Genomic DNA, 56116 nt, shown 5'->3' on the forward strand with positions numbered 1-56116 from the left:
CTGTGATGTTGTATGTTCGGTTCCCGCTATCGCTTCGAAATGTGGAAGATTTGCTGCACGAACGCGGAGTTGTTGTGAGCCATGAAGCCGTTCGATACTGGTGGCATCGGTTCGGCCCGATGTTCGCATCCGAAATAAGAAAGCGACGCATCACGGGCATGAAGTCTAGGCTCAGGACTCATAACCAGAAAATTACGGTTGCGGCGAGAGCGATGGCCGAAAGGAACACCTTGGGGCATCTGTCATAGCGGGTTGCCACGCGCCTCCAATCTTTCAAGCGGCCAAACATGATCTCGATACGATTGCGGCGTTTGTATCGGCTTTTGTCATATTTGACGGCCTTGCCGCGTGACTTTCGTCCGGGGATGCAAGGCGTTATTCCCATATCTACAAGGGCTTCACGGAACCAATCCGCATCATAGCCACGATCCCCAAGCAGCCAGTCGGCTGCTGGCAGGCTACTGACAAGAGCTCTCGCCCCAGTGTAGTCGCTTACTTGACCGGCGGTCATGAAGAACCGAATGGGCCGCCCAACCGTGTCAGCCACTGCATGCAACTTTGTGTTCATGCCGCCTTTGGTACGCCCGATCAGGCGTCCGCGCCCCCCTTTTTGACCGACAAGCTGGAAGCTGTCCGGTGGGCCTTGAGGTAAGTCGCATCGATTGAAATCGTTTTATGGTCAGGGGCTTCAGCGGCAAGGCCCTCCATAATTCGGGCAAACACACCCATATCGCTCCACCGCTTCCAACGATTACAAAGCGTCTTAGGTGAACCATACTCCTTTGGTGCGTCGAACCAACGTAAGCCGTTGCGATTAATAAAGATAATACCACTCAATACCCGCCTATCATCGACGCGTGGCACACCGTGGCTCTTCGGAAAACAGGGCCGAAGCCGTGCCATTTGATCTTCGTTCAGCCAGTAAAGATTGCTCATATAACCCCCGCAGTTTGAGAGCTTGAATCACGCCGAACCGACAACCTCAATCAGATTAATAGGTCCTGAGCCTAGCAGCTCACGGAACATCGCATCCGATTTATGCGTTTTCGGCTAATTTCTGCCGCACAGATAGGGCCAAACCTATTCAACCAGAATCGAACGTACACCATCACTGCTAAACCATTGATCGCTGGGTTGGCTTTGAAGCAGCGAAAAAGTGATCGTTTTTGTCATTAAGCGAAACTACGAAACAGCCCTGCCTGTCTCAAGGCAATTTCCCCTGGCACCACCCGTTCAAATGTTCAGGGCTTGCGGGTCGAATGGCACAAGAAACTCCTGATTTTTTGTACTTCGGACCAAGAGTTGTTTTCCCAGAGTCTCAACTGCAATCACCTTGGCTCCACTACGCCAACGAAGCGCCCCGATTACATGTGTAACCTCAACTTGGCGATCGGGGTTTAGATGAATGTCGCCGTGATTGTTCGTGAAACTGTTTTCGACATTTCCCAAGATGGGCGAAGCGGCCCCCTCCTCCACCCCAAGGCAGGCGAAGTGGCGGCTCGACCAAGGAGCATAATATCGACCACCGTTCGAATGCCACAACATCGTCATCGGCAAAGCCTGAGCCGATTTGAGCGACAGGAACATGTCGCCCTCCACGGGGCGAGTTACCGCGGTCCACTCCAATTTCTCTTCAGGCGAATTCAATCCAACAACAAAGTCTTCACTCTGCGGAGACCAAGGGTAGTTTGACAGATTCACTTCGCCGTCTTTCCCGGGAAAAGACGCCAACGTTTGGCTTTCAGCCGGATATCTAAGCGCTGAATAGCCTAATGCCGGATCAACTTCCTGTTCAAACCTAGGCGTTCTCCAACACTGCTTTCGGGAAGTTTGAATGACCCCGCCATTGGGCAAGGATACGTTTGCGTGATTTGGAACTGGCACCACGCCGTCTCCACCAATGAAAGTGTGACGCTGGTAGACGAACGGACGCTCACGATGCAGTGTAATCTCTTTTTGCAGCCTAGCTCCATAGACCGTTCTGTCGAGCTAAGCACGCAAATAACTGTCGCTCTTTTCTTCCAGTCTCCAACGTGAGTTTGCTGGCCACCCATGCAGCCGCGATGCCCCTCAGTTGACCCGAATGGGGCGCAGAAGAAATCACCGCCGAGTTTTCCCAAATGAGGTGCTATACCTTCGGGCATGATTTCGTCTGTTCCGACCGACGGTGCGCGATGCAGTGGCGAAATCTCAACACCTCCATCGTTTACAGTAAAGCTTTCGATCAACCCAAGCTGCAATTCGAATGAAAGGCTTGGGTAGCCTGATCTGACTGGTCCGATGTGATTGTTGTGCATGACTGGCCTCTTACGATCTGCATGTTTTTGTCGAAAAGCCCTTTGCAGCATCTTCTGATGATGCGCGCTGCATAATTGCTGCAATGGATAGGGCCGGTCATGCACTAACAATCAACTTGGACCACACAAGTGGGGCTGATCATGACGTTCAAGGCTACTGCATGTGTTCGTCGTATTCTTGCGAAAAAGCTGCTTGCGCGAACCGCCCGGTCCTTTTGTCGTGACGCGGGAAATCGCGAAAAAGCTCTCATTTTGTTTGGCGTATTCTCTGGCTACAAGTAATCGAAACGGCTCCCAACTTTTTCCGGAAGCCGTGCTTTTAAAAATGAGGGTATTTGGAATATCAGGCGTGCCCACCACCGATCAAGCCAATACCCGAAGTCAGACCGAACCAAGCTTTGACCCGCAAGCCGACGGCCTTGATGATACCCATGGCCTGGATCCCGTGAGCAACAATTGTGCCTTCCATGTCACCTTCAAAATTGGTGGTGTAGGATTGGACGATGCAACCACTGCCTGGTACCAAAAGATCACGGTGCTCTGGGTGTACTAGGTCAAGATGAACAACGATCTGACCCCGTTTTGCCTTTTCACTCGGCTCGATCAGGCGACCGCTGGGCGCAAGCTGACCGGAAGAAATCGACTCTTGAATGCGTACGATCCTTGCGGGAAGAACGGTATTGCGCATCGAGATGTTGAAGTTGCTTTCGCATGCCACTTCTGCCGCCATTCCCTCGTACAATTCCGTGCGTGAAACCTGCGAGAACCCGGCAACGATACGTCCACGTTCAACATCTTTCCTGTCTGGCACGATGAGCATTGCGGGGCTCATTGCGGCTTGTGCGGCGCGTGACCCGACGTTGAGAGTGACCTGTTCAACCACTCCGTCAACGGAGCTGAGCGTCAGAGTTTTGGACAACTCCACTTGTGCTTGTTCCAGCGAAGCTCGTGCTGATGCAAGCTGTGCGGGCAAAACGGCTGTTGCCTGGACTTGCGCCACACCCAGTTGTGTTTCTGCGGCTTCAACTTCTGCTTCTCGGGTATCCAGGGTCGCCTGAGCACGTTCCAGTTGGCTCACTTGGAACGCCGCAGAGTTTTTGGCTTGCAGGGAGCGATGATCCATCAGGCTGAGCTCAGCTTGCTCTCTTGCTGTTATGGCTGCATCCAGAATAGCCTCGGCGGTTTCGACTTGCAGTTCAGCGGCCAGTTTTGCGCTTTCAATCTCTTCGACTTTTCTCATTGCGAATTTGACAGCGGCTTGTTCGGACGAATTCTCAACTGCAAAAAGCGGATCGCCCGGTTCTACGCGATCACCACCCTTCACATAGATATCTGTCACTGTTCCGCCGTTCTCGGCGACGACTGGAACGGTTCTGAAGGGCACAAGGCCAGTGTAGGACTTGGGGTAGTAGTAAAATACAGCAAAGAACACGATCAGGGCCAGGACGAACCACATGAATAGCGCCCGGTGAACGTTGTAGAGGGTGACTGGAATCCCGCGCCATTTTAGGTAGATCACCCGCAGGACAAACGGAAAAGAAGTGACGAGCAATTCGATCATTATACCAACTCCTCTTTCGAAGGCCGCCACCACAACATGAAGTCGCGGGCGATTGCAGTCAGGATCAACGCGCCTGGCAGCAGAATGCTGAAGTGGCTGAGCGCGGGCATCAATTCGTATGCCAAGGCTATGGTAAGCATCACCGGAATGGTTGTGCGCAGCGGAGTGCCGATTGATTTGCGCTCCGTATAGCGTTCAAAGCGCGCATAGAGGTGTACGACCAGTAGGATCGCAAGGAAGAGGACAATCAGGCCGACCCAAGCATAGGTGTCAGTTTGATTGGGCGCGACCCACCATCTGGGATCGCCGCCAGCGGCGAGGGCGGGAGTTGAGATGATGCCAAGTACAGGCGCCATCAGGAACGCGGGTGGTTTCATGTTTCAGGTCCTTGATTTACGTAGTCACGCGGTGCGTGAAGATTTTCGGTGTCTTGAGAACGTCAGTTCTCGGTTGGTTGTTGTGATGGTTCTGAGGGTTGTTCCGGCTGCGCGTAGGGGGGATCCCAGCGACGCCCGCTCGGTGTTTTCTCGCCAAGCGACGAAGCGTGCAGGCCGTAAATGTTGCCTCCGGACAATTCCTGTCTGGCAGAGTCGTTGATTGCCTTAAAAACGCGGTAGTACCTTGCGAAGTAGATCATTGCCTTGTCCTTTCTGATGATTGGGACCTAACCGTCATCGCCCCCGCGATCCTTAGGGTTCTGGACATTTGTTGTTGGTTTTTGGACAATTGCGGGAATTACAGGGCCGTTTGTGCCCGTCAGGGGAGGAAGCGAAAGTGCCACGGATCAGTGCATACAGACTGCAAAGTGTCGGGTTGCGTTATTCGCAAGAGCCCGGTGCGTGCATTCCGTTTCCTGAAATTCTGGAAATGGCAGGGGCACCTTCGGATATCGGCAACAGCCCAGACGCCACTGTCGAACTGCTTCATGAAGCGGGTGCCGTTGAAACTGTGTGTCGTGTTTTAGAAGACAAGACCTTTGCCGCGCGGGTGGGGCTTTCGGCGCAAGGTCCCGGAACGCTTTTGGCTTACATTGTGCGGGCAGCAGAAACGGTCGAAGACGCGCTGGCATTGACACAGCGCTTTTATGCAATGCAAGACCCTGACCTGCATCTGGATGTTGTAGGGGCGCCTGATGAACCCAAGATCACGCTGGAAAGTAGCGTGATCCCGGCGCATCAATATCCTCGCCATCGCGAGATGCTGGTTTTCGGTCTCTATAAGCGCGTTCAACAGATTACCTCGGGCGGATTTGCCCCGATCTCAATCGAGTTGGAAACGGACGACGGCGAGCATTGTAAGCTGCTAGCCGAGTTGGCCGGGTGCGCCGTAGAAGGGTTCAAGTCCGGATACGCGTTGGCTCTGCCCCCAAACGGTATGAGTTTTCGGATCCCGACAGCGGACCCTACTTTGTTGGGGCATTTGCGCCGGCATGGGGAAGAGCAGCTAAAGGCTCAACCTGACGCGGTCCGAAGTCTGTCTGATCGCATTGTAGAGATGCTCGGGGAACGTCTTCCCGGTCCAATACCAAACGGCGATCAAATAGCCGGAGAGCTTGGATTGACGCGACGCACAATGACCCGGCACCTTTCAGCCGAAGGAACAAGCTTTAAAGCACTTTTAGAGGGGGTGTTGTGCGACCTGTCCAAACGGATGCTTCGCAGTGGGGAGGGTGTTGCCCGCGTTGCCTTCATGCTTGGATTTGCGGATCAGGCGGCCTTTTCAGTGGCGTTCAAGCGATGGACAGGTGAAACGCCAGCCAGGTTTCGTAAAGCTGGCCGCTAAGTCTCCTGACCTCTGCAGCGCGCAGGGCCGTAAGATGTCCAAGATCCACAAAACCTTGTCCTGTCCCCAAAAGAAAGCAGCCCATGGGGTCACCTAGTTTAATGGCACACAGCAGCCGCGGTGGTTGCTGACCCAGAACAAGGATGAACCTATGAAAACCTCGAAGAAACTCTTTATCGCCCCGATCTCCGGCGCACTTCTGATCACCATGGCAGCCACAGCTCATGCTGATTATGTCACCGATAAAGCCATCAAAGGCGCAGTTGTCGGCGCAACTGTCGCGGGCATTGCCGGCGAAAGCATCGTAGGCGGCGCGGCCGCCGGCGCTGCGGTTGGTGCCGTTGGTGGTGCGATCCAGAAGGACAATTTCGAAGACGCGCAGGACGATGCACAAGAACGCCGCGACGACTTCAAAGATGACCATAAGGACTGGAACGAGGACTGAAACGCCATACCAAACGCAACGAAAAAAGGAGGAAACACAGCCGAACAAAGCTGACCGGTCAGCATAAGGTCCACCGACCCTGCGCTGTTAGCATCCAGACGCAACGTGACTGACCACCCCGAACAGAACTCGCACAGTTTCTGATAGGTTGCCACCCGGCTCACAAACGAGCCGGGTGGCAACTTTGTTTGGGGCGCTTGAACACCAGCCGTTCCCCGACTTCGCGTTTCAAATTCCGCTTCCTTTCTTGCCATTTTCGATCTGGGTTTTGTCCAAAATCCAAAAACAACCGTCCAGAACCCAAACGAACTGAAACGCCCTCCGCCCCAAATCCTGCACATCTGAATAACATCGACGAGCTGGCAACCGAGGCGACCCAGGTGACTGCCGCTCTTTGCAATCCGACGCCAAAGGAAACGGCAATGAACCTACTAGCAAACTTTGACGCAGAGACCCTGGCACGCATCCAGTTTGCCTTTACTGTGTCGTTCCACATCATCTTCCCGGCCTTTTCCATCGGCCTGGCAAGCTTCCTGGCCGTCCTCAATGGCCTTTGGCTTTGGCGCAAGGACAAGGCTTACCTCAATCTCTTCAACTACTGGAAAAAGATATTCGCTGTCGGCTTCGCGATGGGTGTCGTGTCCGGCATTGTGATGTCTTACCAATTTGGCACGAATTGGAGCACATTCTCGGATACCGCCGGGCCTGTGATCGGGCCCTTGATGGCATACGAGGTGATGACGGCCTTCTTCCTTGAGGCAGGCTTCCTAGGCATCATGCTTTTCGGTCGCGAACGCGTGGGTCCCGGCTTGCACATGATGGCCACGGCGATGGTTGCCCTTGGCACGCTGATATCGGCCACGTGGATTCTTTCGGTCAATTCCTGGATGCAGACCCCAGCCGGATTTGACGTCAACGAGCTGGGGCAATTCATCCCAGTGGATTGGTGGTCGATCGTCTTTAACCCGTCTTTCCCCTACCGCCTGACACACATGGTGCTGGCGGCATATCTCACCACTGCCTTTGTGGTGGCGGGGGTTGCGGCTTGGCACCTGCTACGCCGCAATCGAACGGCCGAGGTCACCCGCATGTTCTCGATGGCAATGTGGATGGCTGTTTTGGTTACTCCTCTGCAGATCGTCGCGGGCGACCTTCATGGTTTGAACACGCTGGAGCATCAACCGCAGAAAGTGATGGCGATGGAAGGTCACTTTGACAGCCACCCCGAAGGTGCACCGCTAATCCTGTTCGGCATTCCAAACGAAGATGAAAAGCGCGTGGACTACGCCATCGAAATTCCGAAGTTATCGTCGCTGATCCTGAAACATGATCTGAACGCGCCGCTTGACGGGCTGGACACCATTCCCGACGACGAAGAACCCCCGGTCGCGATCGTTTTCTATAGCTTCCGCATCATGCTTGCCATCGGCTTTGCCATGCTGGGCGTCGGGTTGTGGTCGCTTGTTCAGCGGGTTCGGGGCCGCCTCAAGGAAGATCGCTGGTTGCACCGCGCATCCGTCCTGTTGGCGCCCAGCGGATTTGTGGCGGTACTGGCCGGTTGGATCACCACCGAAGTGGGGCGCCAACCTTACACGGTGTACGGGCTGATGCGGACATCGGACTCCCTTTCCCAAGTGGATGCGCCTGCAGTTGCGGCGTCTCTGATTGCCTTCATCGTCGTGTATTTCGCGGTGTTCGGAGCAGGCACATTCTACATGCTGCGTCTAATGGGAAAACCGCCTGTCGAAGACTTCCAGAAAACTCAAAAACCCATTGAAATCTTTACCTTGGCGGAGGCAGCGTGATGCTTGAACTCTCGACAATCTGGGCAGGCATCATTGCCTTTGCCGTTCTGACCTATGTGATCCTGGACGGTTTCGATCTTGGAATTGGGATCCTCTTTCCATTCGCAAAAACCGAAAAGGACCGTGATGTCATGATGAACTCGGTCACACCAGTTTGGGATGGAAACGAGACGTGGCTGGTCATGGGCGGCGGAGGTTTGTTTGCTGTTTTCCCGTTGGCCTATTCTGTAGTGATGCCCGCGCTTTATGTGCCTGTCATCATCATGCTTCTTGCGCTTGTTTTTCGTGGCGTTGCCTTCGAATACCGATGGCGAACGGTACGCGGGCGCTGGCTTTGGGATGTTGCATTTCACGGTGGTTCAACCGTGGCCGCATTGTGCCAGGGTATCGCGCTTGGCGCGCTGGTTCAGGGCATCCCGGTCGAAGGTCGGCTTTATGCAGGTGGATGGTGGGATTGGCTGACGCCGTTCTCTGTCCTGACAGGTGTGGCCCTTGTGATTGGGTATGCCTTGCTGGGCGCGACGTGGCTCAACATGAAAACCACTGGAAAGATTCAGCGTCAGATGCGCTCCTATGTCCGTCCGTTGATGCTTATGACACTCGGGCTGATCGGTCTCGTCAGTCTTTTAACCCCATTCCAAGACCCGATCTATATGGTCAGATGGTTTTCGGGGCCCGGCGTCGTTTTCACTGTGCTTGTGCCGGCTCTTGTAACTGCCATTGCATGGAAGCTCGATCGTGGCATAACGGAACAGCGCGACAATCAGCCCTTTGTCTGCGCCATTGCCCTGTTCGTCGTGTGCTTCATTGGTATCGGGATCAGCTTCTATCCCTATATGCTGCCTCCAAGCCTCACGATTGCTGAAGCCGCCGCGCCAGACAGCAGTTTGGCTTTCGCTCTGGTCGGAGCAGTCATTCTGCTGCCGGTGATCCTGGCTTACACCGCCTACACCTACTGGGTTTTCCGCGGGAAGATCGATCCAGAGGAGAACTACCATTGAAAACGCTAAAACAAGTTTTCTGGTTCGGCGCGATCTGGTTCGGCAGTGTTTTGTGCCTGGCCACTGTCGCGTACGTGATCAGGTTGTTCATCACCTGAAGCCACGCCTAGGGTCAAGTTTTCATCTTTTCTGAACGCAACCCTACCCTGCAGTCCAGTTTAGGCTCGGTGCTGGCGATCAGCGAAATATCGGGAATGACAGCCCTCCGGACAATGCCGCCGTAAGTTGCGAACTAAGTTCGTTGCTCTGGCGGTTCGCGACTGGATTGCAGCTGTCGGAGCCAAAACGGCATACATCGAACCAGGCTCGCCTTGGGAGAACGGATTTTGTGAAAGCTTCAACGGTCGCATGAGGGACGAGCTGTTGAACGGGGAAATCTTCTACTCGCTCAGAGAAGCGCAGATCATCATCGAAGAATGGAGGAAGCACTACAACACCAAACGACCACACAGTGCACTGGGCTATCGCCCTCCGGCACCAGAAACCATCATCCCGATGGAACACAGGCCGATCATGCACTAACAATCACGTTGGACCCGTCAGATAGGGCTGCTCACCCAAGCAGCCAGTCGGCTGCTGGCAGGCTACTGACAAGAGCTCTCGCCCCAGTGTAGTCGCTTACTTGACCGGCGGTCATGAAGAACCGAATGGGCCGCCCAACCGTGTCAGCCACTGCATGCAACTTTGTGTTCATGCCGCCTTTGGTACGCCCGATCAGGCGTCCGCGCCCCCCTTTTTGACCGACAAGCTGGAAGCTGTCCGGTGGGCCTTGAGGCAAGTCGCATCGATTGAAATCGTTTTATGGTCAGGGGCTTCAGCGGCAAGGCCCTCCATAATTCGGGCAAACACACCCATGTCAGCCATGAAACTGTCCGATATTGGTGGAACAGGTTTGGTCCAATGTTCGCTGCTGAGATACGGCGGAAGCGTGTTCAGCAGCTGCGCGCATTCTCCAAATGGAAGTGGCACGTGGATGAGGTGTTCGTGAAGGTGAATGGCAAGCGGCATTATCTTTGGCGGGCTGTGGATCACGAAGGCGAGGTGCTGGAAGCGGACGTCACAAAACGCCGAAACAAAGCCGCAGCACTGAAATTCCTCAAGAAATTGATGAAGCGCCACGGTTGCGCCGAAGCGATCGTGACAGATCGTTTCGCTTCCTACAAGGCTGCGCTCAGAGATTTGGGTGCACTGGAAAAACAACAAACGGGCAGGTGGCTCAACAACCGCGTTAAGAATGCGCACCTGCCGTTCCGACGAAGAGAACGCGCAATGCAGCGTTTCAGGCGCATGCGAAGTTTACAGAAATTCGCATCCGTCCATTCCTCCGTCTACAACCACTTCAACCAGGAAAGATCGCTAGCCAGTCGAGACGCCTTCAAGCTGACGCGCACCGCTGCTCTTGCCGAGTGGCCCGAACTTGTCGTGGCATAAATGGCAGCTATACTGGCCTAGCTGAGGCTGGTTCGAATTTGTCTGAAAGTACCACTGAGATTATTTCGAATATGTCCTACTGCGACCACATTCCAAGTTGTCCTACGTTAAGAGTTCCGCTGTCTTTCACCTCAGCATAAACGCCCATATCCATGTGGCCCAAGTGTTTTCGAATAAGGAACGGGATTCTCATGTCTCGTTCGGCTGTTTCTGGGTTAACTTCAGTGGCGGCGCATCTTTTTGTTCGCGAGATAATTTTTAGTTTCACGTCGCCAAACACCAAGGTAAAGCCGACAGAGTCCAATTCGGAAAACGGTGGTAGCCCCTCCAATTCAATATTCGCGCGAAACCTTGCCGGGTGTAATTCCACGTTTAGCTGCCTACTAAGCGCGTCGACAGAGGCCAGGTTGAGAACAGAAATAGCGTTCATCATTTTTGGCGACACGACCGAAACGTCCGTAAATCGATGTGGGTAAGAAGAGACAAACACTGGCGGCTCGGGGTCCCTTAGACCGAGTGTGTTGTAGAGGAAAGTCGCCGCGTCCCTTTGCCCCTTTGGCTCACGCATTTCGAAGTGGTGAGTTTTCACTCCTACTTTAATTTCCAGCAGCTGATTTTGAGCGTCGAATTTAGTTTGGAGACCGGCCAGACCTGCTTCATTCAAAAGCACAACAAAGCGGTCTTTTTCCAGCGGTTTCGGATTAAGGGTGTCGAAACCGGAGTTGTAGCGAGCGAAGCCAAAAAGTCGGTCACCAGGAATGCCTTCTCCCGCCAGCAGGTTAACGGTGCTTAGTGGTTCCGGACTCAAACCTTTGATAGGGTAGCGGTTCATCCGCACAATGGTGAGTTCGTTCATTCGTGGGATCCTGATTTGTCGAGATATTCCGGCGGTGGGGCTAGCAAGGGCTCTTCAAACTATCCCAATTTAACTCCTTGGTTGAACGTCTAGAATATGGTTTCGGCACTATCTTTGGTGGGTTCGGGTTGGCAATCTAAAGCCTTCGGCGTCGTGATTTAAAGCATAGACGCGTTCAATTTCGAATTCCTTCTCCCTTTTCGCATAATGATTCTGAGGGGGCGGGGCGGTGAAATATGTAATAAAAGCAAATTACTATTGATCATTGTCAAGGTAGATTTAACGACTCTGAGGTACGAACCTCAAAAATTTCTGGACTTGAGGTGCGTACCTCAAATAGCCTTGGAGGTATGCCGCGATTCGCACATCCTCGATTGACGGCGAAAAAAGGGAGGAATGGATGACTTACACAAAACTGGCTTCGGTCAGCGCAATAGTCCTTGCCGCTACTACTCTTTCTACCAAGGCAAATGCTGAAGATCTGACACTATGTTGGGCGGCATGGGACCCGGCCAACGCGCTTGTCGAACTATCAAAGGAATTCGAAGCAGAATCCGGCCACACAATGAATTTCGAATTTGTTCCTTGGCCAAATTTTGCGGACAGGATGCTGAACGAACTGAACTCCGGCGGTAAGCTCTGCGACCTGCTGATTGGTGACAGCCAATGGATCGGCGGTGGCGCTGAGAATGGCCACTATGTCCAGCTGAACGACTTCTTCGATGCTGAAAGCATCAGCATGGACGATTTTGCACCTGCAACAGTTTACGCCTATTCGACCTGGCCCAAGGGTACACCAAATTACTACGCGCTGCCCGCGATGGGCGATGCGAATGGTTGGTTCTACCGCAAGGATTGGTTCGAAAACCCTGAAATCCAAGCCGCGTACAAAGAAGCGACTGGTCAGGACCTGCGCGAGCCTCAGTCTCAGAAAGAGTTGTTGCAGATCGCGCAGTTCTTCCAAGGTCGTGAAATCGACGGCAAGACTGTGTATGGGGCTGCAATCTTTACCGAGCGCGGCTCAGAAGGGATCACCATGGGTGTCACCGGGGCCCTGTATCCGTGGGGTTTCAAATACGAAAACACTCCTGGATCATATGATATGGAAGGCGCCGTAAACTCACCGGAAGCGGTTGAGGCTCTGGAATTCTACAAAGAGTTCTACAAAACGGCGACGCCTCCGGGATACACGAACTCTTACATGGGTGAGAGCTTGGATGCATTTAAATCCGGTCAGGTCGCCATGGCTATGAACTGGTTCGCGTTCTTCCCGGGTCTCTATGCCGATCCCAATACCGGTGGTGACAAGATCGATTTCTTCGTGAACCCACCACAAAATCAGGCAGGCTCGACACTGGGAGGACAAGGTATTTCTGTTGTCAGCTACTCTGACAAACAGGACGCCGCGCTTGAGTACATAAAGTGGTTCGCGCAGCCGGAAGTTCAAGCCAAATGGTGGGAACTTGGCGGTTATTCGGCACATAACTCGGTGCTTGAAGATCCTGGTTTCGTGGACAGCCAACCGTTTGCCGGTGATTTCCTAGAAGCAATGGGTGGAGTACAGGATTTCTGGCAGGAGCCTGCCTATGCGGAACTCCTGCTGGCAATGCAGAAACGCATCCACGACTACGTTGTTGCCGACCAAGGCACAGCTCAAGAAGCGCTTGATCTTTTGATCGAAGATTGGACGGAAGTCTTCGAAGACGAAGGCAAGCTGTAACCCGGACGCAGGCAGGAGCGGGTGCGAACCCGCTCCACCTTCTCCCGTGAGTCGTAAACCAACAAGAACTGGCAAAGAGATGTCTGACAGGACCGTAGATCGCGTTGCGCAGGCAACGCCCAAGCGAGTTGCGCGAAAAATCAGGGGCTTATCCGACCGCGCGATCGCCTGGATATTCATCTCCCCAACGATATTTCTACTGCTGGCGATCAATATCTTCCCGTTGATCTGGACCATTCAGTTGAGCTTTACCAACTACAAGGCCAATCGGATCGGGCGCGAGGTCAAAGACGTTGGCTTCAAGAATTACGAGCGTATCCTGACCGACTCAGACACCTGGCTGAACATGCAGGCGACGGCGCATTTTCTATTCTGGACGATCTTCTTTCAGGTTCTGATCGGGTTCACTTTGGCGTGGCTGATCAACAAGAAGTTTAAGGGCAATGACCTTTGGACCACGATCATTGTGTTACCGATGATGCTGTCCCCGGCCGTTGTCGGGAACTTCTGGAAGTTCCTGTATCAGCCACAGATCGGCCTGTTCAATTACATCGTGTCCTGGTTCACCGGCAAGGAGCCGTCGAGCTTTGAGATGTTAGGCTCAGTAACTTTGGCCCCATGGGCGATCGTCATTGTTGATACATGGATGTGGACGCCGTTTGTTATGCTAATTTGCCTAGCCGGGTTGCGCAGCATTCCCGACTATATCTACGAGGCTGCCGAGATCGACCGGGCCAGCAAGCTGCGGCAGTTCCTCACGATTACTATCCCGATGGTGCTGCCATTTCTGATGCTCGCGGTGCTGTTTCGTGGGATCGAGAACTTTAAGATGTTCGACTTAGTGGTTCAGCTCACCGGCGGAGGGCCGGGTTCTGTAACGGAACTCACTTCGATCAATCTCAAGCGGGAGGCGTTTGAGAAGTGGCGTACGGGCTATGCCTCGGCCTATGCGATCATCCTTTTCGTCACCGTGTTCGGCCTTGCGTCGATCTACGTAAAAGCCCTGAACAAGGTGAAACAGAGATGAGCAGCTTTTCCGTTACCGAACCCTCGAACCGGTCCAAGTGGATCGCAGGCTTCTTGGTCATCACTTATGCGCTGATCACGATGATCCCACTTGTTTGGATTTTGCTGACTGGCTTCAAGTCCCCGGCCGATGCGATCAGCTACCCGCCCAAAGTGGTCTTTGACCCAACGCTTGAAGGCTATGTCAACCTTTTCACCACACGCACGCGACAAACGCAGGAGTTTCTGGAAGCCAACCCACCGCAGAATTGGGCCGACGAGATCGTACGCCAATACGACATGGTGATCGTTGGACCATCCAAGTTCGGTGAGCGCTTTATGAACTCGGTCATCATCGGGTTTGGATCAACGTTCCTGAGTATTTTTCTTGGCACTTTGGCGGCCTATGCCTTCAGTAGGTTCAAGGTCCCGCTTAAAGACGACCTTCTGTTCTTCATCCTTAGTACAAGAATGATGCCTCCGGTTGCTGTCGCCATCCCAATCTTCCTAATGTTCAGAAACCTTGGGCTCAGCGACACGCATTTGGGAATGATCCTGCTGTATACGGGCGTGAACATCTCTCTGGCAGTGTGGTTGCTAAAAGGGTTCATCGACGAAATCCCAAGAGAGTACGAAGAAGCCGCTCTCATAGATGGCTACACACGCTTTCAGGCATTTTACAAAGTGGTGCTGCCACAAGCCGCGACCGGCATAGCCTCGACAGCTATCTTCTGCCTCATCTTCGCATGGAATGAATATGCATTTGCCGTGCTGCTTACCTCAGCAAATGCGCAGACCGCGCCGCCATTTATCCCAACCATTATCGGTATCGGCGGTCTGGACTGGCCTGCCGTGGCAGCTGGAGCAACGATCTTCCTGATCCCGGTTATGATTTTCACCATCCTGATGCGCAAACACCTGCTGCGTGGGATCACATTCGGAGCCGTACGCAAATGAGCGAGTTTCTTACCGGATTGATGCGGCTTCGCCGCGGCCCTTGGGAGATGGTCGCAACCATCCTTATCGCACTGGGTGTCTTCATGCTGATGCAGCCCTTTGTCCTTTGGGCTTTCACCTACTCTTTCATCGTAACGCTGGTCGGAACCGTTATGTTCATTATCGTCAGCCACTTTCCGGAGTAGAAATGGCCCAGATCATAGTCAAAAACGTAAAAAAGATGTTCGGCGATTTCACGGCTGTTCGCGAAAGCTCGTTCACGATTGAGGATGGTGAGTTCTTCATGCTGCTGGGGCCATCCGGTTGCGGAAAGACGACGACTCTGCGGATGATCGCAGGTTTGGAACTTCCAACGTCGGGTGAAATCTACCTGGACGGTGAAGAAATCAGCCAGCGGCCACCCTCAGAGCGAGACATTGCCTTCGTGTTCCAGATGTTCGCGCTGTATCCACACATGAATGTGCGTAAGAATATCAGCTACCCTTTGATATCACAGGGTATGCCGCGCGCCGCCGTAAATTCTAAAATCGAGGAAGTCGCGGGAATTCTAGGGATAAACGACATACTCGATAGCCCTGTAGGTGGACTTTCAGGCGGCGATCGGCAGCGCGTAGCGCTCGGGCGCGCGATTGTTCGTGACCCCAAAGCCTTCATGATGGACGAACCTCTTGGCGCACTGGATGCAGAGTTTCGTGAGCATATGGCTGAGGAACTGCGCGCGCTTCATGACCGTATGGGTGCGACCACTGTTTACGTTACACATGACCAGTTGGAAGCCATGCAAATGGGCGACAAAATCGTAGTGATGAACAATGCTGTGATCGAGCAATTCGGCACGCCTCAGGAGATTTACGACAAACCCGCTACGATGTTTGTAGCTAACTTTATCGGGTCTCCTTCGATGAACTTCCTGCCATTTCAGGGAAAGGTTGAACCTGGCACTGAAATGGTTCGCCTGAACGGGCATGACGAACCTGTTCCCAAACTGATGGAAGGGGCTGAAGGTGACTTGGTTTTTGGTGTCCGCCCCGAGCATGTTTTTCTATCGGATGCAAGCGCCTACCGGGCCAAGGTCCTGGCCGCAGAATATTTGGGAACCACCCAGATAGTGACATTGCAAAGCCCGAACGGTGAGCTGAAAGCCCGAATTGATGCACGCGAAGTCGTTAGCCCTGGCGAGACCGTGGGATTGGAGTTCCGCTCACCCGCAGTAACCCTTTTTGAAAAATCTACCGGACGCGCGTTGAGGTCCGCTCTGAACGACGAGGTGCTGAGCAATGGCTGAAGTCGTTTTGGAGAGTATCTCGAAATCATTCGGCAGTCTTAAAGCGGTGGATGATATCTCAATGACGATCCCCAACGGTGCCTTTGTGGTGTTGTTGGGCCCGACCGGCGCGGGAAAAACAACAACACTGAGATTGATATCCGGACTGGAGAAACTGGATTCAGGAACAGTGCGCATTGGCGGGCGTGACGTTGGAATAGATACACCCGCCCAGCGCGATGTGGCGATGGTCTTCCAGCAATACTCGCTGTACCCGCATATGACAGTGCGTGAAAACCTGTCTTTCCCTCTGCGTTCGCCGATCCTGAAGACGCCAGAGGATGAGATCGCGAGGAAGGTCAACGAAGTCTCGGAGATCCTCCAGATCCCACACAAACTGGACAACAAAGCCACAGAACTGTCTGGCGGTGAAATGCAGCGGGTGTCAATTGGGCGGGCGCTGGTGCGCGATCCACAGATATTTCTCATGGACGAACCGCTCAGTTCGTTGGATGCCAAGCTTCGGGCGGATTTGCGGGTCGAATTGAAAAGAATTCAGGCAGATCTGGGATCGACCTTGCTCTACGTGACCCATGATCAGGTCGAAGCGATGACAATGGCGACCCATATCGGCGTGCTGGAAGAGGGCAGGTTGGTGCAATACGGCACGCCTCGAGATATTTATGAAAACCCCCGCAGCGTGTATGTCGCCAGCCGGTTGGGTTTGCCGCGCATCAACATTCTGCCATCCAACTTGTTTGGTGGGGATCACAAAGGCCCTCAGATTGGCCTGCGCCCTGAGAACATCCTGGAAGGCGAGGGTAGTGATGCTCGTGTGATCCGTGCCGAGCACCTTGGTGACCAAACGCGATTGCACTTGGATTTGAATGGCCACACGGTCGTGACCTTGATTGATGTCCACCAGGACTACCCTGCCGGGCAAACGATAAAGATTCGTCCTCATAACCCGTTGTATTTCGACGCCTCCGGCGCGCGCGTGGCTTAAGGAGCAAAAGCATGGCCCAGTTCATCAACACAAAAGAAACCCTTGTAACAGAGGCGATAGACGGCCTTTTGGCCTCTTCTGGCGGCGCATTGAATCGGTTGGACGGTTACCCGCATATCAAGGTGGTTTACCGCTCGGACTGGGACAAATCGAAGGTTGCGTTGGTCTCTGGTGGAGGGTCCGGACACGAGCCCGCTCATGCGGGTTTTGTCGGGGCTGGAATGCTGACCGCCGCTGTTTGCGGAGAGGTGTTTGCATCCCCATCGGTCGAAGCGGTTCTTGCTGGTATTCTCGCCGTGACCGGTGAGGCGGGGTGTTTGCTGATCGTCAAGAATTACACGGGCGATCGGTTGAACTTCGGGCTCGCTGCAGAACGTGCCCGCGCCTTGGGGCGCAAAGTTGAGATGGTGGTGGTGGATGACGACATCGCCTTGCCGGACCTACCGCAACCGCGCGGTGTGGCAGGGACCTTGTTCGTACACAAAATTGCCGGCGCGCTTGCGGAAGATGGCGCTGATCTGGACACCGTGACCAAGGCTGCAAAAAGCGTCATCGATAAAGTGGTCAGCATCGGGATGAGCCTGGACACCTGCACTGTACCGGGGTCTCCGAAAGAGAACAGGATTGCGCCGGGAAAAGCTGAATTGGGCTTGGGTATCCATGGCGAACCGGGTGTCGAACAGGTGGAATTTGCCAATGCGGTCACAGCAATGTCCACCGTCGTGGAAAAGTTAAAACAACGGGTCGGCGCGGGGGAGTGTGTTGCGTTGGTCAACAACCTCGGGTCGACAACCCCTTTGGAAATGTCCGTGCTGACGCACGCTTTGTCCGAGACTGGTTTGACGAGTCACGTTATTGGTCCTGCGCCAATGATGACATCGCTGGACATGCATGGGTTCTCTGTTTCTGTGTTGCCCGTCAGCGAAGGCGAATTGTCGGCGCTTGAAGCTCAGGTCGGTCTAGTGGCATGGCCCGGCGTCAATTCTATTGGTCCAGTTCAAGTTGCACCTTTGCCTGATGGCTTGACTCCGATTGATCCTATTCCTTCGAACAATCCAGCCACAAAGGAAACGATTACGCGATTGTCCGAATTGCTGATAAATGCCGAGAAAGACCTGAACGAATTGGATGCCAAATCCGGTGACGGAGACACCGGTAGCACATTGGCAACCGCGGCGAGGGCACTGCAGGGTAGCCTGGACCGAATGCCCCTTGCGGATCTGACACAACTCTTCCCCGCTTTGGGCAACGAACTCAGCCAGACAATGGGCGGTTCTTCGGGCGTGATCCTTGCAATCTTTTTTAATGCTTCCGGAGACGCCTGCGCCAGTGGCGCGTCGATCCCGAAATCCCTTGTGGAAGGTTTGAACCGTGTTAGCCAAGTTGGCGGGGCCAAAGTTGGAGACAGAACGATGATCGATGCATTGGCCCCCGCGCTGGACGCTTTGCCTTTGGGTTTGGCTCAAGCTGCACGGGCGGCACGCGAAGGTGCGGACAGTACGGCCAACATTCACCGTGCCAAAGCCGGTCGGGCTGCCTATGTTCCCGAGGAAAACCTAATGGGAAATAACGATCCTGGCGCTGAAGCCGTCGCCTTGCTGTTCGAGGGGTTGGCGCAGGAGATAAAAGGCTGAACGACTCGTGGAAGACCAAAAACACAAACTAGAATTGGTGAATAAGCCAACTGTGAATGACATCGCGCGCGTTGCGGGTGTTAGCTTGGCAACCGTTGATCGAGTCCTGAACAGGCGACCAGGCGTTCGGGCCGTGACCGTAGAAAAGGTTCAACAGGCAATCAATGAGCTTGGCTATGTCCGCGACACCGCTGCAGCTAACCTTGCGCGACAGCGTATCTATAACTTCTTGTTCGTGCTGCCCGATACCGACAACGAGTTTGTCGAAGCGCTCAGCAAGCAGATCGTTGAACAGTCACGCGACCAGTTAATTGAGCGGACGCGTATGAAAATTCAACGGGTGGCTCCGTTTGATCCTCAGGAAATTGTCGAGATTCTGGATGCGCTGGACAGTCGCGATATCGATGGCGTCGCCGTTTTCGGACCCGAAACGCCTTCGGTCCGGGATGCCGTGAAAAGAGCCCGGGACAAAGGCGTTCCGGTGGTGGCTTTGGTGTCTGACCTGCCTAGCTCGGACAGGGACCATTTCATTGGAATTGACAATGTTTCGGCAGGTCGTACGGCAGCTCAACTGATGGGGCGTTTTGTGCATCGCAAGGGAAAAGTGCTGGTGCTGACAGGTTCGCGCCTGGCGCGAGATCATTTGGAAAGGCGCCAGGGATTTGATCTGGTTATCGCCGAGGATTTTCCGCATCTCGAAGTAGTGGCGTCGGTCGAAGGTCGCGATGACCCTGAGCTAATCTACAAGATGATGCCCGAGATTTTTGAAACCTACCCGGATCTCGTCGGGATCTACTCTTCCGCTGCTGGCAACGCCGGACTGATCCAGTTTCTGTCCGACGGCAATATCAGCAAAGACCTGGTGATTATTGCTCACGAGCTTACGCCGCTGAGCCGCGAAGCGCTGAATCGCGGGACTTTTGATGCGTTGATCTCACAGGATTCAGGCCACTTGGTCCGATCTGCGGTTCGTCTACTGCGCGCAACATCTGACAAGGTTCCGTTCAACAAAGCGCAAGAGCGCATTCGTATCGATATCTATCTGAAGGAAAATTTGCCGCCATAGAGGCATCGGTTTTTGGGGAGGAGACATTATGAAAACGATAAAAGGCCCGGCGTTGTTTCTGGCACAGTTTGCCGGAGATGAAGCGCCCTTCAATTCGTGGGACGCCATCACCAAATGGGCGGCGGATTGCGGCTATAAAGGCGTTCAGGTGCCCAGTTGGGATAGCCGGTTGTTTGATCTTGAAACCGCCGCCTCAAGCACGGACTACTGTGACGAGTTCAAGGGTAAGGCTAAAGAAAACGGCGTAGACGTCACCGAGTTGTCCACGCATCTTCAGGGCCAACTTGTAGCCGTGCACCCCGCCTACGACACAGCTTTCGACGGCTTCGCCGCCGAAAGCGTTAGAGGGAACCCGAAAGCCCGGCAGGAATGGGCGGTGGATCAGGTCAAGAAGGCGCTGTCAGCCTCCAAGAATTTGGGGATATCAGCGCACGCGACATTCTCTGGCGCACTGGCCTGGCCCTATGTCTACCCTTGGCCGCAACGTCCTGCAGGTCTGATCGAAACGGCGTTTGATGAACTGGCCAGCCGTTGGATGCCAATTCTGGATCATGCGGAAGACTGCGGCGTCGATGTGTGCTATGAAATCCATCCGGGCGAAGACCTGCATGACGGCGTGACCTTTGAGATGTTCCTCGAACGGACAAGCAACCATGCTCGGGCATGTATGTTGTACGACCCGTCACATTATGTCCTGCAGTGTCTCGATTATCTGGACAATATCGACATCTACAAAGACCGGATCCGGATGTTTCATGTCAAAGACGCCGAGTTCAACCCGACCGGTCGGCAGGGCGTCTATTCCGGTTATCAAGGCTGGGTTGATCGGGCAGGAAGGTTCCGGTCGCTTGGCGATGGTCAGGTCGACTTCGGGGCTGTGTTCTCCAAAATGGCGGCGAACGACTTTGACGGCTGGGCTGTGGTCGAATGGGAGTGTTGTCTGAAACACCCAGAGGACGGGGCGCGTGAAGGCGCGCAGTTCGTGTCCGATCACATTATCCGCGTGACCGAGAAAGCCTTTGACGACTTTGCAGATGGTGGCACGGATGAGGCGGCCAATCGGAAAATGCTGGGGATAGACTGATGGTAACTGGACGCAGTGAAGAAACATCTGGCCGTATTCGCCTTGGCATGGTTGGCGGCGGCAATGATGCGTTCATAGGCGGTGTGCATCGAATTTCCGCTCGCTTGGACGACAAGTTCGAGTTGGTCGCAGGTGCTTTGTCTTCAACGCCGGAGAAATCCAGGGAAAGCGGTGCGGTGTTGGGACTCGACCGGGTCTACGACGATTTCAAGCAGATGGCGATCAGAGAGGCGCGTTTGAAATCGGGGATAGAGGCAGTTTCGATCGTCACGCCCAATCACGTTCACTACGCCGCCGCGCGCGAGTTCCTGAAGCGCGGCATTCATGTGATTTGCGATAAACCCCTCACCTCGACCCTTGTGGATGCCAAGAAGCTGGTCAAGGCGGCAGAGAGTTCCGGTGCGCTGTTCATTCTGACTCACAATTATACCGGCTACCCCATGGTCCGTCAGGCGCGTGAGATGGTCGCCAATGGGGAGATCGGCAAAATCCGCGTGGTTCAGGTTGAATATCCGCAGGATTGGTTGACCGAGCAGCAGGACTTCAAACAGGCCGAATGGCGAACTGATCCTGAGCGTTCCGGCACAGGGGGGTCGACCGGTGACATCGGAACCCATGCTTATAACATCGCCTGCTTTGTGACAGGTCTGAAACCGGAGAGCCTTGCAGCTGACTTGCAGGCCTTCGTGCCAGGACGCAAAGTCGATGACAATGCGCATGTCCTGTTGCGGTTCGAAGGCGGCGCGCGCGGGATGCTGTGGTCGTCCCAAGTTGCCCCTGGAAACGAAAACGCCCTGCGATTGCGCGTATATGGTGAAAAGGGTGGGCTTGAATGGGCACAGGAAGACCCGAACTACCTTTGGTTTACGCCTTATGGCGAACCAAAACGTCTGATCACCCGAAATGGGGCCGGAGCCGGGGATGCCGCCAATCGGCTGAGCAGGGTGCCTCCGGGTCATCCGGAAGGGTATCTGGAGGGGTTTGCAAACATCTATAGTGAAGCTGCGGATGCCATAATAGCGTTTCGAAGTGGGAATTCGCCTGATCCGTCGGTGATCTATCCCACCGTTCAGGATGGGTTGAATGGTGTCAGGTTCGTCGCAGCTTGTGTGCAAAGCTCTGCAAGAAATGCAGCTTGGGTAAAGTTGGAGTAGCGAGTTACTCGCCTTGACAGGGCGTCTTCCATAATTAATTTTATCAACTAAAATAAAGCATCAAAGGGTGACGCCGAATGTATCTTGGATTGGATTTGGGAACGTCGGGTCTCAGAGGAATTCTGATTGATGACGCCGGTCTCGTCGTTAGCGACGCAGAAGCTGGCATTTTCACATCGACGCCAAAACCCGGTTGGTCCGAGCAGAACCCTTCAGATTGGATTGACGCGTGCACAAGGGTTATTGCGAAGCTTCGTGCAGACAACGCATCGGCATTTGCAAAACTGCGCGGCATTGGTCTGAGCGGGCACATGCATGGTGCCACTCTGCTGGATGCCGAAGGTGAAACTCTAAGGCCCTGCATTCTATGGAATGACACACGATCTGCAAACGAGGCAAAAACACTCGATCAGTCTCCACAGATGCGGACCATTTCCGGGAACATTGTTTTCCCGGGTTTCACAGCGCCAAAACTGGAATGGGTGCGGTCGAACGAGCCCGAGGTTTTCTCAAAAACAGCCAAAGTTTTACTGCCGAAAGACTATCTTCGGTTTTGGCTGACAGGTGAGTACATCTCGGACATGTCAGACAGTGCCGGAACATCCTGGTTGGATGTTGAAAAACGGCAGTGGTCTGAAACGGCGCTGGGTTTGGGTCACATGGAGGCCGCACAGATGCCGCGTCTTGTCGAAGGGAATGAGCCGGCTGGTGAACTGAAAACCGAGCTGCGGCATGCGTGGGGCCTTTCTGGTCCTGTTGTCGTGGCGGGTGGCGCAGGCGACAACGCAGCGGCGGCTTGCGGTATCGGGAGCGTAAAGGACGGTGCGGGTTTCGTGTCGTTGGGAACGTCCGGAGTTCTTCTTGTTGCTCGGGATGCATATGGCCCGGCGCCTGAAACTGCAGTGCACTGCTTTTGCCATGCTGTTCCCGAAATGTGGATGCAAATGGGGGTCATACTTTCGGCAACAAACAGTATGAATTGGCTTTCAAGCAATCTCGGCCAACCTGTGGAAAAACTGGCGTCGATGGTACCTGATAGCATTGCCAGACCTTCTTCGATTACGTTCCTGCCCTATCTTTCAGGCGAACGAACGCCGCATAACGACAGCCGCATTCGAGCGGCATTCTTGGGTGTCGACGTCGCATCGGGCCCCGCCGATCTGACCCAATCTGTGATGGAGGGCGTTGCCTTTGCGATGCGTGACTGTCTTGAAGCATTGAAAAGCACAGGAACCTCGCCGACCAACTTGATGGCTGTTGGAGGGGGCGCAAGATCCAGGTTTTGGTTGGAAACACTTGCTACGGTATTGCAAGTGCCTTTGGACGTTCCAAAAGGCAGCGAATTCGGCGCGGCCATGGGCGCTGCACGTCTTGCGATCTGTGCCGCCAATAATGCAAAGCCCGGCGACATTATGAAGCCGCCTAAAATTCAGGAAAGCATCGACCCACGCAACGATCTGGTCGAACCCTATGAAAGGGAATTCGGGCAATATCGGCAGTACTATAAGGCGCTGGCACCCTTGGCGGGTGGATGATGGTTGAAGTTGGAAAACCTTCTCGGTTCGAAACGGTTATACTGACTGATGGGGATATGCGAGCCTCGGTCCTCAACAATGGGGCATATACTCAAGGTTGGTGGTACAAGGACGTGTGGCATATTTTGGGGTTTGATGACCTAAATAAATACTTCACCGATAAAACCTATTTGGGCGCGACCGTTGGCCGTGTTGCGAACCGGCTCGGCGGCGCGCGGTTCGAGTTGGAAGGCGCTTGTTTTGAGCTTAACGCCAATGAAAGTGAAAACACTCTACGTGGGGGAGCGGAGGGGCTTTCCAAGCAATTCTGGAACCTTGAGCAGACCGCACCAAACGAAGTGGTAATGAGTTACCTTTCACACGACGGGGAAAGCGACTTTCCTGGGAACGTCCGGTTCGAAGTCAGTGTCACGCAACGGAACCCATGGTCGACCTACACACTACAAGGTCATTCTGACCGGCCTACACCGATCAGCCTTTCACAACACAACTACTATACTTTGGGCAGCGCAAAGGGTGTTGACGCACACGACCTGGAACTCGCCTCAGAGCGGTACTTAGAAATTGAGAAACAAGGAGTTCCGTCCGGCGGGTTGTGTTCGACCAAGGACAGCGAATTGGATTTCTCTACACCTAGATCGATCGGGCATGTTCCGATGCCGATCGACCACTATTTCTGCTTTGAACAAGCCCTTGACCCGACAGATCCGGTCACGAAATTCACCGCGTCGTTCGCTCTTTTTCTGGCCGCTTATGCTGACCAACCCGGAGCACAGGTTTATTCGGTTGCCAATATGGCGAAGCCACTACGCGGTTCATCTGGTTCGTGCATCGAGCCATCGGGATGCCCGAAAAACCGTACCGGCATGAACTCTCGCTCGAGATCACGGAAGGTGGCAATGAGAGTTAGGCTATTCATTCCCATCATCAGCTTTTTGATTGCTGGCACTAGCGCCAATGCTCAGGAACTTGGACCGCCTCCGACGTTCCTTGAGCCTGATTTCGACCGCGTTGAATTGGGACAGTTGCTTTTCTACGATCCGATTTTGTCCGGCAACAAGAACATCAGTTGCGCGACTTGCCATCATCCCAAGCTTGGCACGTCGGACGGCCTTTCGCTCGGCATCGGGGAAGGCGGGATTGGTCTGGGTAGTGAGCGCAGGCTGGATCCCGAAAATTCTCCGGAACAACGCATCCCTCGAAACTCACCAGCACTTTGGAATCTTGGTGCGACGGAGTTCACGACGTTTTTCCATGATGGGCGTCTTGAAGCCGATCCAACGCAACCAAACGGGATCAGAACACCTTTGGGGACACATATGCGGCCCGGGTTTCAGTCGGCATTGGCGGCACAGGCGATGTTCCCGGTGCTTTCACCAGACGAAATGGCCGGTCATTACTCCGAAAATGACGTCAGCAAAGCGGTTCGGTTGGGGCTATTGACACAACAAGGTGGAGCGTGGGACCTGATCGCGGCCCGTGTTGCCGCCATCCCAGAATACAAGCAGCGCTTTGATGCCATTACGCCGGGTAGTGAGATCTCATTCACGGCCATTGCAAACGTGATCGCAGATTTCATCGCATTCGAATGGCGCTCCGACAACAGCCCCTTTGATCGCGCAATGCGAGGCGAGAGTAAGTTGCCCGAAGACGCCGAATTCGGCATGAACCTGTTTTACGGTAAGGCAGGGTGCAGCAGTTGCCACGCGGGCTGGTTTCAAACGGATCACAAGTTTCATTCGATCGGCTTACCGCAAATCGGGCCCGGAAAGGCCACGCGGTTTGAGAGTCATGTTCGCGATGATGGGCGACTTCGTGTTACAGGTCGTGCGGAAGATGCGTTCACATTTCGCACGCCATCTCTCCGCAATGTAATGCGCACCGCGCCTTACGGCCACAACGGAGCATTTGCGCGCCTCGAAGATATTGTGCGCCACCATCTAGACCCGGTCACATCCTTACGAAACTACAATGTGGAGATGGCTTTGTTGCCAGATTTCCCAGGCTCTGAAGACGAAACTCCCTTGCTGGAGCAGCAACATCTGGATGCCATTGCCAACAGCAACAGCTTGTCGAAAACCACTCTTACGGATCACGAGGTCGACGCTCTTTTAAGTTTTCTGGCAAGCCTTGAAGACCCGGCGCAGAGGCTGGGTGTGCCTGCCCAAGTTCCAAGCGGTCTGCCGGTAGATCAATAGTCACCGATGCATTTGAACAATCTGGTTCGGTGCCACGTCCTGCCACGTGCTGGCTTCTCCATCCGGCCAGATCACCCGAAGCTGTACTTGGGTTTCGTCCCCCAAGCCAAAATGATGATATCCAGCCACGCCACCAGCATGTCCGCCGCCAATTGTTATTTCTCGGGTTTGCAAACCTCGCGCGGTTTGAACCTCGACAAATCCACCGACCGCTGCCTGGTTGGATTTGTCCTGAGCAACATCAACCAGCAGCCAATTGCCGCCTGTAGAGATATTTTGACTGACCTCAAGATTTGATCCACGGTTTACGACCACCAGATCGAGCCGCCCATCGTTGTTCATATCCGCAAGCGCTGCACCGCGAGACTTCGCCATCGAAGCAACACCAGCCTCTGACGAGGCTTCGACAAACTGACCTTCCGAGCGCTGAACCAATAGGTTATTAGGGTCGTTCAGGGCAGCATCCGGCATTTGCTCGACATTGCCTTTGGTCACGAAGATGTCGTCTCGGCCGTCATTGTTGACGTCTCCAAACTGTGCGTGCCAGCCGGTCGACGGTCTTCCGTCGTTGCCGACATGCGGTCTGTGGGCTGTTGTGCCTTTTTCGTAGGTTGCATCGCGCCACGTCGGGCCGTTGGTATGCGGGTCAAACACCTGAAGTTTCTGGTCGCCCATCGAAGTCAGATAGACCTCGGGAAAGCCATCTCCGGTCAGATCGCGAGAGGCAATACCCATTCCCCAAATTGAATAGGGCAGCCACCCGTCTTCGGACGAGTATAACCGCGGCTCAGGCTCCATCGCCCATAGCTGTTCTTGCCCATTGCGCACGTAGTAGTGGCGGTCATTGCTGACGCGAAGGTCCGCGCGTCCGGATCGTGCCCAGTCGGAAAACAGAATGGAAAGCGAGCAGTAGCTGGGTTCCAGTTGCTGGGGATTGCTATAGCTGTCCCCGTTCGGGCGATAGAGTGGGGTTGGTCCGCACGACTCAAAGGGGCCTTCCGGGTCGAAGCGATCCACATAAGTTCCAAAAGCCAAAGTTGGCAAGGACTGGCCGTCTTCCCATGTGGCCGAGAATCCTGTCGTCCAGTGATCGTCGGATTGGAAATCGATGCCGTCGAATGGGCGAAACTGACAGGCCGACTGCCCTTGAAGCAGAACATCTTTGCCCACACGCAAAACAGCCAAATCCATAATACCATCGCCATCGACGTCCAAGGGGTAGGCGCCGGTTACTCCAGTCAAGGCCAGTTGATCCGGTGTCTCAATACGAAAAGAGATCTCGCCATGGGAGGTGTTTTTGAACAGCTGAGATCGATTGGACCCGCCTGCGACGAACAATTCGGGCAACGTGTCTCCGTTACAATCGAAAACCGCTACTCCGCCGCCAACAAAGTGCTCCCAACCGCCGTCGTAGATATGGACAGGCACGTCGATGCTTTTGAAACGAGGCTGCGTTTCGGCATCAGCAGCTGTGGCAAGAACGAGTAATGCCGCAAATTCAGGACGCATTCGCCGCAAGCTCCTTTACCTTCAGGATCGAGACCTGTTCGATCCCATACGCGGCCGCACCCTTGGCCCACATTAGATCGCCCCAGTGATGCACTTTGATTTCAGGCAAGGGTGCGTCGACATTCACCACACCATTTTGAATGCGCGTCATAACCTCGGCTGAGCAGAGGTGTTCAAAGCTCATTTGCGCACCTGACACAATGATGCATTGCGGATCGAACAGATTGATCAGGTTGGACACTCCAAGACCAAACATCTGCCCAGCACGCGCAAGCACCAAGGCGGCTCTGTCATCACCGGAATTGGCGCGAGTGTGGATGTCCGAGACGGTTTGCATGTCGTCGGCGTGACCCGTGACAGTCATTTCTCGGATCAAGGCGTAGTCCCCAACATAGGCTTCCAAGCACCCCCGTTGACCGCATTGGCACAGAGCGCCGTCGAGATGCACTTTGGTATGCCCAAACTCAGCCCCGCAGCCTCTTTTCCCGCGGTAGAGCCTGCCGTCCAAAACGATACCCAGGCCAACACCATGTTCGATCGTGACAACAAGAAAGTTCTTTAGCCCTTTGCCTAGACCAAAAAGCTGTTCGGCTTTTGCGACGAGGTTGGCGTCGTTTTCCACGAAGGCAGGGCAGGGGAGCTCTTTCGCAATTAAAGGGTTGAAATCAATGTTTCTTTCGGTCACCGAAGACGACCAGTGGACAAAGTTTCTAGCTGCATCAATCTGCCCAGCCAATCCGATTGAAATGCCAGCCAGGTGTTCGATTGAAAGACCGACCTGTTGGCATGTGTCTTCAAGGGCCAAGCGGATAGTCGATATAAGGTTTGCCGGCGACATTCGGGCGTCTTCAAGCTGGGCCTTGTGCGACGTCACCTCGTTCCCTTCAAAATCCACGAGAATGACCGAGATCATTTGGCGTGCAACCTTCAGGCCCGCGACAAGGAAGGAATGGCTGTCCAATTGCAGCAAAACCCTGGGTCGCCCCCTTTTTCCCGACTTTGACTGTGCTTCGCCTTCAATCTCTTTGATCAGCCCCGCCGAGATCAGATCAGCCGTTGCTGAGGTGATCGTGGCAGGACTGGTTTCCAAGGCGGACGCGATGTCAATCCGTGATACGGATCCCTTACTTCTGATCTGTTCCAACACCCGCAAGCGGGTTGCGTTTCTTTGGTCTAAAGAAACCACAGACGCTTTGCTTTTCAGCATCTTGCCCTCGCGAATCTTACTCTGGACCCAACTTAAGTGAATTTAATGGTGTCTTGTAGGCTAAATATTTTACCGACTGAAATAAATATGGTATTTAAATTTGTGAGAGCCGCGAATCGAAATGCGATGGCTCGGCAAATGGGAGGAAATCATGAAAAAAATTCTCAGCTTTTCGGCTGTGGCCACTTTGTTGGCTTCGACCGTATTCGCAGAGCCAGTAATTGGCGTAAGCTGGTCGAACTTTCAGGAAGAGCGTTGGAAAACAGACGAAGCGGCCATCAAATCGGCGCTTGAAACAGGGGGTGCCGAGTACATCTCGGCAGACGCGCAGTCGTCTTCCGCAAAGCAGCTATCGGACATTGAAAGCCTGATCGCCCAAGGTGTGGACGCACTTATTATTCTAGCCCAGGACGCGCAGGCCATCGGACCGGCTGTTCAGGCAGCGGCGGACGAAGGTATTCCAGTCATTGCTTATGATCGCCTGATTGAGGACGACCGAGCGTTCTATTTGACCTTCGACAATGTGGAAGTCGGCAGAATGCAGGCCCGAGCTGTCTTTGAGGCCATGCCCAAAGGCAACTACGTGATGATTAAAGGCTCTCCTACTGATCCGAACGCAGATTTCCTGCGCGGTGGTCAGCAAGAGATCATTGGAGCAGCCGTCGACAGCGGCGACATTGTAATTGTTGGTGAAGCCTATACGGATGGCTGGTTGCCCGCGAACGCGCAGCGAAATATGGAACAGATTCTGACCGCGAATGAGAACAACGTGGATGCAGTCGTTGCGTCGAATGACGGTACTGCAGGCGGCGTAGTTGCGGCGCTGACTGCGCAGGGCATGGAAGGCATTCCAGTGTCTGGTCAGGACGGCGATCACGCGGCGCTGAACCGTGTTGCGCTGGGAACTCAGACAGTTTCGGTATGGAAGGACGCCCGTGAACTCGGAAAGGCCGCTGGCGAAATTGCTGTTGCGTTGAGCGGTGGGACAAGCCCTGCTGATGTCGAAGGTGCAGTGAGCTGGACGTCACCAGGTGGAACCGAGATGAACTCGGTTTTCCTAGCGCCTGTTCCAATCACTAAGGACAACTTGTCCGTGGTTGTTGATGCCGGATGGATCCCGCTGGAAGATCTTTGCCAGGGCGTTGAAAACGGACCTGCCCCTTGTAACTAAACCACTCAGCCCTAGGCCTCTTAGTATGGGCCTGGGGCAAATGCTGAATATGAAAGATCGGAAATGACCGAAACTTCGTCTCAGCCGATACCTGAAAAAGCGAAACCTAGCCTGTTCCAGCAACTGGAACTGGACATGCGACTTTTGGGAATGATCGGCGCGTTTGTCATCCTGTGTATCGGGTTTAACATCTTCACGGACGGACGGTTCTTGACGCCTCGGAACCTGTTCAACCTCTCCATCCAGACGGTTTCAGTGGCCATTATGGCGTGCGGAATGGTGTTCATTATCGTCACTCGCCACATCGACTTGTCCGTAGGAGCGCTGCTGGCAACAACCTCGGCCGTGATGGCAATGACGCAAACCGAGCTTTTACCGCAAATACTTGGGATGGGTTTGAACAATCCGGCAACCTGGGCGATCACAATTGTTGTTGGGCTGTTTGTCGGCACACTGATTGGTGCGTTTCATGGCTGGATGGTTGGTTATCTGACGATACCAGCGTTCATCGTTACGCTTGGTGGGTTTCTGGTTTGGCGAAACGTGGCGTGGTACTTGACCAGCGGCCAGACGATTGGTCCTCTGGATAGCACATTTCTGATGTTTGGTGGGACCAACGGAACATTGGGAACGACGACAAGCTGGCTGTTCGGCTTGTTTGCTACCGCAATCGCGATCTGGGCGTTGTGGAGTGGTCGCCGCGCAAAAGCGTCACATGGTTTCCCGGTAAAACCCGCTTGGGCCGAGGCCACTCTGGCCGGGATAATCGCAATTGCTATCCTTGGGTACGTTTACATCGTAAACAGCTACGCCATTCCGACGCGCCGGCTGCAACGTATGTTCGAAGCGCGCGGCGAGACAATGCCAGAGGGGCTAGTTGTAGGATACGGCATACCGATTTCTGTCCTCATTCTGATTATCGTGGCCGTCACGCTGACAATTGTGGCGCGAAAAACCCGGTTTGGACGCTACATCTTTGCCACCGGCGGAAACCCGGATGCCGCAGAGCTTTCTGGCATCAATACTCGGCTGCTGACCGTGAAGATTTTTGCGCTTATGGGCTTCCTGTGCGCCGTTTCTGCTGTGGTCGCCTCGGCGCGTCTGGCAAACCACTCAAACGACATTGGCACGCTGGACGAACTGCGCGTCATCGCCGCTGCAGTGATCGGAGGAACCGCATTGTCCGGCGGCATCGGCACTATCTATGGCGCGATCCTTGGCGCATTGATCATGCAGGCGCTGCAATCGGGCATGGCAATGGTTGGTGTGGATGCGCCGTTTCAGAACATCGTAGTCGGCAGCGTTCTTGTGCTCGCCGTCTATATCGACATCGTTTATCGCAAACGACTGGGGGCAAAATGATGCAAGCACAAAATATGCAGAAAAAACCTTCCGGCACCGGGCGCGGTTCAGGCGCGCCGCCGTTGGTCGAGATGCGCGACATCTCGATTTCCTTTGGTGGGGTCAAGGCCGTCGACCACGTGTCAGTCGATCTCCATCCGGGTGAAGTCGTTGGTCTACTTGGCCATAACGGGGCCGGAAAGTCCACGTTGATCAAGGTATTGTCCGGTGCCTATCAGATGGACCACGGCGAGATCCTGATCGATGGCAAGCCGGTCGAGATTGGCAATCCCCGTGACGCCCGGGCGAACAATATCGAGACGATATATCAGACACTCGCCTTGGCCGACAATCTGGACGCGACATCAAACCTGTTCCTGGGGCGCGAGATGACGACGCCTTTTGGTTTGGTCAACGACGCAGCCATGGAGGCCGAGTGCCGAAAGATCATGGCGCAACTCAACCCGAACTTTCAGAAGTTCAACGACCCAGTCTCTGCCTTGTCGGGTGGGCAAAGACAATCAGTGGCGATCGCTCGGGCTGTCTACTTTAACGCACGTATTCTGATCATGGATGAGCCGACAGCAGCGCTTGGGCCGCATGAAACTCAGATGGTGGCGGATCTGATCCACCAGCTAAAGGCGCAAGGCATCGGGATATTTCTGATCGATCACGATGTGCATGCCGTCATGGAATTGTGTGATCGAGCCTCGGTCATGAAGAACGGAAAACCGGTTGGGACGGTCGATATCACAGACGTCACTGATGACGATCTTTTGTCGATGATCATTCTCGGCAAGCAGCCAACGCAAAAAGCAGAATAGGGTCAGGTATGACAAGTGGATTTTTTAATGGCCTCGAACGGATCCAATATGAGGGCGTAGATAGTCAAAACCCAATGGCCTTCCGGCATTACAACCCCGATGAAGTGATTTTGGGTAAACGCATGGAAGACCATCTGAGGTTTGCGGTGGCCTGGTGGCATTCCTTCGCATGGGAAGGGGGGGATCCCTTTGGAGGACCCACCCTGGAGCGCCCATGGCATCCGCAGGACGACATGGGACGGGCCCGCGTGAAGGCCGATATCGCTTTTGAGATGTTTGAGCTTTTGGGCCAACCCTATTTTTGCTGGCACGACGCTGACATCCGTCCCGAGCAGGGCAACTTTGCTAAAAACCTCAATGCCTTGGAAGAGATCACCGATTACATTGGTGAAAAGATGCAGGTTTCAGGCACTAAGCTTCTTTGGGGAACGGCCAATATGTTCAGTCATCGTCGCTGGATGTCTGGTGCCAGTACTAATCCAGACCCTGACGTTTTTGCATACGCCGCAGCGACAGTAAAATCCTGTATAGACGCGACCCACAAGCTTGGCGGCGAAAACTATGTCCTTTGGGGCGGACGTGAAGGCTATGAGACCCTATTGAACACGGATCTGAAAACTGAACTGGACCACATGGGCCGATTTTTAAACATGGTCGTAGAGTACAAACACAAGATCGGGTTTAAAGGTACCATTCTTGTAGAACCGAAACCTCAGGAGCCTTCCAAGCACCAATACGATTATGATGCAGCTACTTGCATCGGATTTCTCAGGAAGTACGGTTTGGAGAACGAAGTGAAGCTGAATCTCGAGCAAGGCCATGCGATTCTTGCCGGGCATAGCTTTGAGCATGAAATTGCGGTCGCGGCCGCAGAAGGAATGCTGGGTTCGATTGATATGAACCGCAACGACTACCAGTCTGGATGGGATACAGATCAGTTCCCGAACAATACACCGGAAGTTGCCCTAGCTTACTATTACATCTTGAAGGCCGGTGGCTTTACCACCGGTGGCACAAATTTCGACGCCAAAATTCGCCGACAATCGATTGACGCCGTCGATCTTGTGGCGGCTCATATTGGTGGAATGGACGTGTGTGCACGGGGTTTGAAAGCTGCCGCGGCAATGAATGAAGATGGTGGCTTGGATGCCGCTCTTTCGGATAGGTATTCTGGTTGGAACACTCCAAAGGCGGCCTCAATGTTAGAAAGCAGTCTGGAGCAAGTATACGACCGGGTCATAGATGAGGATATTAACCCGGAACCAAAGTCTGGTCGCCAGGAAATTCTGGAAAACTACGTGAACAGTTTTGTGTGAAAATAGTTGTTGTCAGAAGAACTTGGGTTGAGGTGGACAGCGGGCTTTCGTGGCACTGACAGAAGAAACTCGCTTGAGCCGTGGGGGGACGTAGCTTCGCGGGATGACAAGACGCTCGCCCTTCCGCTACTTCAAAACCAGCCCTGAGATCATCCGCCTGACGGTGATGATGTACGTTCGGTTTCCACTGTCACTTCGCAACGTCGAAGACCCGCTGCATGAGCTTGGCATTGAGATTAGTCATGAAACCGTTCGGTTCTGGTGGAACCGGTTTGGCCCGATGTTTGCCGCCGAGCCGTAGAAATCGCGCAAGTCGAATGCGTGCATATTCAAATTGGCAGTGGCATGTGGATGAGGTCTTTGTGAAGATTAATGGCGAAACTCAATACCTTTGACGGGCCGTTGATCACGAGGGTGAAGTGCTGGAAAGCTATGTCACTAAGGGCCGTAACCGTAAAGCGGCATTGAAATTACTCAGAAAATCAATGAAGCGCTACGGCCAACCTGAAGTGATCATGGCGGACAAGTTGCGATCTTATGGCGCTGCGGTGAGGTCATCGGCAACGCGGCTGCAGGAAGTCCCGCCGCGCGAATCGGTCGCGTACCTTCCCGAATTGTTTGAAGCCTCCTGGGGGGTCTTGTCAGAAGAACTTGTCGTGAGGCGGGCAGGGGTGTTGCGTAGCTTTTGCCCATGACCAATCCTGCCTCTTTCAAATACTTTAGGACCAGTCCCGAGATCATCCGCCTTGCGGTGATGCTGTACATCCTTTTCCCGCTCTCGCTTCGGAATGTCGAAGACTTGTTGCACGAGCGAGGTATCGACGTTAGCCACGAAACTGTCCGATACTGGTGGAACAGGTTCGACCCGATGTTTGCATCAGAGATCCGAAGAAAACGGGTTCAGCAACTCCGAGCCTTTTCAAAATGGAAGTGGCACTTAGACGAAGTATTCGTGAAAGTGAACGGCAAACGCCACTATCTCCGGCGTGCCGTCGATCACGAAGGTGAAGTGCTTGAGGCCGTCGTTACTAAGCGTCGAAACAAATCTGCAACACTGAAATTCCTCAAGAAATTGATGAATCGGCACGGTTGCGCCGAAGAGATCGTCACAGGTCGCTTCGCATCCTACAAGGCTGCGCTCAGAGAAATGGGTGCACTGGAAAAACAACAGATGGGCAGGTGGCTCAACAATCGGGTTGAGAATTCGCACCTGCCATTCCGACGACGAGAACGCGCCATGCAACGTTTCCGGCGCATGCGAAGTTTACAGAAATTCGCCGCTGTCTATTCTTCCGTCTACAATCATTTTTCCAGGAGAGATCGCTCGCCAGCCGAGACACCTTCAAGCTGACACGCACCGCCGCACTTGCCGAGTGGAACGAACTTGGCGCGGGATAAACGACAGCGTCACTGGCCTACCAGAGACTGGTTCGAATTCGTCTGACAGCACCCCCAAAGTTGTCACTTAAAAAGGGGGTCTGGAGATCTGAGAGCCCAGTAGGGAAACCGTTTCTTAATCGCGCGGAAGCCCTCCAGAGAGCAGTGTTATCCTCCCGCCGTACCAGCGACGTTTACGTAAAGGGCATACACAGAATGGCTTGCTGCCATGAAAAGCCGGCTGTTGGCACGGCCGCCAAAACAGAGATTGGCACATCGTTCGGGCAAAGCGATGCGACCTATAGGAGTTCCATCAGGGGCAAAGACCATCACTCCGTCTAGTTCGGCATCACCCATGCCCCAACCGCACCAGAGATTACCGTCCACATCCACGCGGAATCCATCTGGCGTGCCAGAACCTGCATCGATTAGCACACGCTTGTTCTGGACCGAGGCACCATCTGTATTCACGTCATAAGCTAGTATCTTTCGAGACGGTTCACCACGCGATTCAACAATGTAGATCACGGTCTCATCGGGGCTGAAGGCCAAGCCGTTTGGTCCCAGAATGTCATCGGCTACGACTTTCAGTTTTCCGGTGTCGGGGTCCAGTCGGTATACGTTCTGGCCTAACTCTGGTTCGGCGCGATGACCTTCGTAGTTGCCCGAGATGCCAAACGGTGGATCCGTGAACCAGACACTGCCGTCTGATTTGACGATCACATCATTGGGCGAGTTGAGACGCTTTCCGTCAAAGCTCTCGGCTAGCACAGTGATTGACCCATCATATTCTGTGCGCGTAACCCGTCGTCCACCGTGCTCGCACGTAATCAGGCGACCTTGCCTGTCCCGGGTCTGACCGTTGGCAAAATTCGAGGGCTGACGAAACGCCGATGACTGTCCGGTAACCTCGTCCCAGCGCATAATCCGGTTATTCGGAATATCACTCCATAGCAGATATCGCCCGTCACCGAACCAGACTGGGCCTTCACACCAGCGACAACCAGTTGCCAATCGTTCTACGCCGGCCAACGGCAGCCTGTATTTATTGAAGCGCGGATCGAGCGTCACAACGGAGGGGTCTGGATACCGCTGCGAAGGTTGCCAGCTATTTTCGAAGTCAAATTTGTCCGTCATAGTTCATCCTCAGTGTGGTGCCTGCTCAAGCTAAGTGATTGGTTTTGAATTGAACAGGGCGCGCTTATCACCATCGGCAAAGCTCCTAAGGAAGTCTGAGCAAATCTCAGTTCCGCTGATCGCAGCAGTTCGACTGGGTCTGCATCTTCCGCCAAGCTGTGCCTCGGTAGGTCTTCGAACGCTGCGGTGCGGCTAACGGCGGCTTCGTCTCGCGTAGCAGTCGTTCACGCAAAGTGCAGCGAACGACTGCTGTGAGTCCGAAGCAGCCGGTGCGAGACTGAAGCTTAAAGGCCGCAGTATGCTTCCGGTTTGATCCGCCAGCTTCCCAAAGAAGTATGAATAGCGGTTGGGCACAAAACAAATCACCGAGCAGAAATTTCGCTGGCCTTCGGAAACTTGATATGAGAGCTAAAGGATATAATATTAAAAAACAATATATGTTGCTGGAAGGGATCGTTTAATTGGCGTCCTGAGACTTCACATCTTCATTTATTTACGACGAGGCCGGAAACAGCTCGAACTACAAGCAGGGTTCTTCTGACTCAACAGACGGAGTTCTCACCGACATCAACGCAAACCATGTCTTCGAGTTCGGGGAGCCAATCCTTGAAAACGGAGTTATTATTGGCACTTTCAATGGCACATTCACAGAAGGGACTAGCACTTGGATAGTGGTACAGACCGTTCCAAGTAGTGGGCCAAACTCTGGTCAATGGAAGGTTTTTACTCCTGAAGGAGTAGTGGACGTTCCGCCGAATACAATCAAGGAAGGTGACCTTGATCGGGGCGATTACATCATACCTTGCTTTGTATCGGGAACGCTTATTCAAACCGACACAAAAAAACGGCCAATTGAGGTTCTACAACCAGGTGATTTGGTCCACACAATGGATCACGGTTTTCAACCAATTCGATGGATCGGTTCGCGAAAACTCACTGCCGTTGATCTAAGGTTGAATCCAAAACTACGGCCGATTTGCATTCGGGCGGGCGCATTGGGCAAGAACGAACCGTCAAGAGATCTGGTGGTGTCCCCGCAGCATCGCATGTTAATTTATGGATGGCGGGCAGAGCTCTTTTTCGGTCAACAATGTGTTCTTGCAGCAGCAAAGCACCTTGTGAATTGCGATACGATCTATCAGTACCCTACGACCGAAGTAGAATATTTTCACATATTGTTTGAAGAACACGAGATCATCTTAGCCGAAGATGCACTTTCGGAGAGTTTCCACCCTGGGCACCACGTTATCAACAGGCTGGAAAAGGACACAAGGGACGAGATTTTAGAGATTTTTCCGGAGTTGCGGAACAAAGTTGGAGATTACGGTCCGACAGCACGGCCATCGCTCAAGCGATTTGAGTGCACGCTATTACAAGCTGTGAGAAATCTAGAGTAGTAACTTTCAAGGAATCCAACTCTTCAATTGTGACACTAACTGTCTCAGCAGCAATTCTAGCTAGGATCATTGCTCGTTGATAACCTGATGTTGTTAAGGCAGCGACCCAGATTGCCGCCGGAAATCTTCAAGTTAAGTGGCCTCGGGCCACTCCCAAACTAGTCCCAGAGTTTGCCGTTTTATGCAGGAGGTTTTGGTAAGCATGGTCGGCTTGGTCCGCAAAGCAGACATGGTTGCTTTACGACACAAAGTCTGGTTGCGTTCTTTCGCGGACATCCAGGAAAACTGCTCAAGATAGAGAGTATTTGGTCTCCATCAAGTCACCCCGCTGAAACATAGCCGACTATTGTCTGTCAAACTTTCAACTTGTTATCATCTGTCTGTGACCGGATAGCTTACACTGAATTGGCCGTGGAGCACGCGAAAGATGAACTTGGCCTTGCGACTTGTAGTGAAAGGTTCATTCGAAATTCTAAGATTGTTCCGCTTACTGGAGCAAGTTGATTGCCAAGTGTTCAGCGTAACTGAGCCAACACATCTTCAGCAGCCCTTAGCCCTTCTAGGTGGGCTCCGCTGACCGAGCATTGTTGGCTAGTATGTGTCGCTTCACCGGCGAAGTGCACCCGCTCAGCATGAGACTTGCATAAGACAGCGCGTTTGTCGTGGCCTCCTGGGCTGGCTCCAGCGTAAGAACCACGCACATAAGGTTCATTTCGCCAAGCGGAGGCATGGCCTTTGATGAAGGCTTTTCTGACTGCCGTGCCAAAGAAGCCAACCAATGTTTCGAGCGCGTGTTCTATGGCGCTTTCAGGTCCCGCGTCCTGCAATTGCCTGGAAAAGCTTCCAGAGCTTTCAAAGCTGGTTAGGCCGGTGTTTGAGATGTTGCAAAGAAAACCGCCTCCGCGGGCTATCCCATTGGCGTCGGGTTCTAAGTGGTATGTCAGCCAAGTATCGGGTTGCACTGGCAATGCTCCGGGGCGGAAAAGGAGGCCAGCGTGATTGTAGTCTCCCATAGTGATGAGCTCGAGCGCAGAGCGTCGGTCGGATTCTAGCGGGGGATCAAAGTGGATGATGTCTTCGGCTAGGACGCCGACGGAAACTGTTACAACTACGGTTCGAGCTTTGATCTTGCCAGTAGCCGTTGTTATCTGCACGCCATCCGTGAGAGATTTTATTTCTGTGACCGGAGTGGCCAGTTTTATTGGCAGCCCCTGTGCAGTGCAAGCGATGAGATGTCCAAAGCCTTCTCGGCAAAACCAATCGTCTCCGCCCTCCCATGCACTGATATCTCGCAGCGATGTATCCGGCAAATCTCTGGCAATTGACAACGCGAATGTCATAGCTGCCGTAAATGACCAACGCCCTTTGTTCTGCCAAATGTCTGCCAAGGACCGGTCTGTTGGACTACCGGTGCTCGCTTCAATTTCTGCATCGATGCGCGCCGCCTCATTTATCGCGCCATGTATTTCATCGACTTCGTCCCAAAGAACGGCGTCATCCTCCAAGCCAAATGTCGTCGCGTTGTCAGGGGCCGCATAGAGATCTAGGCCAAGTGCGAGGCCTGGAGCTTTCAGAGCGTTTACATGTTCGGTGTGCATCCAATGCGCACCCATGTCGAACGGAACACCAAAGATTTCCGTATCCGTGTGTGTACGCCCTCCAACGCGGTTAGATGCCTCAACGCAAACTACCGCTAGACCTGCCGATTTGAGGGCGCGAGTAGCCGCGATTCCCGCAGCTCCGGCACCAACGACAACGACGTCAAAGTCATGAGCACTCAATGATTCCGCTCCAACAAAAAAAATAAAGTGACCTGAGAGACAATTTCCGGAGTGAGCTTCCGCTTCTTAGGTTTCTTGAGACCTTACAGGGTTCTGAATTGTCCAAGAATTCTGTCATTTGCGCAGAAGCAGTCATGCGTCGGCGCTTGAGCTTAAATTGCAAACAAATTCTGGAAATGAAATGCCCTCGTACCCAGCTAGATCGAGCGGATCTTCTGCGTCAAACTTGCTGCATGTTCGGTATACTTCAAGCATCTCCGCAGAAAGCTTGCCGATCTTAAAAAAATACATGGCTGCGGCGTACCTTATGGCGCCAGAACCAGGCGTTCCGATCGTCGTTGTCAGGAACTGCCTTTGAGTTTCTGCTTCCGAAGTTTTGAAAATACCTTTAGTCACGATTTCGGCTCAGTGGACAATGCGTCATTCAACGAGGCAACTTCATCCTCTCCGGGCGTTACTTCAGAGTTATAGATGGGTAGTATTTTCCTCAAATGGTCGTGATGGGAGCGTACGCCGTACTCAAGATCAGAAAGATAGAATCCCTCAAAAGCCTCTGAGGCCATGGCTTCGTTTGACCATATCGTCAGTTGAATATCTTCTTCCACTGTTTCTCGATCAATCCGAGCGGCAAGGTACCGTGCCGCTTTTTGTTGGCGGTCTTCGTTTGGGTTTCGGTATGTTGCGCTTCGAAGGATGGACTTTTCTGTTGTGACTGGAAATTCCTGATAAAACAGGGTTGTCTCAGGCGTGACCGCTATTACTGCATTCGGAAAAATGCCGTAGTAGAGCCAAGTTTTGTGCAAATGCTCAGGTAGGTGAGGCTGTGGCTTTGTGAATTTTTTGTAATTGCGAACGGCCCACCTACGGCCCTTCGTCGGAGTGAATTTTCCATCGGAGCGTGAGATGCCATCGACATATGGTTCGTCTGCATAAGTCGAGCCATATAAGTCCTGAAGGGCAGGGTGCGCGAGTGGGACATGATATCCTTCGTTGTCGACATCTCTGATTGATTTCCAGTTTACCGGAGTTTCCTCCGTCCATATCCCGTCCGTCGGAACATGTTCGGCCATTTTGTAGGCAGAGATTTCCTCCTCAATCGGTGCAAGAAGTTCCGCTACCGATGGCTGGGGGCCGGGCTTGAATCGGACAAAGACAAAACCCTGCCAGATTTCCATTTCGATTTCTTTCAGGCCAAACTCGTGCTTGTCTAGATCTGGGAAGGACTCAGGGCGGGCGGCGCCACGCAGCGTTCCATCAAGATTGTAAACCCAGCCGTGAAATGGGCAGACCAGAGCGTTCGCGCATTTTCCTTGTTCTTTGGACACGAGCCGAGAACCGCGATGACGACAAACGTTTAGAAACGCGCGGATGTCCGAATTGTTTGCTTTCAAGATAAGAGCGCGTTCTCCGCACATATCAAAACAAAGGAAGCTACCGGGTTCCGGAATATCCGAAATATGGCAGGCGATTTGCCAGTGAGTTTTGAAGAGTGCGCTCTTCTCGAGCTCAAGAAGAGCAGCGCTGTGGTAGCACCACCCGGGCAGCCCGCGCCGGTCCCAATTGGCGGGAATTTCGGTATTTCTGGCTTCGTCGCGCATCTGTGCAATCCGCTTAATTTTGACTTGGTCAGTCAGTGTTTCAAATGGGTAGGCGAGTTCAAGCATACAGTCTTGAATGTTCAACTTGATCAGCCACCCTTCAAGTAACTGTAGGTTTCACTCAGTTTGGGTTGTGCGTCAACACTTTCTGACTGAATGATCATTCAGAAATGGATTCGAGGTAAATCTCAAAGTCGGTTTGACATATTCATTTTCACTGTATTTGCATAAGTTTTGTACAACTCTAACTGTTTGCGAGGATTTGATCAAAATCTTCCCGGCCGCGCTTGACAGCGAAGATTTCATCAGACTACCGTTCTGAATGACCAGTCAGATAAAAATATGACGGCTGGAGGAGGATGGGGTGCATTATGATCGCGCCCGCGACGCAGGGCGCGATCATTCGAAATAGTGTCTAGCAGACAAGGCAAGCGAAATTGCTGCAGCCACCACTCAGGGAGAGGAAGCGAAATCATGAGCTCAATCAGGAAAGTTGCGGGGATTACAGTTTTAGCAGTAACGGCTACTGCAATTTCGGGATCGGCATTCGCGCAAGAGCGTGTGTTGAAGGTTACGAATTGGGGAGAGTACATCGCTGAAGACACAATTTCGAACTTCGAAAAAGAATACGGCATCAAGGTCATTTATGATCCGTATGACTCTGCCGAAGCAATTGATGCCAAGCTGCTGGCAGGAAACAGCGGATATGACGTGGTTAGTCATGCCGGCAGTGATACGGCTCGACTGATTAAGGCGGGTATCGTCGCTCCGCTTGATATGTCGAAGCTCGATAACATTAAGCACATTGATCCGGCCATTTTGGAACAGCTGGCCAGCGAGTGGGATCCAGGCAACCAGCACTTCATTCCGTATATGTGGGGAACGCACGGGGTCACATACAACGAAGAATTGGTGAAAGAGACTTATCCTGACGCCCCCATCGGTTCGATGGATATGGTGTTCGACCCTGTGCACATGAAAGAGCTGGCCAAGTGTGGCGTTTCGTTCTTGGATTCTCCGGGCGACATAATTCCAATGGCTTTGGCGCATATGGGTTTGGATGCGAACTCCACAAACAAGGAAGACTATGAGAAAGTTGGGGAGATGCTGGCGGAAATTAGGCCGTACATCAAAACCTTCGATAACTATGCATATCAGCGGATGCCTCAGAAAGAGTTCTGTGTCTCGACCACTTGGGGCCCGGATGGTCTTCTTGCGATGTCCGGTGCAGCTGAAGCCGATACCGGTGTCGTGCTAGACTTCTTTTTGCCCGAAGGTGATCGCACAGCGCAGCTGTGGATTGATGGCTGGCTGATCCCGCAAGACGCTGCCAACAAGGAAGACGCACATCTTTTCCTCAACTACATGATGCGACCCGAGGTTGGAGCCAGTGATAGTAACTTCACTTGGTATGCGACTGCCAACCTGACGGCCAAACCAATGGTTGATGAAGCCGTCACGTCCAGCCCGGCCGCTTTCCCAACATCGGATCAGGTTGCCAAGATGTATACGACTGCCGTTCTTCCTCCCAAGGTCGAGCGGTTGCAGACGCGCACCTGGACTGACTTCAAGGCCAGTAATTGATCCACTCACACTAGTAAGTGCAGTAGCGGTTCCCATCGGATTGCTACTGCACCCTCCAATCCACACTGGTAGACTGCGAGGCCCAAATTGACCGTTTCCACAACTGTCAGTGCAGCACCTTGGCTCGAGCAAAAAGAGCAACAACCCCTAGTTCAAATCAGAGGTGTAACCAAGAAATACGGTGAAGTGACCGCCGTCGATAACGTCGATCTGGACATCTACAAAGGAGAGCTATTCTGCCTTCTGGGTGGATCGGGATGCGGAAAGTCGACTCTGCTGAGAATGCTTGCAGGGTTTGAGGATTTGAATGCGGGCACAATTACGATCGACGGTGTTGATATGGCCGATGTGCCAGCCTACGAACGCCCTACTAACATGATGTTCCAAAGCTATGCGTTGTTCCCGCATATGACCGTCGAAAAAAATGTGGCATTCGGGTTGGAGCAGGACCATGTCCCCAAGTTCGATTTAGCGGACAGGGTTCACGACATCCTCAAGCTCGTTGAACTGGAAGACTTCAAAAAGAGAAAACCCAAGCAATTGTCTGGCGGACAACGTCAGCGGGTCGCGTTGGCGCGGGCCTTAGTAAAACGTCCCAAACTGCTGCTCTTGGATGAACCTTTGGCTGCACTTGACAAAAAACTGCGTAAGCAAACGCAGTTTGAGCTCGCAAACATTCAGGACAAGGTCGGTGTCACGTTTATCGTTGTGACCCACGATCAGGAAGAAGCAATGACCTTGTCCTCGAGAATGGCTGTCATGGACGCGGGTCGGTTCAAACAGATTGGAACGCCAACAGAGATATATGAGTTCCCTGAATCCCGCTTTGTCGCTGACTTCATAGGGTCAGCAAATATTTTTGAGGGCAGGGTGACCGAGGACGGGGCGGACCATGTTCGGGTTGAGACCGAGTTCTGCGAAGTTTTTGTTGATCACGGTCATTCGGTGAAGGTTGGCAGCAAAATTTGGGTTGCGCTGAGGCCGGAGAAAATTCGACTGGAGAAATCGGATGAGGTTGCTGAAGGCCCTAACCAGACATCGGCAATCATCGACGACGTTGGGTATTTGGGGGAAACATCGATCTACAAGGTAAGGCTTCCCAATGACGAAGTCTTCGACGTCACTATGCCCAACCAATCTCGTCCGACGCACGCCACACAGAGATTAACTTGGGAAGACAAGGTGAAAATCAGCTGGGATCCGTCTAGCGCCATGTTGCTCCACTCATGACAGATTTCACGGAGGATATGCCTGAACCGCTTCCGGTTAAACAACTGCCGATATCACGCCAATTCATGCGGCGTATACAAAACAGTTGGCGACAGATCGTTACCGTTGTGCCGTTCCTCTGGCTGCTCGTTTTCTTCCTAGCGCCGTTCTTTATTGTCGCCAAAATAAGCTTGGCCGAACTGGCGATTGCAAGCCCTCCATTCACCAGTTTGATTGAGTGGACGGGCGACGGGATCATGACGATCCGTCTGGTGTTCGACAATTTTGTCTACATCTGGGAAGACAGCCTATACTTTGACACTTACCTCAATTCTCTCAAGATTTCAGCGACCTCCACGTTCTTGTGCCTCTTGTTTGGTTACCCCATCGCCTACGCAATTGTACGATCGGGGCCAGTTGCAAAACCGCTATTGTTGTTTGCAATAATTCTTCCGTTTTGGACGTCGTTCCTGTTGCGGGTCTATTCGTGGATGGGGTTGCTTGCGGATCAAGGCACGATCAACAATCTTCTGATGGCGCTGGGTATAGTCGACGAGCCAATCCGCATGCTGTACACGGAATTCGCCGTCTATATCGGGATCGTCTATACCTATATGCCGTTCATGATCCTGCCGCTCTACGCGAATATGGAGAAGTTGGACAACAGCCTGAACGAAGCGGCTGCCGATCTTGGGTCCCGGCCAACGAACACGTTTTTCAAAGTTACTTTGCCGTTGACGATGCCCGGTATTGTCGCTGGTTCGTTGTTGGTCTTCATCCCTGCGACCGGGGAGTACGTTATCCCGGACCTGTTGGGGGGCGGGAACGTGCAGATGATTGGTCGGGTTCTTTACAATGAGTTCTCTAGAAACAGTGATTGGCCGGTCGCTGCGGCAGTGGCGATTGTTCTGCTTATCATTCTGGTGCTGCCCATCATGGTGTTCCAGCACTACCAAGGCAAAGCATCGGAGGAGCAATAAATGTACGCCAAACGCTCCCGCTTTTTGACCATCATGCTGACCTTGGGATTGGCATTCTTTTACATCCCGATGGTCCTGTTGGTCATTTACTCGTTCAACTACTCCAAACTCGTACCTGTATGGGGAGGTTGGTCCCTGCGTTGGTACAAAGAGCTCTTCCAATCTGCCGAAGTCTGGAGTGCTGTTTCACTCAGTCTTCAGATTGCTGTTGTGAACGCGACTTTTGCGACAGCGCTCGGCACCTTGGCGGGACTGGCTATGGTGCGCTTTGGGCGGTTCAAGGGGCGGACGTTGTTTGGTGGAATGTTGGTCGCTCCTTTGGTGATGCCCGAGGTGATAACCGGATTGTCCTTGTTGGTTTTCTTTATCTCCCTGAACCAACTGATCGGATGGCCAGCAGAACGTGGTTTTGCGACGATTACGATCGCGCATATTACCTTTTCAATGGCTTACGTGGCGGTGACAATTCAGGCGCGTTTAACCGGCGTGGGGCAAACTTTGGAAGAAGCTGCCGCCGATCTTGGAGCAAAACCGTTCAAAGTTCTGACTGCCATCACGATCCCACAGCTGACGCCAGCCCTTATCTCCGGCTGGCTATTGGCGTTTACTCTGTCTCTCGATGACCTGGTCATAGCAAGTTTTGTTACTGGCCCAGGTGCAAATACCTTGCCAATTTTGATCTTTTCGCGCATTCGACTAGGCCTCAGGCCGGATATTAATGCACTGGCGACTATCATGATCCTTGTGATCACCATTTGTGTCGCTATCGCAGCTATCGTTATGTTCCGGCAACAAAGGGCGGATTTGCTGGACAGGCAGATGGCCGAACGAGAGGAGAGTTAAATTGGAGACGTATGAGCTTCAGAAAAAACGACGCACCGAACCTCCTGAAGTTCGTCGCTTGCAGTTGATTATGGCTGCCATAGACTCGATCTCGAAGCGCGGCTTTTCTGACACGACGCTTAAACATGTAACCGAAACTGCCAATCTGTCCCATGGCGTTGTGAACTATCACTTCGACAGCAAGGAAGCACTGTATGACGCTGCGCTGGGTTTCCTTGCGCAAGAACACTATGAGAATTGGCTAAAATCTTATGAAGCCGCGGAACCTACAGCCGCACATAGGCTGGCTGCCATCATTCGAGCAGATTTTGACAAAAGCATCTGCACCCACAAGCGCTTGGCTGTCTGGTTTGCTTTCTGGGGTCAAGCGAAGTATCGCCCTAATTACTTAAAAATACATAATAAATATGACAACGAAAGATACGATCGAATTCTGCAGCTGTGTGGTGAATTGATCGTCGATGGTGGTTACGACGATCTCGATCCGGAAAAAACAGCCCGGGCTGTAGAGGCGATGTCTGATGGGGCCTGGCTCAGCTTGATGTTGTATCCCAAAGTGGCTGATCGTCGGGAATTCAGGGATGTTTGCATGCTTTCGCTGGCGCGGTTTTTCCCAAAACATTTTCCGGTTTGAAATACAGCACCGAACAATAATGCATCAGCACTTTATCTTGAGCATGCCGGGGTCATAAAGCGGCTTTAATGAGGCGATCGCATCGTATTTCTCGTCGGCAATTTCGATCTGCCATTGCCCCGTTACGACTACGTCAGCAGTCAACGGTTCACCAATCTCTGCAAAACCAATACCGACCGCAGCGCCGAGAGTGTGCCCATATCCACCGACTTGGATATATCCGACTTCTTTGCCGTTTAGGTAAATCATCTCGTTGCCGTACATGAGAGGCTCTGGGTCTTTGAGCAGGAACTGCAACATTCGGTTCTTGGGCGTGCCTTTTGCTTTGATCGCGGCTAGTGCTTCCCTGCCGATGAAGCCACCGGGTTTGTCCAATTTAACGGCAAAGCCAAGACCGGCCTCAATCGGGTTGCCTGTGTTGTCCACATCAATTCCGAAATCAAGATAGGCTTTCTCGAGCCGCAGGGAGTTAAGGGTCTGCATTCCGGCATTGCGAACGCCCAAATCACGACCTGCCTCCATTATCAGATCGTAGGTCTGTACTGCCTGAGTGGCAGGCACGTGAAGCTCCCAGCCTAGTTCGCCGATAAAGGTCACGCGATAGGCCATAACTACGGCGTACCCGATGTCGATTTCTCGAGCAGTCATGAAGGGAAAACCTTCATCGGACAAATCAGCACCAGATATTCTGCTCAAAAGTTCGCGTGACTTTGGACCATGAACGTTGATCTGGCAGCGTCCTGCGGTGATGTCTGTGATAACAACGTTCTCATCGTCCAGAATGTGCCGTCGCATGCGCATTTCGGTGTGACCCGCCGAGTTTTCACCCACGATGACCCAGTATTTCTGATCGGATAATCGGGTAACTGTAAGGTCAGCCTCAAATCCACCTCGTTCATTTACCCAGGCCGTGTAGACGACGCGACCGGGTTCAACATCAACGTCATTGCAAGAAAGGCGAGAGAGGAGTGCGCATGCGTCCGGGCCTTCTACACTGAAACACGCCATTGATGTCATGTCCATTACGATGACATCATCTCGTGCTGCCTTATGTTCTTCAGCGTGCTAATCAAACCAATTTTGGCGATACCAACTGTATTTCTCGACCTTGGCTTGTTCGGGCGCCGGGGCAAACCAATCAGGTTGTTCCCATCCATTTCCTTCGCCGAAAAAGGCTCCGGCCTGTTTGAGGCGGTCATATAGCACTGAACGCTTAACGTTCCTGGCCGTCTTGTAGTTCTCATTGTGGTAATGCTGACCAAAGAGCTTTCCCACAATTCAGGTGTTCTGTCGCGTCGAAAAGCCGGTGTCGCCATTTCACGGGAGAAGCGATTGACGTTGATGCCCGTGACATCGATTGGCGGCAACCTGTGGATATACCGGTTTCCTTCTCTAGGTTCGCATAAAGGTCTCTACCATGCGTGTAGATGGCGCACTCAGCTTCCGACTTGAGAAGGCCGGCTACAATCAGACCTGCGGCGTGCCAAGTGGTTCCTGATGTCAGTTGCCCCTGTTCCAGAACCACAACATCGCTATGGCCGAGCTCGGTCAGGTGGTAGGCCGTATTCGCGCCGATAGATCCCCCGCCAATGATCACGGTTTGGACATGCGTCGGAAGGGTGTCGTCCATGGCGAGAAATTCCTATCTTAGCGTTCTGTCTTCCAAATATCACTCAATATGATTAGTGTCTATTGACTGAATGATCATTCAATTAAAATCATATCGCTGACCTTCGACTTCGCAATAAAGCTTGTCTGAACAGGGAGAAAAGGCTTCACTACAGTGATTGACTGACAATCAGATGCGGGGAAATCCTATGTCAGACGAAATCCTATATGATCGACAGGTGATCAACTTTCTGGAGGAGCTTTGGGGGGAGGGGTTTCTTTCACCGGGAGGCCCTGAAGAAGTCGTTCGAGTTGTTGAGGGGATTGATCTGAGGGAAAAGCATATCCTCGATATCGGCTGTGGTTCTGGGGCCATCGCGGTGTTGCTGGCACAGGATCTCGGCGCTGCCAATGTGACCGGCATCGATGTAGAGGCCCCAGTATGCGCAGCTGCGAGAGACCGAGTTAGGCGGACAGGTCTGGAAGGAAAGATCGAAATCATAGAGGTCACCCCAGGCCCAATGCCATTCGCAGATGGTACTTTTGACGTTGTGTTTTCCAAAGACTCGATCATTCATATCCCCGACAAAGTAGCGATGGCCGCGGAAGCGTGTCGCGTGCTTAAACCGGGTGGTCATTTCGCGGCTTCTGACTGGTTGACCAATCACGACGGAGAGATGTCACCCGAGATGGCGCACTACGTGAAGATGGAAGCCTTGGAGTTTCAGATGGCGTCGCCCTCTAAGTACCGCGCTGCTATGGAGTTGGCGGGCTTTGAAGACGTAGAGTTGGTCAACCGCAACCCTTGGTATGCTCAGGTATCTGCTGCAGAGCTTGAAGAATTGACTGGGCCAAACCGAACCGACTGGGAAACCCGGCATGGTGCGGAGTTTATCGAACATCAAATCGAGATCTGGGACGCTATGCAGCCCGTACTAAAAACCGGAGAGCATTGCCCACATCACATCCGTGGTCGGAAACCGGCCTGATCTGACTGGCTTCTTGTCTTGGTGCGTTGACTGTTATGCTTCGTAGTCCTTGCTGACCTGCGCCATACCAGCCTCCATGATGTCGAACATTTCGTCTATCTGCGACGGAGTTATGATAAGGGGGGGTGAGAATACGGCCATGTTTCCAAATGGGCGCAAAAGCAATCCTATCTCCTCGCACGCATCGTCTAGTTTCTGCCCAAACTTCACATGCGCTTCGTAGCTCTCGACGTTTAGTCCGGGGCGACATTCTATGCATCCGAGAAGCCCGTCACCGCGCACATCCCCAACTATCGGAAATTTCTCTTTTATTCGATGCAGACGTTCCTGGAAGTGGGGTGTGACGCGTTGAACGTGGCCTAGAATATCTTCGCGCTCCATGATTTCGATGTTTTTGATTGCAGCCGCGCAACTCACCGGGTGCCCGGAGTATGTATAGCCATTGTAGAATACATCGTCGCCCGGTGCTTCGGCAATGCGTTTCATTACCGAGTCCGAGATCACGCAGGCGCCTAGCGGCAGGTAGCCTGAGGTTAAACCTTTTGCGCATGTAATAATGTCAGGGACAATGCCAAAGACGTGTTCTGAGGCGAACCAATGGCCCAGCCTGCCAAAGCCGGTTACGACTTCATCCGAAATGTACAGAATGTCGTTTGCCCGGCAAATTTCGAGCGTGCGCTTGTGATAACCCGGAGGCGGAACGATAACACCGCCGGAACACAGAATCGGCTCAGCGATAAAGGCGGCAATGCGGTCGGCGCCTACGTCAGCAATCAGGCCCTCAAGATCGGCGACTTTAGCATCGCACCAGGCATCAATACTCATGCCTTCTGGCCGGTGGTAGGGATTCACGTCTGGAAGGAAACGCACCAGATCCTGAGCTTTTTCAAAGCTTGTTTCGAAGCGCTCTTTCCCAGTGACAGTCGCGGCGAGAAAAGTGGATCCGTGGTAGCCTTTTTCCCGGCCGATCACGATCCTCTTCTCCGGCCGGCCAAGCCGTTTGTTCATGAAAAGCGCGGTTCGCAGCGCGGTATCAACGGCCGTAGACCCACCGGTAGTAAAGTGCACGGTGTTCAGATCGCCCGGTGTGCGTTCTGCGATCATGCGCGCCAAAATAGCCGCGGGTTCAGTCGTAAACGACCACGGCGACGCGTAAGGCATCTTCATAACCTGTTGGGAAATGGTATCAGCCATCTCTTGACGCCCGTATCCGATCTGTGTGCACCACATACCGCCTGGGCCATCAATATATCGCTTCCCGGCAGCATCCCAAAGGTAGATACCATCCGCTGTATTTACTCGCATGTATTCGTCGGATCCAAAGCCCTCGGTTCCGGCCCAAGGATGCAGGTGATGGTCGCGATCCCAAGCGACCAGATCGCCGTCGGATGGTGTATTCCCTGGAGTATTCACGTCTGCTTCTCCTTTAGGTGCGGGCCGGTGGCGTGGCACGTGCGCGGGGCGGTGCGAAAAAGGCTTTGGTGACAGGTGTAAGGCGCGCCATCCTGGTGTCCCATTTGCCTTCTTGCAGAGTGTAAATTTCCGCCTGTAAGCCGGATGACCGGCCTGCATCCGGCATACGGACATGTGCCAACGCGATGTTGCGTTTGGCGGTCGGCGACCATATTCCGGACGTTATGTGCCCAATTTCTTTTTTGCGTCGGTTGTAGATCAATGACCCTTCCGATGGTTTGAATCCTTCGACGTCGAAACGCATGAGCAGGCTTCTTGGATTTTCTCGCTTGGACAGCAGCTCTCGCCGACCATTGAAATGACCTTTGTTGAAGTCGACTAACCGGCCAAGACCAAGCTCGAAGGGGGTTTGTCCCCGATGCAATCGCTCGGTTGCATGAACTGGTTGAAAGTCCACGCCTGCGGTCAGAAACCCCGCTTCGATGCGGGCCAAATTTACGGCTTCGTAGCCAATCGCGCGCAATCCCTGATGTGCGCCACCTGTCCAAATACGGTCCCAAAGCGCTTCTGCTTTGTCCCAGTCGCACCAGAGTTCATAGCCCAGATCACCGGTAAAACCCGTCCGCGAAATCATGAGATCATGGTCAACGTGAGCAAGATCGAATGGCTTCAGCTGGCTGACATCTAACCCGGCGGCCTCCAAAACTGCGTAGGAGGTCGGGCCCTGCAGCGAAAGTCCAGCGATACTGTGAGTTTCGTCGACGACTGAAACGTCAAAACCCCAAGCCGCGTCGAGTAGCCATGTCAGCATTTGTTCCTGACAGCAAAGGCGCCAATCGTTGTCGCCAAGGTGGAAATCCCCATCGCGTGTAAAGCTCGCGCCACCTTCATACGGAATAACCTGAAGTCCGTATTTCGGTAACTCGAGGTCCCGAGCGATCTCGCGCCGCAGAAGAGAGCAAACATACGAGCAATTCGAGTACGTCCAACCATCGTGCAGTGAGCGGCTGACTGCAGCGCCTCCAATCCAGTCGTTCTTTTCGACCACCAAAACACGCAGGCCGGCACGTGCCAAATAGGCGGCGGCAGTCAATCCGTTGTGACCAGCACCGGCCACAATGACGTCGTATCTGTTCTCAACCGTCAAATTTGTCCATCCCTTTCTCTCTCGTTTACAGGTCAGGTTCGGGTTCGTAAAGTTTATTTGAGCGCTCAAATAAATTCTAAGCTATTGACGCATCTTTTTTGCGCGCTGTAGATGGCTGTATTCGTAGAAGGAGCGGCAATTGGTCGAAGCAGATCGTAAACGTCCCCGCAAAGAGCGGAAGGAGAACGCAGATCGTCGTCGCCGGCAGCTGTTGGACGCGGCTTGTCGCTCTATATTGGCTCATGGGTTGGCAAAAACGACGCTCGCAACGGTCGCGTCTGAAGCTGAGCTTTCTCAGGGTGTTGCGGCGTTTTACTTCAAGTCAAAGCTTGGTCTTCTGACCGAAGCTTTGCGCGACCTTTACCAGCGCTACGAAGACCACTGGACAGCTTCTTTAGAGCGAGCAGGGGATAAGCCAGCCGAAAAATTAAGGGCTCTGATAAAAGCTGATTTCCACCCTGATGCATGTGGTCCGGATGTCTTGCCGCTTTGGTATGCATTTTGGGGCGAGCTTCGATTTCAACTGCAGTACGATGAAGTTGCCGAACATTTCGAAACACGTCGAAGAGAGACCCTGCGTGTAATCTGGAACGAATTGTTGCCCGACGATGAGGTTGCTTCACCAGATCAAATGGCGGAATGGATGGAGACGTTGACGGATGGCTATTGGCAACGATTGCATCTCGCTCCTCAAGGCCTGAGCCGAAAGCAGGCGGAACAGGCTGCCTGGGGTTGCCTTGTTCGCCTGGTCCCGAAATTACTTGGGGATACGGCTTAGTCAATTACGACTGAAAGGCCCAACAATATGACGCCCGTGCGGTTATCGCAGCAGCCTCGACCATCTTGGAGCGCGATCTTGAAAGAGGCGCGTTACCTTGCGCGCCTTGCTCTTCCGATAGTTATCTCTCTTGCTGCAGCTGCTTTGATTGGCGTCGTTGACACCGTGATGGTGGCCCCGTTGGGAACACTTCCTTTGGCGGCGGTCTCGATCACAGCCTCGGTGCTGATCATCTTTTATTCAGCGCTCTACGGCTTTGTTTCCGCAATTGGTGTGCGGATGGCTGAAGCCTTTGGGAAAACGAGTGAACGAGGGCTTGCATCGGCAACAAGCGCTGGGCTTGTCGTTTCGCTGGTCGTTGGAGTCGTTGGGGCTGCTGTAATGATCTGCCTAAAACCTGCCCTTTCCTGGATTGGGCAGCCGCCCGAAGTGGTCAGTCTGATTGGCGGCTACTGGATTGCGATGAGCCTCCTTTTGGTGCCCTTCACGATTTTTTATGCTTTGAAAGCCCTGTTTGACGCCATGAATCGCCCGTGGATTGGGGTGGGCCTCGCGTTCCTTTCCGTCGGTTTCAATATCCCTTCGAACTATGCTTTGATCCACGGAGTTGCTGGCTGGCCGGGTCTGGGTCTCGTCGGCGCCGGGATCGCTAGTCTGTTGTCTCAGATGGTGCCGTTAATTGTGGCATTCGTGATTTTGCGCGCGTGGAGAAAGAAGAAGGGTTTCCTAAAGGCCGCAGGTTTTGATTGGTCCGAGGTTAAAGCGCAGATCAAAGAAGGGTTCATTATTTCCGTTGGTTACCTGGGGGAGGGGGCCGCTTACGCTGTTGCCGGCCTTATGCTTGGATGGTTCAGCGCCGCCGCGCTTGCCGCGCATCAAATCGTTTCCGCGGTCAGCGACGTCATTTACATGGTGCCCTTGGGTGTTTCGATTGCGATTTCGATACGTGTAGCTCAGGCAATTGGTGCGGATGAAACAGAACGGCTCAAGCCGATTGTGTTGGCGTCGCTATTGGTTGTTGTTGGTTGGATGGCCGTTGTCGTTACTGTTATTTTGATAGGCCGCGCTCCTTTGGCCAATAGCCTTTCAGATGATCCAAGAGTTGTTTCTCTCGCGATATCGATGTTCCTTGTGATTGCTGCAATGCAGATTGCAGATAGCGTGCAGGGGACAATGCTGGGCGCTTTTCGGGGCATGATGGACAATCACGTTCCTGTTGCCATTACCCTGATTGCGTATTGGGTCTTTGCTTTGCCGCTTGGATATGCGCTGGGCTTTTTGATTGGGTTCGGCCCCAACGGCGTTTGGATCGGATACGGCTCAGGTCTCTCTTTGGCGGCTATCGCGTTGACCTATCGCTTCTTCTCCAAAAACCGCTAGTCGGCGTTGCTTGCCAGCTCACTAAAGACCCAACTTGTCCAAGATTTTAAGGCGTAGGATTTCTGCTTCGACAAGAGTTTCTTTCGCGAACGAGAAGGGGAGTGGTTTGAGGGGGGTGACCGGAAATTCCAGCTCGTCCGCTTTGGTTCCTGTCGCCCATTTGGCGAGGGCGCGCCCCATTGCCGTGGCGATGGCAACGCCGCGCCCATTGTATCCCAGACCTGTCATAACCCCCGGAGTGAGTTCATGCAGGTGTGGATAATGATCTCTCGTCAATGCAACAAAGCCGCCCCATTCGTATTCCCACTGAACTCCGGACAATTGCGGGAAAAGTTCGACAGAGATGCACTTCAAACGTTCGATTTGTTTGAGAGTGTGAGCAGCCCTATCTGACGGGTCCAACGTGATTGTTAGTGCATGATCGGCCTGTGTTCCATCGGGATGATGGTTTCTGGTGCCGGAGGGCGATACCTGCTGGAGTTGCCACACGCGAAGGCGGCCCTGTTCGCATAACACAAGTTCTATGAGTCTATGGTTAGGCAATCTACCTATCGGGTATTTCTGAGCGCTATTAAGAGTAAGTGGGGTGTCTCGCTCACACTCTTACAGGGGTAGGCTGGAAAGGCGATCCAACGGAGAATGAGCGAGACGCATGCCTGAGAGCCGGGACGGGTCGAGCGGGACCTGAACGAGCTTTGGGCGAATGTAGGCGAGGCGATCAGCGGATGTGTGGCCACGGCTGGTTTTGATGCTGCAGATATCGCGGTCATTGGCTGTGCGGGACATGGCAATGGATTGTATTTGCGGGACAAATCCGACGGGCCGCTGGTGGGCATTCAGTCTCTGGACAGCCGGGCGGCAGATCTGGCGTCAGAACTGGCAGCCGCACATGGCGACCGGTTTCACGAGATCTGCCTGCAAAAACCATGGCCTTCACAGACGCCAACGCTTTTGGCGTGGATCAAGCGCCACGAGCCCGAAATCTATGCTAACACCGGCGCGGTTCTGCTGTGCAAGGACTTCATAACGCTAAGCTGACCTGGGGTTCCGATCAAGACTACTGAGAATGGTGGTAACTCCACCACGACGTGGCAGGTTTGTTGGACAACGGTTCCCGTTTCTGTTCGTTCAGCCGCTGCGTTCGGTCTGGCTGATGCTGAGGTTGCATGCTTGCGCAAGATCAAGGTCCTTGACCGCTTTTCCTGTCATAATGTTGCGCGCGTGAAATCAGACCAAAGGAGGAGGCTCAAAAATGCTAGAAGACAAAAAGTCCCCGCAACTTTTCACTGGAACGCATCCGCTCTCCGACAACTTTCGGCGTGAAATGGAAACTCTGATGTCGCGTTTTTTCGGGGGAGGACCACCTTTCCTACCAATGGAAACGGCTGCGCAACGCACGGGTTTTCCGTCTCTTGACATGACAGGTGCGATTTCACCGGCAATCGATGTCCAAGAAACGGATTCTGCGATTGCCTTGACGGCTGAATTGCCAGGGCTCGAAGAGGATGATGTGGAAATTGAAATCAAGGATCGCAGGCTAATCCTGCGCGGTCAGAAGAAGATTGCGCATGATGAAACGGGCGATCTGCGTGTCAGCGAAAGAAGCTATGGCAGTTTTTCCAGAGCCATGTCGCTGCCAGACACTGTGGAAATCGACAAGATTTCCGCAACATTCGACAAAGGCGTTCTACATATCGAAATGCCGAAGACTGAGCCTCAGGATCCAAGCCGTAAGATCAAGGTATCGTCGAAATAGACGGTCTGTTGGCTCGATACGGGGCTTGAAAATGCCAAAGCAGAGGGCCGATCATGGATCGGCCTTCTTTGAGCTGCGGCCTGATAGATGTTTTTTGATTGAATCCGGGCGGACATCGCAAGTGTTTGTATAAATGCGTTTTATGTACATTCGCACCAAGCCATGGGTTTGGTGTTGCAGCGTGGTAGAATGCCCTCACGCGTTTGGAAAGGGGGTCATAATGCGAAATCCAGAAGCGAGTGGCATGACACCCTCAGGACATGCTGGTGAAGGTGAGGTACGGGCCTTTCTGGAGAGCCTGACCGGACCATCGCGCGGAACCGTGAACTGGCTTGTTGATCAAGGCCTAACTGTTTCTGTTGACGATGGCAGGGTGTTAAGCCTTCGACCTAAAGACGACCTGCCTCCGCATGACAACGATATTGCCACCTTACAGTGGGCTGACGACGGTTACACTATAACCGCGTCAGCAGGGCGCAATGTATGGGTAAACGGGCAAAATGCTTCATCGGCGTCTCTGAGGCATGGCGACATGATCGAGTTCGGCGAAAAGGGCCCTATGTCTCGATACAGATTGTGCGACCACTCATTTCCCGCACACCACACAGTCGAAGATATCCTCAGTGACGCATATGCTTACACCCGAACGAGCCGTCGACCTTTCGCCAAAAAGATGTCGGGTGCCCTGCGCGATAGTGGGCGGCGGCTTGCGTCTCAGACCACGATACTGTTCAGGATTACAGTTCTTGCAACGCTTCTTGTGATCGCGGGGTTTGGTTACCTACTTTACCAAAACGACCGGCGCTTGGCGGATAGTATCGAACAGGAGTCCCGCAAGATCGAAGCGGTCGCGGTTATGCTCGCTCAGACGCGAGAAGATGCACTTACGCCTGATGACTTGGCTTCGTTGCGTGACGCTTTTGAGAATCAGGTTTTGTCGACCGAGCAGCGTCTTGGAACCTTGGAGCAACGGGCGGGGGCACCCACGCGGGTGATCGCTGCCTCCATTCGATCCGTCGCTTTCCTTCAGGGGGCTTATGGGCTGCGCCACGTGGAAAGCGGTAAGATTTTGCGGCACGTGCTGGGGCCGAACGGAGAAAACCTGAAAACCCCGTTTGGCCAGCCTTGGATCGAACCGGACGGGACCGGCGAACCTGCGGAATTTCAGTTCACCGGAACCGGGTTTTTGATTAAAGGGGGCTCATTGATGGTCACCAACCGTCATGTTGCGTTGCCGTGGACATCATGCTGCGTTTCAGGCGTATGCGAAGTTTGCAGAAATTCGCCTCCGTCCATTCCTCCGTTTACAACCACTTCAACCAGGAAAGATCGCTAG

Annotated in this window: 47 protein-coding genes and 10 pseudogenes; 39 read left to right on the plus strand and 18 right to left on the minus strand. The window is 53.3% G+C overall.

Features of this window, described 5'->3' with window-relative positions:
- Positions 1-2: 2 nt before the first annotated feature.
- Positions 3-96: pseudogene (locus tag RUA4292_RS25075) on the plus strand (IS6 family transposase); the annotation flags it as partial.
- Between the two features lie 82 nt (positions 97-178).
- Here the strand turns inward: RUA4292_RS25075 and RUA4292_RS23785 are convergent.
- The 4 genes from RUA4292_RS23785 to RUA4292_RS02210 form a co-directional block, all read right to left on the minus strand.
- Positions 179-936, minus strand: a protein-coding gene (locus tag RUA4292_RS23785) for an IS5 family transposase (protein WP_145974825.1) whose coding sequence is annotated in 2 segments (ribosomal slippage) — positions 179-618 and positions 618-936 — 759 coding nt in all. Because the reading frame shifts where the segments join, the coding sequence is not laid out codon by codon here.
- Positions 937-1233: 297 nt separating this feature from the next.
- Positions 1234-1587: a hypothetical protein gene (locus RUA4292_RS02200; RefSeq protein WP_145974826.1), complete on the minus strand. Its 354-nt coding sequence runs from the start codon at positions 1585-1587 to the stop codon at positions 1234-1236.
- A 1053-nt stretch (positions 1588-2640) separates the two neighbouring features.
- A complete protein-coding gene (locus RUA4292_RS02205) occupies positions 2641-3858 on the minus strand; it encodes an HlyD family secretion protein (RefSeq protein ID WP_058276120.1) in 1218 nt (405 codons plus the stop codon).
- Positions 3858-4235: a hypothetical protein gene (locus RUA4292_RS02210; protein WP_058276121.1), complete on the minus strand. Its 378-nt coding sequence runs from the start codon at positions 4233-4235 to the stop codon at positions 3858-3860. The genes RUA4292_RS02205 and RUA4292_RS02210 overlap by 1 nt, the downstream gene beginning before the upstream one ends.
- A gap of 397 nt (positions 4236-4632) precedes the next feature.
- Between RUA4292_RS02210 and RUA4292_RS02215 the strand changes: the two genes are divergently transcribed.
- The 6 genes and pseudogenes from RUA4292_RS02215 to RUA4292_RS02235 form a co-directional block, all read left to right on the plus strand.
- On the plus strand, positions 4633-5640 hold the full coding sequence (locus tag RUA4292_RS02215; protein WP_145974828.1) for a helix-turn-helix domain-containing protein: 1008 nt from the start codon (positions 4633-4635) through the stop codon (positions 5638-5640).
- A 151-nt stretch (positions 5641-5791) separates the two neighbouring features.
- On the plus strand, positions 5792-6085 hold the full coding sequence (locus tag RUA4292_RS02220; RefSeq protein ID WP_145974829.1) for a glycine zipper domain-containing protein: 294 nt from the start codon (positions 5792-5794) through the stop codon (positions 6083-6085).
- Between the two features lie 422 nt (positions 6086-6507).
- A complete protein-coding gene (locus RUA4292_RS02225; RefSeq protein WP_058276156.1) occupies positions 6508-7890 on the plus strand; it encodes a cytochrome ubiquinol oxidase subunit I in 1383 nt (460 codons plus the stop codon).
- The gene (gene cydB, locus RUA4292_RS02230; RefSeq protein WP_058276124.1) at positions 7890-8891 is read left to right on the plus strand and encodes a cytochrome d ubiquinol oxidase subunit II; all 1002 of its coding nucleotides are present in this window, start codon (positions 7890-7892) and stop codon (positions 8889-8891) included. Before RUA4292_RS02225 ends, cydB begins: the two co-directional genes overlap by 1 nt.
- On the plus strand, positions 8888-8989 hold the full coding sequence (locus RUA4292_RS23790; protein WP_145974830.1) for a DUF2474 family protein: 102 nt from the start codon (positions 8888-8890) through the stop codon (positions 8987-8989). Before cydB ends, RUA4292_RS23790 begins: the two co-directional genes overlap by 4 nt.
- A gap of 136 nt (positions 8990-9125) precedes the next feature.
- Positions 9126-9413, plus strand: a pseudogene (locus RUA4292_RS02235) (integrase core domain-containing protein); the annotation flags it as partial.
- Positions 9414-9450: 37 nt separating this feature from the next.
- On the opposite strand, the pseudogene RUA4292_RS23795 reads toward RUA4292_RS02235, so the two are convergent.
- Positions 9451-9752 (minus strand): annotated as a pseudogene (locus RUA4292_RS23795) (transposase); the annotation flags it as partial.
- Here RUA4292_RS23795 and RUA4292_RS02245 point away from each other — a divergent pair.
- A pseudogene (locus tag RUA4292_RS02245) lies at positions 9741-10322 on the plus strand (IS6 family transposase); the annotation flags it as partial. The pseudogenes RUA4292_RS23795 and RUA4292_RS02245 sit on opposite strands and share 12 nt — an antisense overlap.
- Positions 10323-10398: 76 nt before the next feature.
- On the opposite strand, the gene RUA4292_RS02250 reads toward RUA4292_RS02245, so the two are convergent.
- The gene (locus RUA4292_RS02250; RefSeq protein ID WP_082636960.1) at positions 10399-11178 is read right to left on the minus strand and encodes an MOSC domain-containing protein; all 780 of its coding nucleotides are present in this window, start codon (positions 11176-11178) and stop codon (positions 10399-10401) included.
- 400 nt (positions 11179-11578) lie between these two features.
- Between RUA4292_RS02250 and RUA4292_RS02255 the strand changes: the two genes are divergently transcribed.
- From RUA4292_RS02255 to RUA4292_RS25085, 13 genes and pseudogenes are all read left to right on the plus strand, one after another.
- The gene (locus RUA4292_RS02255) at positions 11579-12898 is read left to right on the plus strand and encodes an ABC transporter substrate-binding protein (protein WP_058276126.1); all 1320 of its coding nucleotides are present in this window, start codon (positions 11579-11581) and stop codon (positions 12896-12898) included.
- A 79-nt stretch (positions 12899-12977) separates the two neighbouring features.
- Positions 12978-13925: a carbohydrate ABC transporter permease gene (locus tag RUA4292_RS02260; RefSeq protein ID WP_058276127.1), complete on the plus strand. Its 948-nt coding sequence runs from the start codon at positions 12978-12980 to the stop codon at positions 13923-13925.
- Positions 13922-14860, plus strand: a complete 939-nt coding sequence (locus tag RUA4292_RS02265) for a carbohydrate ABC transporter permease (protein ID WP_010442361.1) — start codon at positions 13922-13924, stop codon at positions 14858-14860. Before RUA4292_RS02260 ends, RUA4292_RS02265 begins: the two co-directional genes overlap by 4 nt.
- Positions 14857-15045, plus strand: a complete 189-nt coding sequence (locus RUA4292_RS02270) for a hypothetical protein (RefSeq protein WP_058276128.1) — start codon at positions 14857-14859, stop codon at positions 15043-15045. Before RUA4292_RS02265 ends, RUA4292_RS02270 begins: the two co-directional genes overlap by 4 nt.
- A gap of 2 nt (positions 15046-15047) precedes the next feature.
- A complete protein-coding gene (locus RUA4292_RS02275; protein WP_058276129.1) occupies positions 15048-16145 on the plus strand; it encodes an ABC transporter ATP-binding protein in 1098 nt (365 codons plus the stop codon).
- Complete coding sequence (locus RUA4292_RS02280; protein WP_058276130.1) at positions 16138-17130, plus strand: ABC transporter ATP-binding protein; 993 nt, start codon at positions 16138-16140, stop codon at positions 17128-17130. The genes RUA4292_RS02275 and RUA4292_RS02280 overlap by 8 nt, the downstream gene beginning before the upstream one ends.
- 11 nt (positions 17131-17141) lie before the next feature.
- Complete coding sequence (locus RUA4292_RS02285; protein ID WP_058276131.1) at positions 17142-18764, plus strand: dihydroxyacetone kinase subunit DhaK; 1623 nt, start codon at positions 17142-17144, stop codon at positions 18762-18764.
- Between the two features lie 37 nt (positions 18765-18801).
- On the plus strand, positions 18802-19830 hold the full coding sequence (locus RUA4292_RS02290) for a LacI family DNA-binding transcriptional regulator (RefSeq protein ID WP_058276158.1): 1029 nt from the start codon (positions 18802-18804) through the stop codon (positions 19828-19830).
- 28 nt (positions 19831-19858) lie between these two features.
- Positions 19859-20914, plus strand: coding sequence for a sugar phosphate isomerase/epimerase family protein (locus RUA4292_RS02295; RefSeq protein WP_058276132.1), 1056 nt, complete (start codon positions 19859-19861; stop codon positions 20912-20914).
- Positions 20914-22068: a Gfo/Idh/MocA family protein gene (locus RUA4292_RS02300; RefSeq protein WP_145974831.1), complete on the plus strand. Its 1155-nt coding sequence runs from the start codon at positions 20914-20916 to the stop codon at positions 22066-22068. Before RUA4292_RS02295 ends, RUA4292_RS02300 begins: the two co-directional genes overlap by 1 nt.
- 77 nt (positions 22069-22145) lie before the next feature.
- Entirely contained in the window at positions 22146-23603 is a 1458-nt protein-coding gene (gene xylB / locus RUA4292_RS02305; RefSeq protein ID WP_058276134.1) for a xylulokinase, read from the plus strand.
- Positions 23603-24442 (plus strand): annotated as a pseudogene (locus RUA4292_RS25080) (aldose epimerase family protein); the annotation flags it as partial. The gene xylB and the pseudogene RUA4292_RS25080, both read left to right, overlap by 1 nt.
- A 60-nt stretch (positions 24443-24502) precedes the next feature.
- The gene (locus RUA4292_RS25085; protein ID WP_058276159.1) at positions 24503-25801 is read left to right on the plus strand and encodes a cytochrome-c peroxidase; all 1299 of its coding nucleotides are present in this window, start codon (positions 24503-24505) and stop codon (positions 25799-25801) included.
- On the opposite strand, the gene RUA4292_RS02315 is transcribed toward RUA4292_RS25085, so the two are convergent.
- Positions 25802-27310 (minus strand): CRTAC1 family protein, encoded by a 1509-nt coding sequence (locus RUA4292_RS02315; protein WP_058276135.1) that lies wholly within the window; start codon positions 27308-27310, stop codon positions 25802-25804.
- Positions 27300-28517, minus strand: coding sequence for an ROK family transcriptional regulator (locus tag RUA4292_RS02320; protein ID WP_058276136.1), 1218 nt, complete (start codon positions 28515-28517; stop codon positions 27300-27302). Before RUA4292_RS02320 ends, RUA4292_RS02315 begins: the two co-directional genes overlap by 11 nt.
- A gap of 151 nt (positions 28518-28668) precedes the next feature.
- On the opposite strand from RUA4292_RS02320, the gene xylF reads away from it, so the two are divergent.
- The 6 genes and pseudogenes from xylF (at position 28669) to RUA4292_RS02355 (ending at position 34567) form a co-directional block, all read left to right on the plus strand.
- A complete protein-coding gene (gene xylF, locus RUA4292_RS02325) occupies positions 28669-29688 on the plus strand; it encodes a D-xylose ABC transporter substrate-binding protein (protein WP_058276160.1) in 1020 nt (339 codons plus the stop codon).
- A gap of 63 nt (positions 29689-29751) precedes the next feature.
- Positions 29752-31050, plus strand: a complete 1299-nt coding sequence (locus RUA4292_RS02330; RefSeq protein WP_058276137.1) for a sugar ABC transporter permease — start codon at positions 29752-29754, stop codon at positions 31048-31050.
- Positions 31050-31853, plus strand: coding sequence for an ATP-binding cassette domain-containing protein (locus RUA4292_RS02335; RefSeq protein ID WP_199519975.1), 804 nt, complete (start codon positions 31050-31052; stop codon positions 31851-31853). Before RUA4292_RS02330 ends, RUA4292_RS02335 begins: the two co-directional genes overlap by 1 nt.
- Positions 31854-31861: 8 nt before the next feature.
- Positions 31862-33169, plus strand: a complete 1308-nt coding sequence (gene xylA / locus RUA4292_RS02340; protein WP_058276138.1) for a xylose isomerase — start codon at positions 31862-31864, stop codon at positions 33167-33169.
- Positions 33170-33272: 103 nt separating this feature from the next.
- Positions 33273-33864 (plus strand): annotated as a pseudogene (locus RUA4292_RS23805) (IS6 family transposase).
- A pseudogene (locus RUA4292_RS02355) lies at positions 33861-34567 on the plus strand (IS6 family transposase). Before RUA4292_RS23805 ends, RUA4292_RS02355 begins: the two co-directional pseudogenes overlap by 4 nt.
- A 147-nt stretch (positions 34568-34714) precedes the next feature.
- Here the strand turns inward: RUA4292_RS02355 and RUA4292_RS02360 are convergent.
- On the minus strand, positions 34715-35683 hold the full coding sequence (locus RUA4292_RS02360) for an SMP-30/gluconolactonase/LRE family protein (protein WP_058276140.1): 969 nt from the start codon (positions 35681-35683) through the stop codon (positions 34715-34717).
- Positions 35684-36354: 671 nt separating this feature from the next.
- On the opposite strand from RUA4292_RS02360, the gene RUA4292_RS23810 reads away from it, so the two are divergent.
- A complete protein-coding gene (locus RUA4292_RS23810; protein ID WP_233493306.1) occupies positions 36355-37080 on the plus strand; it encodes a Hint domain-containing protein in 726 nt (241 codons plus the stop codon).
- Positions 37081-37595: 515 nt separating this feature from the next.
- Here RUA4292_RS23810 and RUA4292_RS02375 read toward each other — a convergent pair.
- The 4 genes and pseudogenes from RUA4292_RS02375 to RUA4292_RS02385 form a co-directional block, all read right to left on the minus strand.
- Positions 37596-38585 (minus strand): flavin monoamine oxidase family protein, encoded by a 990-nt coding sequence (locus RUA4292_RS02375; RefSeq protein ID WP_370737404.1) that lies wholly within the window; start codon positions 38583-38585, stop codon positions 37596-37598.
- A 48-nt stretch (positions 38586-38633) separates the two neighbouring features.
- Positions 38634-38861: pseudogene (locus RUA4292_RS25590) on the minus strand (FAD-dependent oxidoreductase); the annotation flags it as partial.
- 132 nt (positions 38862-38993) lie between these two features.
- Positions 38994-39257 (minus strand): hypothetical protein, encoded by a 264-nt coding sequence (locus RUA4292_RS02380; protein WP_233493307.1) that lies wholly within the window; start codon positions 39255-39257, stop codon positions 38994-38996.
- Positions 39254-40525, minus strand: coding sequence for an aromatic ring-hydroxylating oxygenase subunit alpha (locus RUA4292_RS02385; protein WP_233493308.1), 1272 nt, complete (start codon positions 40523-40525; stop codon positions 39254-39256). The genes RUA4292_RS02380 and RUA4292_RS02385 overlap by 4 nt, the downstream gene beginning before the upstream one ends.
- A gap of 408 nt (positions 40526-40933) precedes the next feature.
- On the opposite strand from RUA4292_RS02385, the gene RUA4292_RS02390 reads away from it, so the two are divergent.
- The 5 genes from RUA4292_RS02390 (at position 40934) to RUA4292_RS02410 (ending at position 45709) form a co-directional block, all read left to right on the plus strand.
- Positions 40934-42043, plus strand: coding sequence for an extracellular solute-binding protein (locus RUA4292_RS02390; RefSeq protein ID WP_058276144.1), 1110 nt, complete (start codon positions 40934-40936; stop codon positions 42041-42043).
- Positions 42044-42229: 186 nt separating this feature from the next.
- Complete coding sequence (locus RUA4292_RS02395; protein ID WP_306346052.1) at positions 42230-43273, plus strand: ABC transporter ATP-binding protein; 1044 nt, start codon at positions 42230-42232, stop codon at positions 43271-43273.
- Between the two features lie 65 nt (positions 43274-43338).
- A complete protein-coding gene (locus RUA4292_RS02400) occupies positions 43339-44232 on the plus strand; it encodes an ABC transporter permease subunit (protein WP_233493311.1) in 894 nt (297 codons plus the stop codon).
- Positions 44233-45075: an ABC transporter permease subunit gene (locus tag RUA4292_RS02405; RefSeq protein ID WP_058276146.1), complete on the plus strand. Its 843-nt coding sequence runs from the start codon at positions 44233-44235 to the stop codon at positions 45073-45075.
- Position 45076: 1 nt separating this feature from the next.
- Positions 45077-45709, plus strand: coding sequence for a TetR/AcrR family transcriptional regulator (locus tag RUA4292_RS02410; RefSeq protein ID WP_058276147.1), 633 nt, complete (start codon positions 45077-45079; stop codon positions 45707-45709).
- A gap of 24 nt (positions 45710-45733) precedes the next feature.
- Here RUA4292_RS02410 and RUA4292_RS25090 read toward each other — a convergent pair whose 3' ends face one another.
- Complete coding sequence (locus tag RUA4292_RS25090) at positions 45734-46732, minus strand: aminomethyl transferase family protein (protein WP_058276148.1); 999 nt, start codon at positions 46730-46732, stop codon at positions 45734-45736.
- A 217-nt stretch (positions 46733-46949) separates the two neighbouring features.
- A complete protein-coding gene (locus RUA4292_RS25095; RefSeq protein ID WP_058276149.1) occupies positions 46950-47339 on the minus strand; it encodes an NAD(P)/FAD-dependent oxidoreductase in 390 nt (129 codons plus the stop codon).
- 187 nt (positions 47340-47526) lie between these two features.
- Between RUA4292_RS25095 and RUA4292_RS02425 the strand changes: the two genes are divergently transcribed.
- Positions 47527-48306 carry a class I SAM-dependent methyltransferase gene (locus tag RUA4292_RS02425; protein ID WP_058276150.1) on the plus strand — a complete coding sequence of 260 codons (780 nt, stop codon included), beginning with the start codon at positions 47527-47529 and terminating at the stop codon, positions 48304-48306.
- 33 nt (positions 48307-48339) lie between these two features.
- On the opposite strand, the gene RUA4292_RS02430 is transcribed toward RUA4292_RS02425, so the two are convergent.
- Positions 48340-49719, minus strand: coding sequence for an aminotransferase (locus RUA4292_RS02430; protein ID WP_058276165.1), 1380 nt, complete (start codon positions 49717-49719; stop codon positions 48340-48342).
- Between the two features lie 13 nt (positions 49720-49732).
- On the minus strand, positions 49733-50866 hold the full coding sequence (locus RUA4292_RS02435) for an FAD-dependent oxidoreductase (RefSeq protein ID WP_082636965.1): 1134 nt from the start codon (positions 50864-50866) through the stop codon (positions 49733-49735).
- Between the two features lie 139 nt (positions 50867-51005).
- Between RUA4292_RS02435 and RUA4292_RS02440 the strand changes: the two genes are divergently transcribed.
- Complete coding sequence (locus tag RUA4292_RS02440; protein ID WP_058276151.1) at positions 51006-51644, plus strand: TetR family transcriptional regulator C-terminal domain-containing protein; 639 nt, start codon at positions 51006-51008, stop codon at positions 51642-51644.
- A 78-nt stretch (positions 51645-51722) separates the two neighbouring features.
- A complete protein-coding gene (locus RUA4292_RS02445) occupies positions 51723-53024 on the plus strand; it encodes an MATE family efflux transporter (RefSeq protein ID WP_233493310.1) in 1302 nt (433 codons plus the stop codon).
- Between the two features lie 21 nt (positions 53025-53045).
- On the opposite strand, the gene RUA4292_RS02450 is transcribed toward RUA4292_RS02445, so the two are convergent.
- A complete protein-coding gene (locus tag RUA4292_RS02450; RefSeq protein ID WP_306346053.1) occupies positions 53046-53540 on the minus strand; it encodes an FAD-dependent oxidoreductase in 495 nt (164 codons plus the stop codon).
- Between the two features lie 159 nt (positions 53541-53699).
- Between RUA4292_RS02450 and RUA4292_RS02455 the strand changes: the two are divergent.
- The 3 genes and pseudogenes from RUA4292_RS02455 to RUA4292_RS25100 all read left to right on the plus strand — a co-directional run.
- Positions 53700-54062 (plus strand): annotated as a pseudogene (locus RUA4292_RS02455) (FGGY family carbohydrate kinase); the annotation flags it as partial.
- 214 nt (positions 54063-54276) lie between these two features.
- Positions 54277-54780 (plus strand): Hsp20/alpha crystallin family protein, encoded by a 504-nt coding sequence (locus RUA4292_RS02460; protein WP_058276154.1) that lies wholly within the window; start codon positions 54277-54279, stop codon positions 54778-54780.
- 1245 nt (positions 54781-56025) lie between these two features.
- Positions 56026-56116 (plus strand): annotated as a pseudogene (locus RUA4292_RS25100) (IS6 family transposase); the annotation flags it as partial.

Origin of the sequence: Ruegeria atlantica (genome assembly GCF_001458195.1) — a bacterium.
Classification (GTDB): domain Bacteria; phylum Pseudomonadota; class Alphaproteobacteria; order Rhodobacterales; family Rhodobacteraceae; genus Ruegeria; species Ruegeria atlantica.

Excerpts from the sequence above, each read along its gene's own strand:
- RUA4292_RS02200 (WP_145974826.1), bottom strand. The coding sequence starts at position 1,587 with ATGTTCCTGTCGCTCAAATCGGCTCAGGCTTTGCCGATGACGATGTTG.
- RUA4292_RS02205 (WP_058276120.1), bottom strand. The coding sequence starts at position 3,858 with ATGATCGAATTGCTCGTCACTTCTTTTCCGTTTGTCCTGCGGGTGATC.
- RUA4292_RS02210 (WP_058276121.1), bottom strand. The coding sequence starts at position 4,235 with ATGAAACCACCCGCGTTCCTGATGGCGCCTGTACTTGGCATCATCTCA.
- RUA4292_RS02220 (WP_145974829.1), top strand. The coding sequence starts at position 5,792 with ATGAAAACCTCGAAGAAACTCTTTATCGCCCCGATCTCCGGCGCACTT.
- RUA4292_RS02225 (WP_058276156.1), top strand. The coding sequence starts at position 6,508 with ATGAACCTACTAGCAAACTTTGACGCAGAGACCCTGGCACGCATCCAG.
- cydB (WP_058276124.1), top strand. The coding sequence starts at position 7,890 with ATGCTTGAACTCTCGACAATCTGGGCAGGCATCATTGCCTTTGCCGTT.
- RUA4292_RS02250 (WP_082636960.1), bottom strand. The coding sequence starts at position 11,178 with ATGAACGAACTCACCATTGTGCGGATGAACCGCTACCCTATCAAAGGT.
- RUA4292_RS02255 (WP_058276126.1), top strand. The coding sequence starts at position 11,579 with ATGACTTACACAAAACTGGCTTCGGTCAGCGCAATAGTCCTTGCCGCT.
- RUA4292_RS02260 (WP_058276127.1), top strand. The coding sequence starts at position 12,978 with ATGTCTGACAGGACCGTAGATCGCGTTGCGCAGGCAACGCCCAAGCGA.
- RUA4292_RS02265 (WP_010442361.1), top strand. The coding sequence starts at position 13,922 with ATGAGCAGCTTTTCCGTTACCGAACCCTCGAACCGGTCCAAGTGGATC.
- RUA4292_RS02270 (WP_058276128.1), top strand. The coding sequence starts at position 14,857 with ATGAGCGAGTTTCTTACCGGATTGATGCGGCTTCGCCGCGGCCCTTGG.
- RUA4292_RS02275 (WP_058276129.1), top strand. The coding sequence starts at position 15,048 with ATGGCCCAGATCATAGTCAAAAACGTAAAAAAGATGTTCGGCGATTTC.
- RUA4292_RS02280 (WP_058276130.1), top strand. The coding sequence starts at position 16,138 with ATGGCTGAAGTCGTTTTGGAGAGTATCTCGAAATCATTCGGCAGTCTT.
- RUA4292_RS02285 (WP_058276131.1), top strand. The coding sequence starts at position 17,142 with ATGGCCCAGTTCATCAACACAAAAGAAACCCTTGTAACAGAGGCGATA.
- RUA4292_RS02295 (WP_058276132.1), top strand. The coding sequence starts at position 19,859 with ATGAAAACGATAAAAGGCCCGGCGTTGTTTCTGGCACAGTTTGCCGGA.
- RUA4292_RS02300 (WP_145974831.1), top strand. The coding sequence starts at position 20,914 with ATGGTAACTGGACGCAGTGAAGAAACATCTGGCCGTATTCGCCTTGGC.
- xylB (WP_058276134.1), top strand. The coding sequence starts at position 22,146 with ATGTATCTTGGATTGGATTTGGGAACGTCGGGTCTCAGAGGAATTCTG.
- RUA4292_RS25085 (WP_058276159.1), top strand. The coding sequence starts at position 24,503 with ATGAGAGTTAGGCTATTCATTCCCATCATCAGCTTTTTGATTGCTGGC.
- RUA4292_RS02315 (WP_058276135.1), bottom strand. The coding sequence starts at position 27,310 with ATGCGTCCTGAATTTGCGGCATTACTCGTTCTTGCCACAGCTGCTGAT.
- RUA4292_RS02320 (WP_058276136.1), bottom strand. The coding sequence starts at position 28,517 with ATGCTGAAAAGCAAAGCGTCTGTGGTTTCTTTAGACCAAAGAAACGCA.
- xylF (WP_058276160.1), top strand. The coding sequence starts at position 28,669 with ATGAAAAAAATTCTCAGCTTTTCGGCTGTGGCCACTTTGTTGGCTTCG.
- RUA4292_RS02330 (WP_058276137.1), top strand. The coding sequence starts at position 29,752 with ATGACCGAAACTTCGTCTCAGCCGATACCTGAAAAAGCGAAACCTAGC.
- RUA4292_RS02335 (WP_199519975.1), top strand. The coding sequence starts at position 31,050 with ATGCAAGCACAAAATATGCAGAAAAAACCTTCCGGCACCGGGCGCGGT.
- xylA (WP_058276138.1), top strand. The coding sequence starts at position 31,862 with ATGACAAGTGGATTTTTTAATGGCCTCGAACGGATCCAATATGAGGGC.
- RUA4292_RS02360 (WP_058276140.1), bottom strand. The coding sequence starts at position 35,683 with ATGACGGACAAATTTGACTTCGAAAATAGCTGGCAACCTTCGCAGCGG.
- RUA4292_RS02385 (WP_233493308.1), bottom strand. The coding sequence starts at position 40,525 with ATGCTTGAACTCGCCTACCCATTTGAAACACTGACTGACCAAGTCAAA.
- RUA4292_RS02390 (WP_058276144.1), top strand. The coding sequence starts at position 40,934 with ATGAGCTCAATCAGGAAAGTTGCGGGGATTACAGTTTTAGCAGTAACG.
- RUA4292_RS02400 (WP_233493311.1), top strand. The coding sequence starts at position 43,339 with ATGCGGCGTATACAAAACAGTTGGCGACAGATCGTTACCGTTGTGCCG.
- RUA4292_RS02405 (WP_058276146.1), top strand. The coding sequence starts at position 44,233 with ATGTACGCCAAACGCTCCCGCTTTTTGACCATCATGCTGACCTTGGGA.
- RUA4292_RS25090 (WP_058276148.1), bottom strand. The coding sequence starts at position 46,732 with ATGGACATGACATCAATGGCGTGTTTCAGTGTAGAAGGCCCGGACGCA.
- RUA4292_RS25095 (WP_058276149.1), bottom strand. The coding sequence starts at position 47,339 with ATGGACGACACCCTTCCGACGCATGTCCAAACCGTGATCATTGGCGGG.
- RUA4292_RS02425 (WP_058276150.1), top strand. The coding sequence starts at position 47,527 with ATGTCAGACGAAATCCTATATGATCGACAGGTGATCAACTTTCTGGAG.
- RUA4292_RS02460 (WP_058276154.1), top strand. The coding sequence starts at position 54,277 with ATGCTAGAAGACAAAAAGTCCCCGCAACTTTTCACTGGAACGCATCCG.